This is a genomic window from Candidatus Thiodiazotropha endolucinida (assembly GCF_001715975.1).
Lineage (GTDB): Bacteria > Pseudomonadota > Gammaproteobacteria > Chromatiales > Chromatiaceae > Thiodiazotropha > Thiodiazotropha endolucinida.
Genome location: NZ_MARB01000013.1, coordinates 1 through 57671 on the forward strand (window position 1 = coordinate 1; position 57671 = coordinate 57671).

The 57671-nt window shown below is 50.9% G+C and carries 57 protein-coding genes (1 of these 57 running past the window's edge); 13 read left to right on the forward strand and 44 right to left on the reverse strand.

Going from position 1 to position 57671, the window contains the following annotated elements:
• Window positions 1-141 precede the first annotated feature (141 nt).
• The 5 genes from CODIS_RS11775 to alaC form a co-directional block, all read right to left on the reverse strand.
• Window positions 142-1551 carry a right-handed parallel beta-helix repeat-containing protein gene (locus CODIS_RS11775; protein ID WP_069125134.1) on the reverse strand — a complete coding sequence of 470 codons (1410 nt, stop codon included), beginning with the start codon at window positions 1549-1551 and terminating at the stop codon, window positions 142-144.
• A 974-nt stretch (window positions 1552-2525) separates the two neighbouring features.
• Window positions 2526-3554: a hypothetical protein gene (locus tag CODIS_RS11780; protein WP_069125139.1), complete on the reverse strand. Its 1029-nt coding sequence runs from the start codon at window positions 3552-3554 to the stop codon at window positions 2526-2528.
• A gap of 34 nt (window positions 3555-3588) precedes the next feature.
• Window positions 3589-4731, reverse strand: coding sequence for a threonine synthase (gene thrC / locus CODIS_RS11785; protein ID WP_069125144.1), 1143 nt, complete (start codon window positions 4729-4731; stop codon window positions 3589-3591).
• 140 nt (window positions 4732-4871) lie between these two features.
• A complete protein-coding gene (locus CODIS_RS11790; RefSeq protein ID WP_069125148.1) occupies window positions 4872-6185 on the reverse strand; it encodes a homoserine dehydrogenase in 1314 nt (437 codons plus the stop codon).
• 34 nt (window positions 6186-6219) lie between these two features.
• A complete protein-coding gene (gene alaC / locus CODIS_RS11795; protein ID WP_069125153.1) occupies window positions 6220-7410 on the reverse strand; it encodes an alanine transaminase in 1191 nt (396 codons plus the stop codon).
• Between the two features lie 306 nt (window positions 7411-7716).
• Here alaC and CODIS_RS11800 point away from each other — a divergent pair, with 306 nt between their 5' ends.
• A complete protein-coding gene (locus CODIS_RS11800) occupies window positions 7717-8088 on the forward strand; it encodes an Mth938-like domain-containing protein (RefSeq protein ID WP_069125157.1) in 372 nt (123 codons plus the stop codon).
• Here CODIS_RS11800 and CODIS_RS11805 read toward each other — a convergent pair.
• Entirely contained in the window at window positions 8078-8635 is a 558-nt protein-coding gene (locus tag CODIS_RS11805; protein ID WP_069125161.1) for a hypothetical protein, read from the reverse strand. The two genes, CODIS_RS11800 and CODIS_RS11805, sit on opposite strands and share 11 nt — an antisense overlap.
• Before the next feature lie 361 nt (window positions 8636-8996).
• Here CODIS_RS11805 and CODIS_RS11810 point away from each other — a divergent pair, with 361 nt between their 5' ends.
• Window positions 8997-9677 (forward strand): hypothetical protein, encoded by a 681-nt coding sequence (locus tag CODIS_RS11810; protein WP_069125494.1) that lies wholly within the window; start codon window positions 8997-8999, stop codon window positions 9675-9677.
• A 40-nt stretch (window positions 9678-9717) separates the two neighbouring features.
• On the opposite strand, the gene ccoS is transcribed toward CODIS_RS11810, so the two are convergent.
• From ccoS to surE, 14 genes are all read right to left on the reverse strand, one after another.
• Complete coding sequence (gene ccoS / locus CODIS_RS11815) at window positions 9718-9921, reverse strand: cbb3-type cytochrome oxidase assembly protein CcoS (protein WP_069125165.1); 204 nt, start codon at window positions 9919-9921, stop codon at window positions 9718-9720.
• Between the two features lie 213 nt (window positions 9922-10134).
• A complete protein-coding gene (locus CODIS_RS11820) occupies window positions 10135-12645 on the reverse strand; it encodes a heavy metal translocating P-type ATPase (RefSeq protein ID WP_201259029.1) in 2511 nt (836 codons plus the stop codon).
• A gap of 14 nt (window positions 12646-12659) precedes the next feature.
• A complete protein-coding gene (locus tag CODIS_RS11825; protein ID WP_069125169.1) occupies window positions 12660-13163 on the reverse strand; it encodes a FixH family protein in 504 nt (167 codons plus the stop codon).
• 81 nt (window positions 13164-13244) lie between these two features.
• Window positions 13245-14681: a cytochrome c oxidase accessory protein CcoG gene (gene ccoG, locus CODIS_RS11830; protein ID WP_069125174.1), complete on the reverse strand. Its 1437-nt coding sequence runs from the start codon at window positions 14679-14681 to the stop codon at window positions 13245-13247.
• 437 nt (window positions 14682-15118) lie between these two features.
• On the reverse strand, window positions 15119-15970 hold the full coding sequence (ccoP, locus tag CODIS_RS11835; RefSeq protein ID WP_069125178.1) for a cytochrome-c oxidase, cbb3-type subunit III: 852 nt from the start codon (window positions 15968-15970) through the stop codon (window positions 15119-15121).
• Window positions 15960-16130, reverse strand: coding sequence for a cbb3-type cytochrome c oxidase subunit 3 (locus CODIS_RS11840; protein WP_305782111.1), 171 nt, complete (start codon window positions 16128-16130; stop codon window positions 15960-15962). The genes ccoP and CODIS_RS11840 overlap by 11 nt, the downstream gene beginning before the upstream one ends.
• Window positions 16131-16164: 34 nt before the next feature.
• Window positions 16165-16878 (reverse strand): cytochrome-c oxidase, cbb3-type subunit II, encoded by a 714-nt coding sequence (ccoO, locus tag CODIS_RS11845; protein WP_069125187.1) that lies wholly within the window; start codon window positions 16876-16878, stop codon window positions 16165-16167.
• Between the two features lie 20 nt (window positions 16879-16898).
• Complete coding sequence (gene ccoN, locus CODIS_RS11850) at window positions 16899-18332, reverse strand: cytochrome-c oxidase, cbb3-type subunit I (RefSeq protein WP_069125191.1); 1434 nt, start codon at window positions 18330-18332, stop codon at window positions 16899-16901.
• A gap of 397 nt (window positions 18333-18729) precedes the next feature.
• Complete coding sequence (locus CODIS_RS11855; protein ID WP_154723107.1) at window positions 18730-19419, reverse strand: Crp/Fnr family transcriptional regulator; 690 nt, start codon at window positions 19417-19419, stop codon at window positions 18730-18732.
• A 105-nt stretch (window positions 19420-19524) separates the two neighbouring features.
• Entirely contained in the window at window positions 19525-20535 is a 1011-nt protein-coding gene (gene rpoS, locus CODIS_RS11860; protein ID WP_069125199.1) for an RNA polymerase sigma factor RpoS, read from the reverse strand.
• Window positions 20536-20660: 125 nt separating this feature from the next.
• Complete coding sequence (locus CODIS_RS11865; protein ID WP_083220724.1) at window positions 20661-21527, reverse strand: peptidoglycan DD-metalloendopeptidase family protein; 867 nt, start codon at window positions 21525-21527, stop codon at window positions 20661-20663.
• Window positions 21528-21601: 74 nt separating this feature from the next.
• Entirely contained in the window at window positions 21602-22177 is a 576-nt protein-coding gene (locus CODIS_RS11870) for a YqaA family protein (protein WP_069125204.1), read from the reverse strand.
• Window positions 22177-22836 (reverse strand): protein-L-isoaspartate(D-aspartate) O-methyltransferase, encoded by a 660-nt coding sequence (locus tag CODIS_RS11875; RefSeq protein ID WP_069125207.1) that lies wholly within the window; start codon window positions 22834-22836, stop codon window positions 22177-22179. The genes CODIS_RS11870 and CODIS_RS11875 overlap by 1 nt, the downstream gene beginning before the upstream one ends.
• Before the next feature lie 2 nt (window positions 22837-22838).
• A complete protein-coding gene (surE, locus tag CODIS_RS11880; protein WP_069125210.1) occupies window positions 22839-23582 on the reverse strand; it encodes a 5'/3'-nucleotidase SurE in 744 nt (247 codons plus the stop codon).
• A gap of 117 nt (window positions 23583-23699) precedes the next feature.
• Here surE and CODIS_RS11885 point away from each other — a divergent pair, with 117 nt between their 5' ends.
• The 4 genes from CODIS_RS11885 (at window position 23700) to CODIS_RS11900 (ending at window position 27464) form a co-directional block, all read left to right on the forward strand.
• Complete coding sequence (locus CODIS_RS11885; RefSeq protein ID WP_069125213.1) at window positions 23700-24245, forward strand: Smr/MutS family protein; 546 nt, start codon at window positions 23700-23702, stop codon at window positions 24243-24245.
• 161 nt (window positions 24246-24406) lie between these two features.
• Window positions 24407-24964, forward strand: coding sequence for a hypothetical protein (locus CODIS_RS11890; protein WP_069125216.1), 558 nt, complete (start codon window positions 24407-24409; stop codon window positions 24962-24964).
• A 9-nt stretch (window positions 24965-24973) separates the two neighbouring features.
• Complete coding sequence (locus tag CODIS_RS11895) at window positions 24974-26020, forward strand: AAA family ATPase (protein ID WP_069125219.1); 1047 nt, start codon at window positions 24974-24976, stop codon at window positions 26018-26020.
• 211 nt (window positions 26021-26231) lie between these two features.
• Window positions 26232-27464, forward strand: a complete 1233-nt coding sequence (locus tag CODIS_RS11900) for a vWA domain-containing protein (protein ID WP_069125222.1) — start codon at window positions 26232-26234, stop codon at window positions 27462-27464.
• Window positions 27465-27529: 65 nt separating this feature from the next.
• Here the strand turns inward: CODIS_RS11900 and CODIS_RS11905 are convergent, their stop codons facing one another.
• Complete coding sequence (locus tag CODIS_RS11905; RefSeq protein WP_069125225.1) at window positions 27530-28096, reverse strand: Tll0287-like domain-containing protein; 567 nt, start codon at window positions 28094-28096, stop codon at window positions 27530-27532.
• Between the two features lie 426 nt (window positions 28097-28522).
• On the opposite strand from CODIS_RS11905, the gene CODIS_RS11910 reads away from it, so the two are divergent.
• The 3 genes from CODIS_RS11910 to soxZ all read left to right on the forward strand — a co-directional run bounded on the left by CODIS_RS11910 (window position 28523) and on the right by soxZ (window position 31448).
• A complete protein-coding gene (locus CODIS_RS11910) occupies window positions 28523-30007 on the forward strand; it encodes a M48 family metalloprotease (protein WP_069125228.1) in 1485 nt (494 codons plus the stop codon).
• 603 nt (window positions 30008-30610) lie between these two features.
• Complete coding sequence (gene soxY, locus CODIS_RS11915) at window positions 30611-31087, forward strand: thiosulfate oxidation carrier protein SoxY (RefSeq protein ID WP_201259030.1); 477 nt, start codon at window positions 30611-30613, stop codon at window positions 31085-31087.
• Between the two features lie 46 nt (window positions 31088-31133).
• On the forward strand, window positions 31134-31448 hold the full coding sequence (gene soxZ / locus CODIS_RS11920; RefSeq protein WP_069125231.1) for a thiosulfate oxidation carrier complex protein SoxZ: 315 nt from the start codon (window positions 31134-31136) through the stop codon (window positions 31446-31448).
• A 127-nt stretch (window positions 31449-31575) separates the two neighbouring features.
• Here soxZ and CODIS_RS11925 read toward each other — a convergent pair whose 3' ends face one another.
• The 3 genes from CODIS_RS11925 to CODIS_RS11935 all read right to left on the reverse strand — a co-directional run bounded on the left by CODIS_RS11925 (window position 31576) and on the right by CODIS_RS11935 (window position 35600).
• Window positions 31576-32673 carry a midas domain-containing protein gene (locus CODIS_RS11925; RefSeq protein WP_069125234.1) on the reverse strand — a complete coding sequence of 366 codons (1098 nt, stop codon included), beginning with the start codon at window positions 32671-32673 and terminating at the stop codon, window positions 31576-31578.
• Window positions 32666-34576 carry a vWA domain-containing protein gene (locus CODIS_RS11930; RefSeq protein ID WP_069125237.1) on the reverse strand — a complete coding sequence of 637 codons (1911 nt, stop codon included), beginning with the start codon at window positions 34574-34576 and terminating at the stop codon, window positions 32666-32668. Before CODIS_RS11930 ends, CODIS_RS11925 begins: the two co-directional genes overlap by 8 nt.
• Window positions 34577-34712: 136 nt before the next feature.
• The gene (locus CODIS_RS11935) at window positions 34713-35600 is read right to left on the reverse strand and encodes a lysophospholipid acyltransferase family protein (RefSeq protein WP_069125240.1); all 888 of its coding nucleotides are present in this window, start codon (window positions 35598-35600) and stop codon (window positions 34713-34715) included.
• 426 nt (window positions 35601-36026) lie between these two features.
• Here CODIS_RS11935 and CODIS_RS11940 point away from each other — a divergent pair, with 426 nt between their 5' ends.
• Entirely contained in the window at window positions 36027-36455 is a 429-nt protein-coding gene (locus CODIS_RS11940; protein WP_069125241.1) for a rhodanese-like domain-containing protein, read from the forward strand.
• Between the two features lie 116 nt (window positions 36456-36571).
• On the opposite strand, the gene CODIS_RS11945 is transcribed toward CODIS_RS11940, so the two are convergent.
• The 5 genes from CODIS_RS11945 to pepN all read right to left on the reverse strand — a co-directional run bounded on the left by CODIS_RS11945 (window position 36572) and on the right by pepN (window position 43411).
• The gene (locus tag CODIS_RS11945) at window positions 36572-37348 is read right to left on the reverse strand and encodes an ABC transporter permease (protein ID WP_069125242.1); all 777 of its coding nucleotides are present in this window, start codon (window positions 37346-37348) and stop codon (window positions 36572-36574) included.
• A gap of 55 nt (window positions 37349-37403) precedes the next feature.
• On the reverse strand, window positions 37404-38330 hold the full coding sequence (locus CODIS_RS11950) for an ABC transporter ATP-binding protein (protein WP_069125245.1): 927 nt from the start codon (window positions 38328-38330) through the stop codon (window positions 37404-37406).
• Window positions 38331-38358: 28 nt separating this feature from the next.
• Window positions 38359-39102, reverse strand: a complete 744-nt coding sequence (locus tag CODIS_RS11955) for a ParA family protein (protein WP_305782112.1) — start codon at window positions 39100-39102, stop codon at window positions 38359-38361.
• Window positions 39099-40652 (reverse strand): CHAD domain-containing protein, encoded by a 1554-nt coding sequence (locus CODIS_RS11960; RefSeq protein WP_069125252.1) that lies wholly within the window; start codon window positions 40650-40652, stop codon window positions 39099-39101. The genes CODIS_RS11955 and CODIS_RS11960 overlap by 4 nt, the downstream gene beginning before the upstream one ends.
• A 95-nt stretch (window positions 40653-40747) precedes the next feature.
• A complete protein-coding gene (gene pepN / locus CODIS_RS11965) occupies window positions 40748-43411 on the reverse strand; it encodes an aminopeptidase N (RefSeq protein ID WP_069125256.1) in 2664 nt (887 codons plus the stop codon).
• A gap of 440 nt (window positions 43412-43851) precedes the next feature.
• On the opposite strand from pepN, the gene grxC reads away from it, so the two are divergent.
• Genes grxC through CODIS_RS11980 form a run of 3 tightly spaced genes read left to right on the forward strand, consistent with a single transcriptional unit; the run spans window position 43852 to window position 44991 of the window.
• Entirely contained in the window at window positions 43852-44115 is a 264-nt protein-coding gene (grxC, locus tag CODIS_RS11970) for a glutaredoxin 3 (RefSeq protein WP_069125259.1), read from the forward strand.
• A complete protein-coding gene (locus tag CODIS_RS11975) occupies window positions 44112-44522 on the forward strand; it encodes an RNA-binding S4 domain-containing protein (protein ID WP_069125260.1) in 411 nt (136 codons plus the stop codon). The genes grxC and CODIS_RS11975 overlap by 4 nt, the downstream gene beginning before the upstream one ends.
• Before the next feature lie 49 nt (window positions 44523-44571).
• The gene (locus CODIS_RS11980; RefSeq protein ID WP_235615203.1) at window positions 44572-44991 is read left to right on the forward strand and encodes a hypothetical protein; all 420 of its coding nucleotides are present in this window, start codon (window positions 44572-44574) and stop codon (window positions 44989-44991) included.
• Here CODIS_RS11980 and CODIS_RS11985 read toward each other — a convergent pair.
• From CODIS_RS11985 to dsrA, 15 genes are all read right to left on the reverse strand, one after another.
• Window positions 44988-46094, reverse strand: coding sequence for a sulfur reduction protein DsrS (locus tag CODIS_RS11985; RefSeq protein WP_069125264.1), 1107 nt, complete (start codon window positions 46092-46094; stop codon window positions 44988-44990). The genes CODIS_RS11980 and CODIS_RS11985 overlap by 4 nt on opposite strands.
• A 77-nt stretch (window positions 46095-46171) precedes the next feature.
• Window positions 46172-46492: a HesB/IscA family protein gene (locus CODIS_RS11990; RefSeq protein WP_069125267.1), complete on the reverse strand. Its 321-nt coding sequence runs from the start codon at window positions 46490-46492 to the stop codon at window positions 46172-46174.
• A 34-nt stretch (window positions 46493-46526) separates the two neighbouring features.
• Window positions 46527-47918: a cobyrinate a,c-diamide synthase gene (locus CODIS_RS11995; protein ID WP_069125501.1), complete on the reverse strand. Its 1392-nt coding sequence runs from the start codon at window positions 47916-47918 to the stop codon at window positions 46527-46529.
• A gap of 142 nt (window positions 47919-48060) precedes the next feature.
• Window positions 48061-49248, reverse strand: coding sequence for an NrfD/PsrC family molybdoenzyme membrane anchor subunit (nrfD, locus tag CODIS_RS12000; RefSeq protein ID WP_069125270.1), 1188 nt, complete (start codon window positions 49246-49248; stop codon window positions 48061-48063).
• A gap of 22 nt (window positions 49249-49270) precedes the next feature.
• Window positions 49271-50023: a sulfate reduction electron transfer complex DsrMKJOP subunit DsrO gene (gene dsrO / locus CODIS_RS12005; protein WP_069125272.1), complete on the reverse strand. Its 753-nt coding sequence runs from the start codon at window positions 50021-50023 to the stop codon at window positions 49271-49273.
• A gap of 2 nt (window positions 50024-50025) precedes the next feature.
• Window positions 50026-50496 carry a hypothetical protein gene (locus CODIS_RS12010; RefSeq protein WP_069125275.1) on the reverse strand — a complete coding sequence of 157 codons (471 nt, stop codon included), beginning with the start codon at window positions 50494-50496 and terminating at the stop codon, window positions 50026-50028.
• 8 nt (window positions 50497-50504) lie between these two features.
• A complete protein-coding gene (locus CODIS_RS12015; RefSeq protein WP_069125277.1) occupies window positions 50505-52451 on the reverse strand; it encodes an NAD(P)-binding protein in 1947 nt (648 codons plus the stop codon).
• A gap of 78 nt (window positions 52452-52529) precedes the next feature.
• Window positions 52530-54068, reverse strand: coding sequence for a sulfate reduction electron transfer complex DsrMKJOP subunit DsrK (dsrK, locus tag CODIS_RS12020; protein WP_069125280.1), 1539 nt, complete (start codon window positions 54066-54068; stop codon window positions 52530-52532).
• Window positions 54069-54086: 18 nt separating this feature from the next.
• Window positions 54087-54809, reverse strand: a complete 723-nt coding sequence (locus CODIS_RS12025) for a respiratory nitrate reductase subunit gamma (protein ID WP_069125284.1) — start codon at window positions 54807-54809, stop codon at window positions 54087-54089.
• A gap of 78 nt (window positions 54810-54887) precedes the next feature.
• Window positions 54888-55220 (reverse strand): TusE/DsrC/DsvC family sulfur relay protein, encoded by a 333-nt coding sequence (locus CODIS_RS12030; RefSeq protein WP_069125287.1) that lies wholly within the window; start codon window positions 55218-55220, stop codon window positions 54888-54890.
• A 44-nt stretch (window positions 55221-55264) separates the two neighbouring features.
• Entirely contained in the window at window positions 55265-55570 is a 306-nt protein-coding gene (tusB, locus tag CODIS_RS12035) for a sulfurtransferase complex subunit TusB (RefSeq protein WP_069125290.1), read from the reverse strand.
• A 15-nt stretch (window positions 55571-55585) separates the two neighbouring features.
• Entirely contained in the window at window positions 55586-55996 is a 411-nt protein-coding gene (tusC, locus tag CODIS_RS12040) for a sulfurtransferase complex subunit TusC (protein ID WP_069125292.1), read from the reverse strand.
• A gap of 15 nt (window positions 55997-56011) precedes the next feature.
• The gene (tusD, locus tag CODIS_RS12045) at window positions 56012-56404 is read right to left on the reverse strand and encodes a sulfurtransferase complex subunit TusD (protein ID WP_069125295.1); all 393 of its coding nucleotides are present in this window, start codon (window positions 56402-56404) and stop codon (window positions 56012-56014) included.
• 40 nt (window positions 56405-56444) lie between these two features.
• Window positions 56445-57515 carry a dissimilatory-type sulfite reductase subunit beta gene (gene dsrB / locus CODIS_RS12050; protein WP_069125298.1) on the reverse strand — a complete coding sequence of 357 codons (1071 nt, stop codon included), beginning with the start codon at window positions 57513-57515 and terminating at the stop codon, window positions 56445-56447.
• 83 nt (window positions 57516-57598) lie between these two features.
• Window positions 57599-57671, reverse strand: the 3' portion of a protein-coding gene (gene dsrA, locus CODIS_RS12055; RefSeq protein WP_069125504.1) for a dissimilatory-type sulfite reductase subunit alpha. It continues 1169 nt past the right edge of the window; only the last 73 of its 1242 coding nucleotides appear in the window; its start codon lies off the right edge, out of view — the gene reads right to left on this strand; the stop codon is at window positions 57599-57601.

A 57671-nucleotide genomic window follows, 5' to 3' on the forward strand; every position in this document is an offset into this window, starting at 1 on the left:
TTCATCGATCATCGACTGTGGTTCTCCTACAGGGGACTTCCACCCCATCAGTTCATGCCCATGCTGGGCGTACACAAAAAGCGGGATACCACGGATAATATCCGTGGTATCCCGCTGTTGCGCTTAATTGTATATCGGTGATTAATACAAAACTGCTGGGCTCGGTGGTACTGTGCTGGGAGCCGGCGGCTCAGGTAATGTACCAGTTACTCCTATAACATCATTGCTGGTGATATGCGCACCTAAGTTGATACTGGCGCCTGTTCCTCGACCCTGCAGGTTCAATATGTCTACACCAGCGTTAATTGCCGGAGAGCTGCTCGAAAGAGTCAGGGTATTGGCCGTTGTATTTGCGAAGGCCGGATCTGATGAAATAGAACCTACTGTGTCTTTATTGAAACTACTCTGCCAGCTTGAAAAGCTATAATTGCTGTAGTTGACACGAGAAGTTACTCCATTACCGCTATAAAGATTATTTCTGTACGTCATACTGCTTAAATCAGAAATATCTTCTGCCTGGATTCCACGCGTATTGCCGACAATAATGTTATTGGCAAATACAAGATCTCTATAACCATTCGTACTCGGTTTGAAGAAGAGGCCACCATTCGAGCAGTTATAGAAAGTATTGTTCACAACATCAACGTTGGCTGGACTGACTGAATCGTATCCGATAAAAGTGATACCGGCACTACTATCGCGAACGATATTCTGGTAAATCTCTCCACCATATTGCTCCGACGCAGTGCCCAGTCCACCTATGGCAATACCTTCAGCATCGATATTATGGAGATAGTTGTACCTGATCGTCATTGGCCCACCATTGGCCCCTTTAACGAATATTCCACCACTACTGTCTGAGATATCGTTGTTTTCTATTGTTATATTATTGGAATAATAGAGCATGATAGACGATCCATTTCTATTTCTGCCTGCATTCCTTGTCCCATACAGGGTATTGTTTCGAACTAACGAATCTCTGGATTGTTCGATTCGGATGGCATTGTGATTGTCATTCCAGCTAGATGTAATACCCCTTACAGTTAAATTTTGAATAGTTACATTATTGGAGCTCCAAATAACAACTGGTCCGGTATCCGCTTTCGTATTGATATTTCTTTCGTCAAGAATAAAACCATCCCAGACAATATGACTCTTTCCATATGTGCCGATAAGCGGCTCACCTATTGTATTAGTGCTGGAGCTCAAAACTACATTACCCTCTGCCCTGAACACAATTGGATTACCACTTGTTCCTGAATTGGCAGGATTATAAACGGGAATATATCTTTCCCCTGTCCCTGAGCTGACATTATAACTACCGGACCTGACTATCACGACATCACCGGCACGAGCGGCCTGACCAGTGTTAGGGTTTGTTAAGGAAGTGCTCCCCCACGCGGCCCGCCCAAGGGACGCCCATGGATTCGAACTGCTGTTAGCTTCGTAACTGGTACTATCGTTGCCGGTACTATTGTCGACATAGAGCGTTTTTGCTTGCGCGACTGAGAAGGCAAGACATAGTGATGTAAAAATTAACAGCTTCTTCATGATATTACCCTCAACAATCATAGATTGTGTATATTACAGTAGTAGTAGCTAGTGTGATGCATATAGTGGCCCTTGAGAGAGAATTTAATTCACTGCATTTCTATCAGGAAAGTCGACTCATAAATTTTCCAACTAATCATGTTAGCCTTTAATCAAGCTATCGATACTTTAGGCATCCACTCATGGAATCATCACCACATCGTGTCGTTTGAAACCATTAGCAATCAACCAAACGGGTTGATTCAACAAACCTGACAACCAGGGCTCTCCGGGCGCTTGAGTATGACTCCATAACATATTGATAAATAGTATATTTTACATTTACCAGATCAGTGAAACCATGCCAAACACTTAACTAACATCCCGGCTTTGTAGTGTGTCAAAAACTCAATCTAAAGCTATTATCGGCAGTTAATAGTAGTTTCTCCATGCGTCAGTTCGCAATTGGATATGATTAAGTTCACAAAATACTATTGCAATGCAGTATTACCGCAAATCCATTCAGGATTTAATGTCATTACAGGCAACCGAATTAATATACTAAGTCCTGTACTTCCTTAAATAATAGACTTTAACCAATTCGTTAACGGATTCATGTCCAATTGTGTAGATCTTGTCCAATACCAGTTCTGTACAGAAGGATTAATATCCTTTTTATTCAATAAGTTAATCCTCATAAAGCAAACATACCTGTATTGAGTCTTCAGTCATGCAGCTGCACACGTATGCAGTTTCACCTAGTAGCTACAAATCAATTTCCCAGGAACAGGAGAATCTATCAGACACCCTATAAGCAGGATGCCGGGTGAGTGAGTGCATCACTTGATCTCAGTTATTGTTTATTGCCCTATCATGACTTGTACAATTTACCCATATTAAATACGTGGAAAACTGTAAGTCACACAAGATATACTGTACTCGAACTCTAGACTGGTCCAGCAGGCATTCGTGCAATCAGGAATTTGGCGTAAAACCTATCCCCTTCTTCCTTTTGCGACACTGAAAATATTTTTGTTGGGTTTCCAAAAGCCTCTTCTCAGTCTTTTCCTGCTTACGAGAAAGGCTTCACCCCTACAATTGTAAATAGAGAATTCTTCGCAGGATTTACCGTTGGATACTCTGTCTAGACAATCATTGGTATGCATCAAGGCATCTTCCCATTGGGCAAGGTCTAAAGTCCTTTTGGAATCTGCAAATCCCATATAAACAATAATAGTCTCTCCATCGATACATCCGATCTCATCAAAGCAGTTTTGCGGTTCATAATGAATAGTATTCGAGAGTCGCGCCAGTCCTTTTGCCAGCGGTAATGAGGAATATATTGCGCCATATCCCTGACCTGGAGCGGGTAATCCTCCAAATCCAGAAAACCACAACCCATTTATCGTGGCGCGCCCCAATGCCATTCTTTGTTGATTTACGCCACTTTGATGAAACAGCATTTGAGTTTCATTAAAAATATTCACCCATGCAGGTCTATCAGTACCATTAGGTAAATAGTTTTCAATATGGCGCCCAATCACAAAATCAATATCGTATGTTGTTAATTCCGGGCATTCCGGAAGCTGTAAATACCAGTCATCTTGATATTGAATTAAAAGAGACAACCCATCCGGTTTGAAATGATCGTTAAAATCCCTGGCTAGACTCTCCGCTTCATTTGGCTTGATATCTAATTGATCGGGGCCAAACAATAAAACCCTATCCCCGTCTGCCATTAAATGTACCGGGGTTGCTTTTGCCCAACACCTTTTGGCCGGTTCACCACCATAACCAAAATATGAAACAGCGCCGACCGGATAGTCTGAGCCTGAATCACTTGCGATCCCGAACAAATTAAACATCGTTTCCGTCAAATCGTTGCCTTGGAAAGGAACGACTCTTGAACGCGTCAAGTACTTTTCAAGCGTAGTGGGTCTGACTGGTGGCTTTTCGAGTTTGTTTTCCTCTTGTGGCCAGAGTATATCTGGCAAGAGCAGATGGATGTGCCCCGTATCTTTCATTTAAGATATCCACGGCAATTCAGATAATCGGTCGCTATTCCATATTATTTAAAATAGCTCGCTTAACTTCGTCAAGTTCGGCATCAATCGTGAGCACAGGTGATGTTGATTGTTGTATCGCCGTATCCGGGTCCTTGAGTCCATTACCGGTTAATGTACACACGATACTTGATCCTTCGGGGATTTTTCCTGATTTGACATCACGCATGGCACCTGCCAGTGATGTGGCTGAAGCCGGTTCACAAAATACGCCTTCTTGCTGCGCCAGGAGTTTTTGTGCGGCCAGGATCTCCTCATCTGTACATTCATCGAACCAGCCTCCAGACTCTTCCTTGACTTTCCAAGCCTGATGCCATGATTGCGGATTACCAATACGTATCGCAGTAGCGACTGTATCGGGATCTTCTACGGGCCCCCCGCGTAAAAATGGCGCTGAACCGGAGGCCTGGTAGCCTACCATTACTGGTTGTTTGCCTGTAACCGCACCCCCCGCAAATTTACATTTCCCGTTACAGTAAGCACATGCCTCTGTAACTTTATCCGCCGTGGTGCAGCTGTATTCACGGTATCCTATCCAGTGCGCGGTGATGTTTCCAGCATTCCCAACCGGTAAACAATGATAGTCGGGTGCATGCCCCAGCTCCTCAACTATCTCAAAAGAGGCGGTTTTCTGGCCTTGCAGGCGATATGGATTGATCGAGTTGACTATGGTTACGGGGGCATGCGAGGCAACATCTTTTACCAACCGCATACCATCATCAAAATTTCCTTTTATTTGAATAGTAACCGCACCATGCATCATTGCTTGAGCAAGTTTTCCCATGGCGATCTTTCCGTCCGGTATCAAGACAAATGCTGTGATACCTGCACGTGCTGCATATGCAGCAGCAGCAGCCGAAGTATTTCCGGTTGATGCGCAAATGATGGCTTTACTACCCTCTTCCACAGCCTTGGTTACAGCCATGGTCATGCCACGGTCCTTGAAGGAGCCTGTTGGGTTCAGCCCTTCGTACTTGACATAGATATCCACGTCCTTCTCGAGCTGTCGGGGGATGTTGTTAAGACGTATAAGCGGTGTATTACCCTCGCCAAGACTGATTATCCGGGTGTCGTCATGAACAGGCAGTCTGTCGCGGTATCTTTCTATCAATCCTGTATAGCGGGTACGGAATGGCATGATATAAACCTCAAAAAAAAACTAATTACTGTATCGAAGAGATCAGACCAGTATTATGATTTGAATGCTACTATCGAACAGTTGCGAGTATTTGAATCCGGTACGTTTACAATGGCTTCGCAAGCTTAAGAAATCACAGTTCAGCCATCGAGGCGTTCGACGCGTATTCGCATCACTTGCCCAAATACAGTTTCCAGTTGCTCTATTTCCGCGATTGCTTTGTTCAGCTGTTTCTCGATGACTTTCTGCGTCAGCATAACCAGTGGAACGGTATTATCCCCTTCATTGGGTTCCTTTTGCTGAATCGCTTCGATACTGATATGCGATTCAGCCAGAATGCTGGCAATTTTAGCAACCACTCCCGGCCTGTCGATAACCTGCATACGTAAGTAAAAAGTGGTTTCCACCTCTTCGATGGGTAATATCGCCAAGTCAACCAATTTACCTGGTTGAAATGCAAGATGCGGTACACGGTTTTCCGGATCTGTAGTCAACATGCGCACGACATCGACCACATCCGCCACAACTGCCGACGCTGTAGGTTTCGAGCCGGCGCCCGCGCCATAGTATAGGGTAGGGCCTACCGCATCGCCTTTAACCAACACGGCATTCATAACGCCGTCCACATTGGCGATGAGACGGCGTCTGGGAATCATGGTCGGGTGGACCCGCATCTCGATCCCTGTCTCTGTCTTGCGAGTAATGCCAAGGTGCTTTATCCGATAGCCAAACTGATCCGCATACTCAACATCCTGCGGTTCGATTTTAGTGATACCTTCGGTATAGGTCTTTTCAAATTGGAGTGGAATACCAAAGGCAATGGAACCGAGGATGGTCAACTTGTGTGCAGCATCGATACCTTCCACATCAAAGGTCGGATCCGCCTCGGCGTAACCCAAAGCCTGTGCCTCTTTGAGGACATCGGCAAACTCACGCCCTTTGTCACGCATCTCTGAAAGTATGAAATTGCCGGTGCCATTGATAATTCCCGCAATCCACTCAATATGGTTTGCCGCCAACCCCTCACGAACCGCTTTAATGATTGGAATTCCACCCGCGACGGCGGCCTCAAAGGCAACCATTACACCCTTTTGTTGAGCCGCCTCGAAGATTTCATTGCCGTGCATGGCAATCAACGCCTTATTGGCGGTGACGACATGCTTGCCATTCTCGATCGCCTTCAAGACCAATTCACGTGCAGGAGTATAACCTCCGATCAACTCAATGATAATCTCCAGCTCAGGGTTCTCCACCACGGAAAAGGCATCATCGGTAACCTCCACACTCTCTAGTCCGATGAGCTGACTGGGGTCGTATTGCTTTGCTGCCGCATGGGTAATCTGGATGCCCCGGCCTGCCCTGCGAGCGATTTCATCGGCATTGCGGGTCAGAACATTCAGCGTACCACCACCCACGGTCCCGAGTCCCAACAAACCAACTTTAACTGGATTCAAGATCTCTACTCCTGCTGTAATAAGTCCAATTAGTTTATGAGGCTTTTAAACCATCATTACGAAACATATCACGGATTCCACGCACAGCTTGCCTGGTCCGGTGCTCATTTTCTATTAATCCGAACCTTACATGGTCGTCACCATGTTCGCCGAAACCGATACCCGGGGAGACCGCCACTTTAGCTTCACTCAGAAGTTTCTTGGAAAACTCAAGCGATCCCATTGATTTATATGCATCTGGAATAGGCGCCCAAACGAACATTGTCGCTTTGGGTTTTTCCACCCGCCAGCCGACATTATTTAAACCGTCACAGAGTACATCACGACGGTTCTGGTACATACCGCAAATCTCTTTAACCACATCCTGCGGGCCTTCAAGGGCAGCGATAGCCGCCACCTGAATCGGCGTGAAAGTGCCATAATCCAGATAGGATTTGATCCGGGCCAGGGCAGCAACGAGGGTTTTGTTACCCGACATAAACCCAACCCGCCAACCGGGCATGTTGTAGCTCTTTGACAAAGAGTAGAATTCAACGGCTATCTCGTCAGCTCCAGGCACTTGCAGAATTGATGGCGCGACATAACCGTCGAATACAATATCGGCATATGCCAGGTCATGCACAACCCAGATATTGTACTCTTTTGCAATCTCCACCACCTTCTCGAAAAATTCCAGATCGACGCATTGTGTGGTTGGATTCCCTGGAAAATTGAGCACCAACATCTTTGGACGCGGCCAGGAGTCTTTGATCGATTTCACCAGCTCATCGAAAAAGTCGATACCCGGCACCATTGGAACGTGACGCACGTCGGCCCCTGCGATGATGAAGCCGTAAGGGTGTATGGGATAGGCCGGATTTGGCACCAATACCGAATCACCCGGCCCCATACAGGCCAGTGCAAGATGGGCCAGACCCTCTTTTGAGCCAATTGTGGCAATCACCTGGGTCTCGGGGTCCAGCGCCACATCGTAACGGGACTTGTACCAGTTGCTCATGGCGCGACGCAGTCGAGGTATGCCTTTTGACATGGAATAGCGATGGGTATCCTTTCGGTTCGCCACTTCACACAACTTGTCGACGATGTGCTGGGGTGTTGGTTGATCCGGGTTTCCCATGCCGAAGTCGATGATATCTTCCCCACGCGCTCGTGCCGCCGCCTTGAGTTCATTGACAATAGCGAACACATAGGGCGGCAACCGCTTGATTCTGCGGAACTCTTCCATCTCTGGCGTTGACACGAGAACCTCGACTTTTCTATTGGGTTAAAAGAGGTAAAGTTAACTGACCCACTATCAAAGATCAATTGACAAGATGAGATAGATCCAGATTGATAAGTCAGATCAGCGGTTTCGTGCCGTGAACGTAAAGAACATTACACCAGCGATCCAATGCAAGACGATTGCCGCATGGAAAGTTAGAGTTACGTCCCGGTGGAAAACAGAATTCAAGATACACCGTAGTCGCTCAGCAACCATTGATCGGCCGGAAACTGACTTTTTTCCTAGGTTGGAATAGGGTATGGTCTGCTCATGAAATTCATACTCGACGAGGCCAGCGATGGCCTCTCTATTCAACGTTATGATCAGGGTGAAGTCACCGTCAGCGGGGTCATTTACAGAGAAAACTGCATAGTGCTCCCTGATCGAATCATCTCAGCATGGCGTCCCGGCAGTTTTCTCGATCTCAGGCAGGAGGATTTCAGCTTTCTCGCTGAACTCTCTCCCGAAATCGTCATTCTGGGAACCGGTGACAAACAACACTTTCCGCATCCCAGCCTGGCACAGCCACTGATGCAGAACCAGATCGGACTTGAGGTAATGAATACGGCCGCGGCTTGCCGAACCTATAATATCCTGATGTCAGAGGGGCGTCGCGTGGCCGCCGCGCTGTTTATGATTTAACCCCTTCCTCTGCTTCGACATGAGCATCCTCATCACTGTCATACTCCAGTACAACAACATCCTCTGGGTAGGGATATCTTTTCACCGCGCTTTTACCCAATCGACACGATGATGCCTGGTGCAATGCATCTGATTCCATGAGAATCAGGATCAATACCGTGACCATAATAGGCAATATACCAACCCCTCCGATCAGTGCCATCACAGCAACCTTTTTCATATCGAAATAGGTAAATCCGATCCAACCCAAGAACCATACAACGAGAACGGCCAGCAACATATAGATAAAGATACGGCTGCGCTCAGCCGCAATCTGCCAATGCACCCAGACATACCAGGGATCCTGTGATTTCCTGGCCCGCCATAGTGTGTAAAAGAGCGCCACGAAAGAGAGGATGGGCACCAGTGCCAGGGGTTGCCAGTATGAGCGAACAAGTCCCAACGCCGCCACAAACCACAGGATATGGTTACCTATCAGATTGGTAAGAAAGATATCGTGTGGAATCTTGGCTTTATGCACCAAATCATCGGAAATCTCGAATTTCATCTATCTGAGCCTAAACGATCATCAACTGAAATATGAGACTACCACCGGATCTGTATGAATGCATCACTACGAAGCTGTAAGCAACGGAAAGATTGCACACCTATTCACCCCTCAATCTCATTAATCAGCTTTTTCACAAGCCATTATTTTGCTGATTAAGTATTAAAAACAGTATGATATAGATCACCATACCGGCCCATGGATGCTCTTTGAGAATTGTTATAAGCGAAATACCGCTTCCCAAGGTAGAATTCCTGCAAGATTAGGGGCGATTGGACAGATATACGCAGGTCCACACAACCTGGCACAATTCTCATCGCTGTCGATCATTGAAAAGATAATTCTGGTATCGGATTTACATATGGAAAAAAAGATAATTTTTTGGGTTGTCTCGTTGTCGCTGGTAGCGATCGCTCTAGCGATACTTTTGCCTGGCGGTCGTACAGTAGACACCAATCCCAGACTGCCTTGGGATATTACTATCAATGCAAACAATGAAGTTGAAGTGTTCGATCTTACCCTGAATCGCAGCCGCCTCGTTGATGCCCGTGAGGTCTTTCAGGAGCAGGGGGAAATCAATATGTTTCTTGCTGAAACCGGAGATCCAGCGCTGGAGGCCTATTTTGAGAGGGTCTTCCTGAGCGGTTTACGGGCTGACATTATATTGGTTCTGAAGGCTGAAACAGCCCAACTACAAGGATTGTTCAACCGGGGATCCCGTATCAGCAGGACATCCGGGACCATACATAAGGTTGAATTATCCAGTGAAGACCAACTCCTGGCGGCCAACCTTCCTATCGAATTGATCAACTACGTACCGGCAGCTAACCTGGATGAGTCACTCATTCTCAGCCGATTCGGCGAACCTTCGGAGAGAATCAGTGAGGGTGAGAGTGGCATGACACACTGGATCTATCCCCATAAAGGCCTGAGTATCGGAGTCAATCCTGAAGGAAAAGAGCTGATTCAATATATGCCCCTGGAGAGGATTCCGTCCTTTGTGGAACATATCACGCACGACACAGGTGAAAGGGGAAAATGATCTGGGGCCTGTTCACACAGACCCAATCGATCCTGATAAGTCACTCCTGATCTTCAGCATCCGGCATCATCTGTTTGGGTATTGTCTTCTTCCTAGTCGTTTTGATGTCATCGTCCATCAGAATACGGTGGGCTTCCCCATCCAGGTCATCAAACTGGCCACTTCGGGCTGCCCAAAACAGTACTCCGACTGCTGCAAGTCCTAAAAGAATCATGCCGGGTATCAAACCATAAATGACATCCATCTAGCAGCTCCAATAGATTGACTAACCACAAACCGAGGTAGAAATACCTCCAGGTCTGCCTGGCGATCAGGCGGATTCCCGGCTCTCTTATACTGACGAAAACAATCGACATTCAATCCTGTCGTTTCTCTCGCGTACAGTTTACAGGTTGCTGAAACAATATGCCTGTCTGATTCAAGTTACAACTATTCCAGCATGGGCTCGCAGATATTGTTACTGCGCTCTAACCCCCTTGAATAAAGTTCGTATACGTGCCGAATTTCCAATTACCGCCAATGAACTGAGTGGCATCGAAATAGCAGCGACCAATGGTGTGACAAATGCCGCCATGGCCAGCGGAACCATAATGATATTGTAGACGATTGAAATACCGATATTTTGACGGATGGTCAAAAGAGTCCGTCTGGAGAGACCAATGGCGAGCCTCACTTTCTCCAGTTCACTACTCATCAACACTATATCCGCACTGGCAATGGATACATCGGTTCCTGATCCCATCGCAATGCCCACATCCGCCCGAACCAAGGCCGGCGCATCATTGACGCCATCACCCACCATTGCCACCCGTTGCCCCTGTTCCTGCAGTCGCTGCACCACCTGATCTTTCTGCTCCGGCAATACCTCAGCAATCACGTCCATACCACCCAGACGATGCGCAATCGCCTCTGCCGCCTGTTGGCGATCACCGCTCAGCAGGGTGAGATGCAGACCCTCTGCCTTGAGATCAGAGATCAACTCCCTGGCATCCGGCCGTATCCTATCCTCGACCGCAACCAATCCGACCTGGCGGCCATCTATGCCGATGTAAAATGAGCCCACGCCTTGTTCTCCCAATTGCCGGGCGAACTGCTCAAGCCGGTCAGATCGTGCTAGCCCTTCGTTACCCATCATCACCGAATTACCGGCACAGAGTTGCTGATCCGCCACAATCCCAGAGACGCCCAGGCCAGGCCTATATTTAAACTCACTCCCCTTCAATCGGGTTGTACCCGATGCAAACGCTTGGTACCAACTTGTAACCGCCTGGGCAGTAGGGTGCTCGGAAAACCGCTCTATGGCGAATGCCTTTTGCATAAGCTCAACCACCGATTCGGCTGGAGGGGTGGTTTGGTTCACTCCCCATTCAGCCTCTTCTGTATAGATCCCGACCACCGACATGCCACCCTCTGTCAGGGTGCCTGTCTTGTCAAAGACAACATGATTAATCGATGAAAGGGTTTCAAGCACTTCACCGTTCTTGACCAAGATGCCGTATTTCGCACCCAGTCCGGATGCCACCGCGATGGACATGGGCGTTGCTAAGCCAAAGGCGCAGGGACAGGTGATAATGAGCACTGAAGTGGCAGCCAATAATGCCACTTCAAAAGAGTTATCGACCCAAAAAAGAAAGGTCGTCGTCGCCAATAGCAGTGTTACCGCCACGAACCAGGGTACAATCTGATCTGCAAGACACTGGATTGGAGCTTTGGAACCTTGAGCCTCCTCAACCAGACGTATAATACGCCCAAGCGCCGTATTCTTCAGGGAACCGGTAACCTTAACCTGTAAAACACCATGAGCATTGATGGTGCCCGCAGAAACTATGTCGCCTTCCTTCTTATTGACTGCCTGAGACTCTCCCGTGAGCATAGCCTCGTCGACACTGCTATGCCCATTGGTGACAACACCATCTACGGGTATCCTTTCACCGGGTTTGACCATGACTGTGTCGTCGGTACCGACAGCCCGGATAGGAACGATTTTCTCCTCACCATCTACCAGGCAGGTTGCCACCCTGGGCTGGAGGTCCAGCAGACGTTGTGTTGCAGCTACCGCCTGGCGTTTAGAGATCGCCTCCAGATAGCGGCCGACCAGAATAACAAACAGGAAATTGACCACCGTATCGTAGTAGACCTCGCCTATCAGGCTCCCGGTTACAGTCACATAGACAGAATAGAGATAGGTGATCGAGGCCCCGATGGCGATGGGTAGATCCATGCCTAGATGGAGATTGCGCAAACCGGACCAGGCACCACGGTAGAAGGGGTAGCCTGAATAAAGCAACACAGGTGTTGCCAAAGCGAATCCGATCCAGTGAAAGAGGGAGCGGAACTCTCCCTCGTTGGCACCCGAATAGAGTGCTATGGATACCCAGAGCAGATTCATCATACCGAATGCGGCAAAGGCCATGCGGTAGAGTAAATTACGGTTCTGCTTTTTCAGCGAACCCTCAGCAATTTCCGGGTCGTACGGTACCGCCGCGTAGCCTATCTGGCCTAGACGTTTGATGATCCGGGACAGACTGATGGCGCTGTTGTGCCATTTCACATGCAGCCGCTTTCCGGACAGATTGACCTGGGCCGAGGTTACTCCGGCTTCGGCATTCAGGGTATGCTCAATGAGCCAGACGCAGGCGGCACAGTGAATGCCTTCGATCAGCAGATGTATCTCTCTCTCCTCCCCCAGGTCATCGACAAACTCTTCCTGCACCTCATCCAGATCGTAGAGTGCAAGTTCCTTGGGGATTTCGGGTGGTGGAGCTAGACAACCATCTTCCGGGGTGCGCAGGTAGAATCCATCCAATCCCGCTGCATAGATCGCCTCGCATACCGCTTTGCACCCCAGACAACAGAAATGTTGAGGTTCACCGTCAATCTCGGCGACTATATCCTCTTTAGGCGGAACAGGCAGATTGCAGTGAAAGCAGGCCTCCGGACTGTCTTCCTCTGAATGATTGGCTTGCACTAAAGGAGAGATACTCAAGGGATCCAATCAATTCCAACGCCAATTCGCTTGGGCGTATTGTATTCATCTTCCCCGTTTTTAATACTGACCAAGGCATCCCAGGCCCCCTTCAGAGGGAAGCTCACCTCAGCTTCATACTCACCAGGCCCAACTTGATTCATGGCAACGGAAAAGTCCTGTTTGGCGTCAGACGGACGATAGGCATAAAAGGTCACACCATCCCGGGAGATGGGATTCCCCACTTTGTCCTTCACCGTAAAACGACAGACAACCGACTGGCCGACATCGATTTTTCGGGGCATATCTATGCTCATGATCCAACCGGGATTTCTTGCCTGCTTTTTGAGCATGTTTTCTTCATAATCCTCGCCGCGTTCGTAGAAATCATCCACCACCAAACCCGGATTATTGTCGATGGCGAGGTAGATCATGATCATGTTCATGGTGAAGAAGATCACCACCATGGCCACCCAGGCGATGACCCACGGACTTTGCCAGGCTGATTTTTTCTCTGTCATAGCGGTGGATTATAACTTTTTGGAAGAACAATTAAAAAGGGCGGGCTTTTGCGCCCGCCCTCAAATTCAGACTCACTGATTCTAACGCTTAGGGCCGATAAAGACACTATCCCGACTGCCTTTCAACAGCTGGCCGTCATACTCTCCTTGTACTGTGAACTTGACCGGGGAGGTTTCAGCGGTCAACAACTCTTTCGGTACTCGAAGAAACACCGTCCGTGCCGTTACCTTTCCACGCCTTGCGGTAGTCACCTGATCCTCATCCACCATAATCAAACCCTCAAGTCCCTGTGCCGAAACTTTGACCGAAAGATCCTCAGTCAACTTATTGAGAATCTTCAAGGTGTATTTGTTCTGGATGCTGCCATCACTCTGCAGCACGAAAAGCGGCTGACGATCATGGATGACCTTCAACTCCAGCGGTGCCAGAGAGGTCAATCCATAGGCTATACCTATCACGGCAGCCGACATGATCGCCGCATAGATCCATACCCTTGGCCGTTTGTAGAGCGGTTGTGGTTTCTTGTTCGCCTCCAGGGCCTCATAGGATTCATATCGAATCAAACCTTTCGGCCGACCGATCTTCACCATGACCTCATCACAGGCATCGATACAGAGGGCGCACATGATACAGCCCTCCTGTTGGCCATGACGAATGTCCACACCTGTGGGACAGACAGCAATACACTGTTTGCAGTCGACGCAATCCCCTGTGGTTCTCTCCTCTTCGGGTTGCCCTTTCTTGATTCTGCCCCGAGGTTCGCCACGATGAAAATCATAGGTAGGTACTACCGTCGTCTTATCGATCATAACACCCTGTATACGGGCATAGGGACAGAGCCAGAAACAGGCCTGCTCACGCATATAACCCGCGAGGACATAGGTGCCTGCGGTAAACAATGCGATGGTGCCATATGCGACCGCGCTGGCCTGTAAAGTAAACAGATCACGCCATAGATCGAAGACGTCATAGAACCAGGCGACAAAGCTGATGCCGGTCACTATCGAGATAACGAGCCAGAGGATATGCTTGGTTACCTTGATTCTTACCTTAGAGAAACTGATGGGCGCCTTTTCAAGTTTTCGCCGTTTTTGGGGCGAACCCTCGAGCTTATCCTCCAACCAGGTAAACACATCGGTCCAAACCGTCTGAAAACAGAAAAAGCCGCAATAGACACGACCGGCTAATGCCGTGGCTACTGCCAACAAAAGGGCAAAGAAGAGCAGTGTCAGGGAGAGCATCCAGAAATCTTGCGGCAGTATGGTTATGCCTAAGATATGGAACTGGCGATTGGGGATATCGAAAAGAACCGCCTGCCGATCACCCCACTGAAAATAGGGACCGATGAAAAAGATGATCCAAACCGCAGCGCTCAGCCATTTAATGTTACGCCAGTACCCCCCCATGCGCTTGGCATGAATGGTCTCCTCGCCGGTATTGAGATGCCAATGCACCGACTCCGCATAAAGGTCATCCACCACAGACTGTTGGGCTGTCGTGTTTTCATTTCCGCTCAAGGGATCAACTCCTGTGAAATCAGTGATGTCGTTCAGGGCAAAATGATAAATGCTAGCATAATTACACGCCAATGCGATTTATCAATACATTAGCATCAATTAAACAACCGTCCCTAATCATATTTCCGACTGCTGATTTTCCGGAATTTATCCTTAATCCATATAAAAAGGGGGGTTTCCCCCCCTTTTTATATGTCAACGATCTGTTTGCTCAGCTATTGTGCTTTTCGGCATCACTCTTCATGAGGCTTCTTATCTTGAATGCAAGATAGACGAAAATAACTATGGCTAGAACCACAGTTGCAATCGAACCCCAGAATACTGCATCTCCGTTCATAGCAATCCCCTAACTCTTCTAAGACCCTGTGTGGCTTCCTGTCGCACAGGGTCATGGTGGAAAAAATGCCAGTTCAGTGGATAGTTATCCAGTCTTAGGTCTACTGGCCGCCACCGAACTTGTGTACATAAACAGCCAGCTTCTTGATGTCATCCGCTGACAGTCTTTCACCGAATTTCGGCATAACGGCTTCACGCGATTTCGGCTCGGTCGCATCGTTCACGCCATACTTGATGGTGTGCTTTATACTATCCAATAGGCTTTCACCCTCAGCAGGCGCAAAACGATATATACCATCGGTCAGGTTTGCCGAACCCAGGACAGCCATACCTTTACCGTCCATGCCATGACAAGCAATACAGCCCTTTTGGGTAAAGTTGGGATCTGACATCGGATCACCTGCCTCGATCGCCTTTGACAAGCTATCGATTTCAGTATCGGACAAGATCTTGCCATGTGCCGTCATGATACCTTTTCGACCCATCGTGATGGTCTGTTGAATGTTCTCGATGGTACCGCCATAGAGCCAATCATCGTCAGCGAGAACAGGATAGCCTGGACCGCCCTGACCGCCTCCACCATGACAGGGAGCACAGTTGTCACCATACAGCACCTTGGCTGAGGCGACTGCATATTGGGAAAGACCAGGTGCCACCAAAATCTCCGCTGCTGACATGCCTTTAATCTGCGTCTCGAACTCGGCACGGATCGCTTCCACCTCATCGACACCCTTAATGTACTCATCCATCTGAGTCCAGCCTATGAGACCTTTGTTTGACTCATGGCCTACTGGCCACATGGGGTAGAGAACACCGTAAACGACCCACCAGATCACCGAGGCCCAGAAGGCCAGCATCCACCAACGCGGTGGGGGATTGGTCAACTCCCGGAGGTTGTCGTCCCACACGTGTCCGGTATTGTTTTCACCCGGAAAAGAATTGTTATCCGCCATTTTTCTCTCCGCTATCAATTGCATCATCATCCATCGGGATAAAGCGGTTCTTCTCCAGCTTGTCCCGATTTTTCGGACGTAAGGCGTAGAAATATACGCCTACCATGAGTATGAAGGTGACCACCGTCATGATCAGGCCTACCCAATCACTGGTAGTCATAGCCTCCCAATCAGTTTGAAAATGCTCGATGAAACTACTCACGATAGACCTTGTTCTCGTCAAGCTTTGCCATGGTCCCCAAGACCTGCAGGTATGCCACCATGGCATCCTCTTCAGTCTTGCCCACCAGTTCGCCGTTGGCGCTGGCGATATCTTCATCGGTATATGGGACACCCAGCAATCTCATAACCGAGAACCGCGCCGCCATATCCTTACCCTCGACCAAATTATCTTTCAGCCATGGATAGTTGGGCATAACGGACTCCGGTACAACTGATCGCGGTGCGCGTAGATGCTTGCGTTGCCAGTCATCGGAGTATTTACCGCCGAGTCTGGCGAAGTCAGGACCGGTACGCTTGGATCCCCATTGAAAGGGATGGTCGTACATGGATTCTGATGCCAGAGAGTAGTGGCCGTAACGCTCTTTCTCATCACGGAAAGGACGAACCATCTGTGAGTGGCAGGTATAGCAACCTTCTCTCTGATAGATGTCGCGCCCCGCCAGCTCAAGGGCGGTATAGGGACGCACACCGTCGCCAGGTTTATGGTCATGGAGCGTCTGACCGGGCTGACGTTGCCAGACCAGTTCAGGTGCAGCATTGTGCTCCATGGTGGACTTCATAGTAAATAACGGTACGATCTCGACGATACCGCCCACGGTAAGAGACAAAGCCAGGATAAGCAGAAGCAACCAAACGTTCTTCTCCATCTTCTCCTGGAAGCCTGTTGATTGGTTTTCATTCGCCATTTTGCGAAACCCCCTTAAAATTAAGCAGTTGCCGCAGCGGTACGTGCTTGCTGCAGGCTACCTTCACTGGATGCTTTAGCAACGGTCATCAGGACGTTGATCAGCATCATCAATGCACCAAGCAGGAAGATCGCACCACCCACCGTACGCATGGCGTAGTATGGATGCATGGCTTCAACAGACTCAGCAAAGGTGTAGGCCAGAGTGCCGTACTCATCATAGGCACGCCACATCAAGCCCTGCATGATACCGGATACCCACATCGCGACGATGTAGATGACCGCACCGATGGTGGCAGTCCAGAAATGAGCGTTGATCAGTTTCATGGACCACATTTCGGTGTGGAAGGTACGCATCATCAGATGATAGATGGCGCCGATAGCGACCATGGCCACCCAACCCAGGGCACCTGAATGCACATGACCGACTGTCCAGTCAGTGTAGTGGGAGAGCGCGTTCACTGTCTTCAGAGACATGACCGGTCCTTCGAATGTGGACATGGCGTAGAAGGCCAGGGACATGATCATGAATCGCAGGATGTAGTCCGTACGCAGTTTATCCCAGGCTCCGGAAAGGGTCATCATGCCGTTTACAGCACCACCCCAGGACGGAATGATCATTGCCAGGGAAACCGCGGCACCCAGGGATCCTGCCCAATCAGGAAGCGCGGTGTATTGCAGATGGTGTGAACCCAGCCATACATAACCGAACATCAGCGCCCAAAAGTGGATCACGGAGAGACGGTAGGAATAGACAGGACGACCGGCCTGTTTGGGTACGAAGTAGTACATGATGCCCAAGAAGCCGGCGGTCAGGTAGAAGCCCACCGCATTATGTCCGTACCACCACTGGATCATCGCATCCTGAACACCGGAAAAGGCTGAATAGGATTTGAACAGGTCAACCGGGACAGCCAGGCTGTTGACCACGTGGAGGTAGGTGATCATCACCATCATACCCAGGAAGAACCAGTTGGAGACATAGATGTGCGATGTCTTACGGGTTGCCATGGTCATAATGAAGTTGAATGAATAGACCAGCCAGACCACGGCGATTGCCAGGTCGATCGGCCACTCCAGCTCGGCGTACTCCTTTGCGGTGGTGATGCCGAGAGGTAGGGTGATCACTGCAGAGACAATGATCAGATTCCAGCCCCAAAAAGCGAACCAAGCCAGTTTGTCACTCCATAGCCGGACGCCACAGGTGCGTTGAACGCTGTAGAACGAGGTTGCCATCAGTGCACATCCGCCGAAGGCGAAGATGACGGCATTGGTGTGAAGCGGACGTAGACGCCCGAAAGTGATGTACGGTAAATCGAAGTTTAGAAATGGCCATGCCAGTTCGGCGGCGATGTAAACACCCACCAATGCGCCTACGACAAGGTAGACTACGGCCATGACGGTAAACCAGCGTACAACTGCGAAGTTGTATTTCTGCTCGGCTGCGGCGTCCATGAACCCCCCTCATAAAACTAAATTGAACAAGACTTTAAAATTTGACTTTTCAGAAAAGCCCTACCACTCCAACTATGTCATATGCCACAATTGCAGCGTGACATATATCACTCTTAAATGACTCAGATGTCAATACGAACATTAGAAAAATCTAATGACCCACTAACGAGATAAGGGATTGATGCAAAAAGAAATTTATAGGCTCATCATATAAATTGACATAGATCAACGAAAGTTGAAAAAAACACCATTTTTTGATTAACCGAGTGCGGATGATAGAAGAAACGAGTTGTTTGGCTCTGTCAGCGGAGCAGCCCTGAATGGCAGGATTAAATACAGACAGCCACACTGTCTCTAAAAACCAGCTGAGAATCCGTGCTTTCGAGGATGGGATACTCTAACGGGAAGCAGCAACCTGCTGCAATCCATCCCAACTGAGCAGCGTAAGAGTCTGATTCCGCAGTTGGATCAATCCCTCTTTCTGAAACCTTGTCAGTACCCGGCTAACCGTTTCCCGAGCAAGACCAAGATAACTGGCCATATCACTTCTTGACATGCCCAAATAGAGCCTATCTCCACCCAGACCACGTAACGAGGTACGCAGCGCCAAGGCGAGGATGAAGGCAGCCAGACGCTGATCCGCGTTCTGCCGTATCAATGAGGCGGTCTGGGAGTGATACAATGCGACCTCCCTCCCGAGCATATCGATCAGCGCACGCTGTAAGGCCTCGGTAGAGCGTCCGCTTTCAGTCAGCCGACCAATGTCCAAGACACAGACGGATCCTGCTTCAAGTGCCCGTACCGAATAGGAATAGTGTTGATTCGCCATCCCCTCGATCCCAATCAAATCACCGGGCAGATAGAATCCAACGACCCGTTCCTGCCGATTGAGATCGGGTACCATCGCTTTAAATGATCCCGATTTTACGGCATAGACAGACTTAAACAACTGCCCGACACCGAACAGCATCTCCCCTTTCTTTACCGACTGTCGCCTCAACAGGATACCGGACGGCACACCGCTACCCGGCTCTGCATACTCCAGAACCTGACACATGGGATCGAGGCCACACTCTCTGCATGCCACCTCGAGCTGGCCCTCAAGATTTCGGGTATCAATAAGGCAACAAGACTTTTGCACTGTTCAATTTATGCCGGATTTGAGTTTACGGTCACCCCGTCGCGAGGTTCATCACTTAAAAATCGAATCTACCGAAAAACCGTCCCTCTCTAGGATATCACGCAGGCGCCTGAGGGCATCCATCTGGATCTGTCTGACGCGTTCGCGGGTCACACCGAGTTCGTTCGCCACCTGTTCAAGGGTGGAGTTTTCATAGCCGTGAAGACCAAAACGGCGTTCCACCACCTCTCGCTGTTTGTCGTTGAGTTTACTCAGCCACCGATCGAGATTGGCATTCAGCCCGTCATTCTGGATATCCACCGTCGGATCCATACTCTTTTCATCAGCGATGGTATCGAGTAATGGTTTATCGGCATCCTTGCCGAATGGGGTATCCACGGAGGTTACACGCTCATTCAGCCCCAGCATGCGTTTGACTTCATCGATCGGCCTGTCGAGAAGATCGGCGATCTCCTCTGAACTGGGTTCGTGATCAAGGGTTTGTGCAAGCTTTCTGGCGGCTCGCAGATAGACATTAATCTCTTTCACAACGTGGATCGGAAGGCGGATCGTGCGTGTCTGATTCATGATCGCCCGCTCGATGGTCTGCCGAATCCACCATGTGGCGTAGGTTGAAAATCGGAAACCCCTTTCAGGATCAAACTTCTCCACTGCCCGAATCAACCCCAGGTTACCCTCCTCGATGAGATCAAGGAGTGCAAGCCCGCGATTCATGTAGCGACGAGCTATCTTCACTACCAGTCGGAGGTTGCTTTCGATCATGCGCTGCCTTGCTGGCTGATCGCCTTTTTGAGCCAGCCTGGCGTAGTAGACCTCCTCTTCTGCAGTGAGTAGTTTCGATATCCCTATTTCATTGAGATAGAGCCGGGTGGCATCCATCTGTGCATCGCCCGGTTCAGGTGATTTGATCTTCAAGACATCACTGATATCTTCCTCGGCTTTGTCTTGTACGATCTCTTCACTCTCATCCGCATCATCCGACAGGATGACTTCATCTTCCGCGAGATCATCAATGATCGGACTTTCATCCGAATCATCAGGCTCTACAGGACTTTTACTCATCTCACATCTCCATCAACCAGGACACGCTTGGACCTGAAGCTCATCAGGGTTGTTTTCACAGCCGTGAATCCATTTCGAAGCATGCCCGAATCACCCTTAGCAAGTGTTACAGCCATCTTATTTAGTTATTTACGCGGTAGCAGTGGCAGCGGATTAATAGGCTTCCCCTGCTTCCTGACCTCAAAATGCAGCATCGGCTGACCACCTCTGTTTGGTGATCCCATATGCGCCACTATATCGCCTTTGGCCAGTTTATCACCCTCTTTGACCAGCAATTTACGATTGTATCCATAGGCACTCAAAAACTCCTGATCATGTTTGATAATAACGAGATTCCCATATCCGACCAATCCCCCACCAGCATACACCACCTTTCCGGCCTCGGCCGCCCTGACAGGTTGCCCCATATGACCCTGGATTCGGATCCCTTTACGATTCTGATCCGATTTCGAAAAGGTCTGCACTACTTTACCTTTGGTCGGCCATGTCCAGCTTAACTTAATACGTTTGTTCACAGGTCCCGGTTTTACCGGTTTTGTGACGATCTTGCTCTGCAGCGGCTTTGTTTGGGTTCTGGCGGTCGCCACACTGGAACCCTTATCAGGTAATGGTTTGATACCGGTTGTGTGCTTAGCCTTCGCAGGCGACCGCTCAACCTCTGGCATACGTTTTACCCGCCTTGTGCTTGTCTCGGGTGGCTTCAATCGCAAACGCTGTCCGGGATAGATGGCATAATCCGGCCCTTTAATGCCGTTCCAGGCCGCCAAAGAATTCAGAGACAGATAGTGCCTCCAGGCGATTGAGTAAAGGGTGTCCCCCCCTTGCACCAGGTAGTATGTTCGAGACGTTTTGTGACGAGCCGATGGTGACTGATGCTGCTGTTGAAGCCCTGATTCCACCCGATGCGGTGGGGTTGGTGAACGATTGTAGACAGGCGCACTACCTCTGGACGAACAGGCGGTTATGCTGAAAAGCAGGCTCAGCAACAACATGAGACCGATCGGCCCCAGTAGAAGACATTTGTTTCGGCTTCCGGCAAGCAGCGTTACGATACCTAACCCCCTGACTATTTGAGATAAATTATCAGCACCAAGAAGGCGATCACCAATATCCAGCCGAGACGATCCACATAGCGATGCAGTACCTTCTCCATGCGTGCGCCACCCCAAGCCATCAATGCCGCTACCAGAAAGAAACGTGCCCCCCGCCCAATAATGGAAGCGACAACGAAGGGAAGAAAGGCCATGCCGATAACACCCGCGGTAATGGTAAATATCTTGTAAGGAATGGGCGAGAAACCTGCCAGGAAAATCGCCCAGAATCCCCACTCGCCAAACCACGCCTTGGTATTCAGATAGCCCTCCCAATAACCCAAACTGTGCAACCATGGTTGTACTAAATCGAACGCATACACACCGATAAGGTAACCGAGCATACCCCCAATGACAGAGGCCAGGGTGGTCAGACCGGCAAAGAACCAAGCCTGATTTGGTTGCGCCATGCTCATCGGCGCCAACATGACATCCGGGGGAATGGGAAAGAAAGAGGATTCGGCAAAACTTAAGCCCGCAAGATAGGCAGGGGCATGGGGGTGGCGAGACCACTGCATGGTACGGGCATAGAGCGAGGAGAAGAGAGGCATCAGATCATTCCACCCATCAATGGCACAAAGTTCGCTGACTCCAAATGTTCCTGCTGAAATCCATCACGTGTCCGTGTAACCCTGACCATGACTTGTCCTTTGCTGCTCTGGATCGGTATCACCAAGCGGCCTCCCACTGCCAATTGATCGAGTAGTGATTGCGGCAGTCCCATCGGCGCGGCGGTCACCAATATTGCATCGAAAGGCGCATATTCCGGCAGACCAATGCCCCCATCACTATGCTTGAGACGAATATTGCGTAGGCCAAGTTCCCTGAACCTGAGCCGTGCCTGATCAAGCAGTGCCGCTATCCGCTCGACGCTGTATACCCGGCGCACCAATTGGGCCAGGATGGCGCATTGATAACCGGACCCGGTACCAATCTCCAAGACCATCTCTGGCGACTCACCCTCAAGCAACGCCTCGGTCATGCGTGCGACGGTATAAGGTTGAGAGATGGTCTGGCCATGACCTATGGGTAGGGCCGTCTCTTCATAAGCGCGACTGGCCAGTGCCTCGTCGACAAAGATGTGCCGTGGGGTATTCCGCATCGCCTCCAGCACAGCCTGATGCCGAATCCCCTTTTTGCGCAGTCGATCGATCAAACGCTGCCTTGTACGTTGGGAGGTCATGCCGATCCCTTGATGTTCAGGCCGCATGATCACCGCTCAAGCCACTCGCTGACTGTCTGCAACGCACTGTGACGGGTAAGATCGATCTGCAGTGGCGTCACAGAGACATACCCCTGTCTCACTGTATAAAAATCGGTGCCTGGTCCGGCGTCCTGCTCTGCACCCGCGGGCCCGACCCAATAGATGGTGTTGCCCCTGGGATCGCTGGTCTTGACCACTGGTTCGGCCTTATGTCTGTGGCCAAGCCGTGTGGAGCGTACCCCCAGCAATCGATCATAGGGAATATCAGGAACATTGACATTGAGGATCACATTTTCCGACAACGGAAAACGCACCATCCGGCCGATTAACTCCTCTGCAACACGAGCCGCAGTATCGAAATGTTGAGGTTCGTGGGAATTCATGGAGATGGCAATTGCCGGAAAACCCAAAAAGCGACCCTCGGTAGCTGCCGCCACCGTTCCGGAATAGAGTACATCGTCTCCCATATTCGGACCCGCATTGATACCTGAGACGACCAGATCCGGTTCTTCTTCAAGAAGTCCTGTAATAGCCAGATGGACACAATCGGTCGGTGTACCATCCACCCTGATGAAGCCGTTTTCCATGGTACGGGCACGTAGCGGGTTGACCAGGGTCAGAGAGTTGCTGGCACCACTGCGATCCTGATCCGGGGCCACCACCACGATATCACCTACCGCCGATAGTTGCCCGGCCAGTATCCGCAGCCCAGGGGCCTGATAACCATCGTCGTTGCTAAGGAGGATTTTCATACCGGGCACAATATACTGGAAAGTCTCAACCTTCTCATCTCTCCTTTGCACTCACCGATTGAGATTCCCTTCTGCAGCCCATACCATGGTCACAAAGACCCGTTGAGTTGATGGGATATGAGTGACGAAGAGAAAAAAGCCGACGACAATATGCTGTTTTTCGAGGCATTTGGCGATATAAAGCAGATACAACAACAGCGGATCGAGCCCTATCGCCGCAAACTGCCCCCCAGGCCGCTGAATCTCCCTGTCGGTGATGAAGATGAAACCGAGCGGGACCTGTATGCCGATCAAGAGGTCGAGACAGGCGAGGTACTCGATTTTGCAAGGCCCGGGGTGCAACAGCGTGTCATGCATGATCTGCGGAGAGGTTATCTGGAGATTGGCGCTGAGCTGGACCTGCACGGATTGACTGTGCGCTACGCACGGGATGATCTGAATCGGTTTCTCAAGGCCTGTCAGGAAAGGGATATCCGTTGCGTGCGTATCATCCACGGCAAGGGTTATCGTTCAGAGGGAAAACAGCCAATACTCAAGCAAAAACTCAACCTCTGGCTGAGACAGCGGGATGATGTGCTCGCTTTTACCTCAGCCACCCGCAAGGAGGGAGGTACCGGGGCAGCTTATGTCCTGCTGCGTAATCCAAAGAAGGGCAAACGATAATATTTGCATGAATCGTTGAAATTAAACCTATACCCAGTAAAATGGTTGGTTATTGAATCCGCAGTACAAGCACCATCGGTTCCGATGGCATCGCCCCAAAACGACTTGACTGCCCCTGGTCTCGGTATTTAAGCCTGGAGACATATGTAAGGAGAGCTGTATTGGCAATCAGAATCAAAAGTCAGTGGCACGATGAAGACACCTCGCGTTCGGCGGAAGAGATGGGAGGGGCAATCGCCTTCATCGCCTGGCGCCTCGCACTGGACAAGGCCATCACGCTGCATGGCAAAAATTTTGTGTATGAAAACGACGAACAGCGACTCGCCGTGATTGCTGAATATTTGTGTTATGAAGCTCAAGTCAGCGACCGCTTGATCCATGGCATGGTCGACAATGAGAAGCGGGTGGCGATTATCACTGCACTGGTGATGAAAATGGCAGAACACTTTCAAGACAATGCCTCTGACCTGCTTGGTCCGGGCGACCATGGTGACAGATTCATTGAACGCTACAATCAGCGTTCAGGCGAATACGCCGAGTTCAATTTCGATCAGCAAGGTCCCAGTTACCCCTTCTTACGCCATCTCGGTTTTGAGATCCAGCAAGTCATGGGCAGCGAGGAGCATGAAAACCGCTGGGTCATCGATCAGGTGATGGATGTGGATGCCCCTGAAATCTACAAACAGCTGGCACGCGCGGTCAGAAATCTCTTCGATTAGGAGATCCGTATGCGTCCAATCCAGTTAATCACGATCCTTGAACAGGAGTTCATCAGTACCCGCGCCGGTCACCATACACCGGTCATGCTCTGGGGTCCCCCCGGTGTCGGCAAATCCGACATGGTGCGTGAAGTTGCAATGAACCACCAGGCGCCGGTAATCGATATCCGGTTATCGCAAATGGAACCCAGTGATCTGAGAGGCATACCGTTCAGAGTCAACGGGAGTGTGGAGTGGGCAGTCCCCTCAATCCTGCCGAATCGCAAACGCCATGGGGCAGCGGGAATACTATTCCTCGATGAGATCACCTCGGCGCCGCCGACGGTCTCTGCCGCAGCCTACCAGCTGATTCTCGATCGCCGCCTGGGTGAGTACCAGGTGCCTGACGGATGGGCCATTTTTGCAGCAGGCAATCGTCAGGGAGACCGCGGTGTCACCTACAGCATGCCAGCACCCTTGGCCAACCGCTTCTCCCACTTTGAAGTGGAGACCAACCTGGATGACTGGGTCACCTGGGCCTATCGCAATGATATCGATGAACGGATTATCGCATTCTTGCGCTTTCGGCCGGAACTGCTTTTTGACTTCGACCCCGCGCACAACCCTGTCGCCTTCCCTTCACCCCGTTCGTGGGAATTCGCCCATCGCGCCCTGCAAAAGTTTGATAAACATCCGCAACTCTTGCAGGGTGCCTTGCAGGCCTGTGTCGGACCCGCCGCAGGGGTGGAGTTGAACGCCTTCGTCAACAGTCTCGACAAGATGCCCGATCTGGATGCCATTATCGCTGGTGATGATGTACCGGTACCCGATGAAATTGACCTGCAGTACGCCATAGCCGCCGCCCTGGTGGGACGCGCCATACGCGCCCATGATGCGGGGGATGGAACTGTCACGCATGGCCGGATCCTGGAGTATGCACGCCAGTTTCCACAACGGGAGATGGGGGTCATGCTGGTCTCCGATATGCATCGCGCCATCGGTGAGGCTATTTTTTCGGTACCTCAATTCAGCGACTGGGCCCAGGCAGTGTCGGATGTGATGCTTTATGAATCTTAGGAATCCGCAAATGATTTAACAATATCACGATCTAAACAATGCGTAGGGTGCGGCTTGCCGCACCGAATACCCGGCAATATCAGTGAATGGTGCGGCAAGCCGCACCCTAGGTAAATACTGACCTGTAGGCGTAACCGGGCAGGCGGATGGAAATATACAACATGGACTTTAAGCAAACACATTTGCGTTCATATGCGGACTTTAAAATCAAATGGACAAGCAGCAGATCGAGACCAAACTGGCGGCGGCCCGCACCAAGCTGATACTGGATAAGCCCTTTCTCGGCGCATTGGTGATGCGGCTCCCTATGCAGGAGGCCAACCCGGACTGGTGCCCTGCCACAGCCACCGATGCAAAACAGTTCTATTACAACCCTGAATTCATCGATCAGCTGAGTCTGGATGAGACTCAGTTCATGCTGGCACACGAGGCCCTGCACTGCGCCCTTTCGCATTTCGCCCGACGTCAGCATCGCAACAAACTACACTGGGATATGGCGTGTGATTACGCCATCAATCCGTTACTTATCGAGGACAGCCTCAAACCTCCACCCGGATCCCTGTTCCTGCCCCAGTTCGAGGGTATGACCGCCGAGGAGATCTACCCACTGCTGGATGAGAAGGATGATGAAGAACCCCTGGATAATCACGTCTACGATCAGGACAACACCAAGGGCTCAGGTGCTGGTAAGACCGAGAAGGATATCTCCAATAAGAACGACCAGACCGAAACCGAGAATGAAGGGGATGAAAGCGGGAATCAACAAAGCGGTGACGGTTCAGCCGCCAATCAACCACCCCCCCTCACGCCCGATGAGGCGGAGACACTGAATATTCAGTGGCAGCAGCGCCTCGCGGGCGCAGCCCAGCAAGCCATGCAGGTGGGTAAGCTGGACGGAGCCATGGCACGCATGGTGGATCACCTGCTGCAACCCCAACTGCCCTGGCGGTTGCTGCTTGCCCGTTATATGACCGCAATCGCCAGGGACGATTTCAGCTATATGCGCCCCTCCCGCCGGGAAGGCGAGCATATTCTACCCAGCCTTCGCAGTAATCAGGTCGAACTGGTGGTCGCACTGGATAGCAGCGGTTCGATACAGGACCATGAGATGGGCGAGTTTCTTTCTGAAATCAATGCCTTGAAGGGACAGATGCGAGCCCGCGTTACGCTCCTCGCCTGTGACTCGGCAATCGCTGAGGATGCACCCTGGATCTATGAGGCCTGGGAGGATTTCCAGCTTCCAACCAAGATCACCGGAGGCGGCGGCACCAGCTTCGAACCGATTTTTGAGTGGATCTCAGCACAAGGCATGCAACCCGATCTGCTCGTCTACTTCACGGACGCAGAAGGCGCCTTTCCCACGCAGGCACCCCACTATCCGGTAATCTGGCTGGTGAAAGGAAAACGAACCCCACCCTGGGGACAGCGCATCCAGCTCAATTGAACTGGTGTAGTGCTTTTTCACGCATAACCGCCCGGGCCGGGCAACTACCTTTTCCCGGGCCTGGGTCACATTGGCTTCTTCAGGGTAAAGGCACCGCGCAGGTCACCCACCTTATAACCCCGCGCCTTGTCGGATGGATAGAGTTCATCCAGTTTGGCCGCCACGGGTTCAGCAATCGTCTCGCCATGACATTTGGTACAGACCTCAGCGGTGGGGATTGCCTTCATCATACGAAAAACCTCACGCCCCCCCTCTTCTACGATCTCGGCTTTGATCAATTTCATCGGATCCTCACCGGCGGATTTCCGTGTCTCGAACTCCTTCAATACAGCCTCTTCCCAGGCATCCGGTGCATTTTTCTGATTGCGCAGCTTCAGGCTGGTCCTGCCGACTTCCCAGCCGCTCATTTGAGAGTGACCTGCGGCCAGACTTGGGGCGACTATATTGCAAGAGGCAATGGTATCCACAGGTCCACTCTGTTTCATTCCCTTTTCCAATTCACCTTTCAGATCGCCGAAAAAGGCCTTAATTACACCCTTGCCCTCCTCCATGCTGGTTTGCAGGGATTGATCCGCCTGCACGTTGCCTGAAATCAATAGGGCTGTCGCAATGGCTAATGCGCTTTTAGTCATCAATGAATCTCCAACATATTGCCAATTCAACCGAAATGTTCGTATCCGGTTGTAAATAGCGGCTAAGATTTAATAAAAATGATCCCGTCACAGTAAGGATGCCATGGCAATCGGACAAACATGGATTGAATATCCTTCCTGCAAGGAGCATTCTTCACTCACACCCCGGCACCCCGTATATACCCTTCCGTCGCGGCGCCAATAATAGATATTACAGACCATTAGTAGATAGACTGGGAGCATAGCCGATTATTCCACCTTGGGTAAGTCATTTGAAGATCTGACATACCGATAGCAGCAGACAGCAGCAGAAAATGTCCTTGGCGATCAACAACAATTTGTGATAACTAAGCGGTATGGCCCCTTTACGGATCACACCGGCAGCAATTAGGAACTAACCGTCCTCACAGGGGATCAGTTAAAGGCATGATGACAAGTGTGCTGAAGAAACCGTTCATTCTCATCCTCCTCGCCAGCCTGGCTGCCATATCCAGTGCCCGTTCGCAGGAGGTTGAAACGATCCAGTTGCCAGAACTCGGGTCTCCGTCGGATCAATATTTGACACCCAGTGATGAAGCCCGTCTCGGAAGGGAGTTCATGCGCAGTGTGCGTAAAACGGGGAAAGTGCTGGATGATCCTCTGATAACTGAGTACATCCAGCAGTTGGGTGACAATTTACTCAAGCAGAGTGAGGCAGTTGGACAGAAATTCACTTTCTTCGTCATCGAAAAACCTGAAATCAACGCGTTTGCCGGCCCGGGTGGCTATATCGGCATCTACAGCGGCTTGATTCTGGCGACTCAGAGTGAGAGTGAATTGGCGTCTGTCATCGCCCATGAAATCGCCCATGTCACGCAGAAGCATCTGCTACGCGCCTTCGATGCCGCCAACCGTATGAGCGGCAAGACCGCAGCCCTTTTACTGGCCTCAATTCTTGTCGGCGTCGCCGGTTCTCCCGATGCCGGTCTTGCCATGGCAACAGGTGTCCAGGCCGGCGCCATTCAAGAACAAATAAACTTTACCCGCAGTAATGAAGAGGAGGCGGATACCGTCGGCATCCAGATCCTGGCAAAGTCCGATTTTGATCCCCGTGCCATGCCAATTTTCTTTGAGCGCCTGACCCACGCAAGCCGACTCTATGAATCCGGCATACCCGAAATACTTCGAACCCATCCGGTCACCAGCAATCGCATAGCCGATGCGCTGGGTCGGGCAGAAAAGTACAGCTACCGCCATTTCCCTGGCAATTTAAGCTATCACCTGACTCGTGAGGCTTTACGCGTCAGACAGTTCAAAGATCCAGGCAAGGCGGTCGAGCACTTCATCTCCGGTCTCAAAGAGGGACGTCATCTCAATCAGGAGGCCCATGAATACGGGTATGCACTTGCCCTCTCGAGTGATCGGAAATTTCAAAAGGCTGAAAAGATTATCGAGGATCTATTGCGAGAGAATCCTAGCCAGATTGAGTACATCCTGGCTGGCGCAAATATAGCGGGTAAAAGTGGTAATCATGAAAAAGGACTCAAGATCCTTGATACCTATTACAGCCTGATGCCGGAGAACTACCCGCTCGCAATTGCTTATATTCAAGCACTCACGACGGCTAAAAAACTGGGTAAAGCACGCGAAATCACTCAACAATCAATCACTTTGCGTAACAATGAACCCAGACTCTATCGCCTGCTCAGTAAAATCGAGGAACTGGACGACAACCAAGCGGAATCACACCGCATACTGGCTGAGGCGTTTGTTGCAGATGGCGAGCTGGCGGCGGCTGTCCAGCAACTGGAGATAGCCTTAAACAGCGCGAATAAATCGGATTTCTACCTTACATCACGCATTGAGTCCCGACTCAACAAGTTACGTGATCTACAAAAGGCACAGAATAAATCAGATAACAATAAAAAATGACTGCGTGCTACCGGCATCCGATTCCCAGCCATCTATTCAGGTAAACCCCAATCAACCACGCATAAAACCCAACTCCAGTATGCAGATGACATGCCTTGAAAACCACAAATCACTAATATTTAGACATTTTTTACTTGATATCGTCGTTTGTTTAGGTATTCTTACGAGCTACCTGTTTAGGGTATGATGTGTATCGGCAAACCCAGCATCTAAAGAACAACTATTGAATCGGTCTTGCCGTACAGTGAATTGCAATATGGATGTGTGAGTGCAGGCTGTCGCAACTTTTTTTGTTTTAATTGTTCTAAAGCGTTTGATGTCGCATGAAACATCGGATCGAGCACGTCGTGATTGCCTGGAGCAGCAAGGCGTTGTATATATCCGGTAGCCAACTCTCAATGGCTTTGTCTGACACACGCATACAAGCAATGATGACGGCAGATAATGTGCACTCAACCCGGTGGTCATGGTGCAGCGGCTCATTTGTTGATGGGTGGATGGCATGGCGATGATTAGAATAACCGGGAAATGAAATTGACCAACCAAATCAGTTTCAAAAAATAAACTGTTAATCACTAAAATTTCTCAGTCTGGAGAGAATGAATGAGCACTGAAATCAAACGCAGGATCTTCCTCAAAAGATCGCTTGCAGCAGGCACGGTAGGTGTTGCTGCTGCCGCAGGTTTACTGGCACCTCAGCGGGTACTTGCGGCCTGGAACAAAGAAGCATTTGAAGCTAAAGAACTGCCTGCAGCATTGAATGCACTGTTGGGTAGCTCTGATATGGCAGATTCTGCCGACATTACCGTAAAGGCACCTGACATCGCTGAGAACGGCGCAGTGGTTCCCATCACTGTGGAGACCGGCATGGAAGGTGTGGAGTCGATCTCCATTATCGCTTCGAATAACCCGGTACCATTGGTTGCGAACTTCGTAATGGGTACAGGCGCTACCGGTTTTGTATCCACCCGCATCAAGATGGGTAAGACCGGAGACGTTCTCGGCGTGGTTAAGGCCGGCGGCAAACTCCACAGCGCCAAAAAAGAAGTTAAAGTCACCATCGGTGGTTGTGGCGGTTAACCCCTCTCGGGTCGATCCCAGCTACTCAGTATACGAGGAATAGAACATGGCTAAATCGATAAAGATCCGCGCCAAAGAGAAAGGCGGTGTAACCACCGTAAAAGCCCTGATGACCCATCCAATGGAGACAGGTGCACGCAAGGATAAAAAGACCGGTAAAAAGATACCTGCCCACTTCATCCAAGAAGTTGTCTGTAAACATAAGGGCAATACCGTAATGACCGCTGAATGGAGCGGTGGCGTTTCCAAGAACCCCTACATTTCGTTTAAATTCTCCGGCGGTGCCAAAGGCGACGAAATCGAGCTATCCTGGAGCGATAACCAAGGCGGCAGCGACAGTCTGTCAAGCGCCATTAAATAAGCATCATCGGCAAAAACCGTTGAGCGGTTGTCCACATCCGTTGTGGTAGCAACCTAAATAGAAAAAAGGACGCCTCAGTGCGTCCTTTTTTCTTATTTTTGTGATAGTGGTACAACCTACATTTTGTCTATTCCTTTTTTTTATTTGCGGCATCCTCTTCCAACAACTTGGCCCACTCATCTTCCAATGATCCCGCTTCGGTTTCGTTTATATCAGGCATAGTCTCTTCTGCGCCGGGGATTTCTATATCAATCTTCTCCAGATCATCGACCATGGATTCACCGGTTTCACTCTGTGTATCCGTATGCATCGAGTCTTCAATCATCTCATCGGCGATCTCCATCACCTCGTCGATGATCTCTGAAACCTCCTCATCCGCCTCTACGGCATCCTCATCCAAACTGGCTTTTTCTGTTGCATCGGTCGCTTCGGAAACCTGACCCTCCGAATCGGCATTCTCCTCAAGATAGGAGGAGTGCTCCAACTCTTCAGCACTCAAATCCGGAATATCCGGGCCGCTTGCAAGGTCTGAGACCATATCATCCACTGGCGCATCATCCATCATGGATTCGGCTATCGAAGGTTCCACCGATTCCTGCTCGACATCCTCCTGTATGGTCTCTGCCGCACCAACATCAACACGTTCACTATCTTCCGTCGCCTCAGTAGATGGAGGTGCTGCTGCTTGACCGGCATCAGCGCCACCCGCGAACATGGTTGAGTACTCATTCAACATCCTACCCATGGTATCCATGGTCACGCGCAGCTCTTCAGACAATCGCTCGTTTTCTTCTTTAAGCTTGGTGATCTCTTCATTACTATCCGACGTCTGGGTTAAACTGGTCGCCGGCGCAGACACCTCGAGTCCCTGATAACCAAGCACAAGGTTTTCCACATCCACATCGATCTGTTGCAGATGCACCTGATCATCCTTCAGAAAGCCGTTTATGACGTTTTGATAGAGCAACATTTCTGTCTGCATCATATTGTGCAGGGTTTGTTGCAATTCGGCCTCTTTATACTGATAGCGATCCTGCAATAGTACTTTCAAACGCTGTTCGCGTTTTGCTTTGTCGGTTTTCACCCGCTCAGCCAAATGGGCTGCGGCTCTTCGTATCCGGCCTTTCCGCAACAGCGTGAACAAGACCAATATGCCACTCAAAACCACCAAACCGATGAGTACTTCAGCGACAATCAGCGCGACCAGGGAACTGACTTCAATCATTGTCCTCTCCCTTGTCATCACTGAGCTTTGTCGCGTCCGCGTCATCGACCAGACTGACTATGTTGCGCTGGTTGCGTCTGTGTATCCACCAATACGCGCCGCCACCGCCGATGATCAGTAGCAGATTAATAATGCCAAACCAGATTAACGCGGTACCCCATCCTCCCTCTTCTTCAGCTTCGGGCTCAGGCTCAGGCTCAGGCTCAGGCTCAGGCTCAGGCTCAGGCTCAGGCTCAGGCTCGGGCTCAGGCTCGGGCTTGGGCTCAGGCTCTGGCACAGGCTCAGAAACAGGTTTGGGTTGCGCAGGCGGCGGGGGTTCCGGTTTGGCAACAACTACCGGTTCCGGTTGTTTCATACCCTCGACTTCCATCGGTGTGTCGAAATAGCTGATCGACTCCCCTGAGAGGGCCGTCGCATTTGCCTTGATTGCTATCCGGCGCGGACCTGTGAAGCTCATGAGATCGATCTCGCCACTCCCCCCCTGACCGCCTGGAGAGATATTCAATGGCAGACGGAATTGTTCACCCTCGGAATTCTCCATCCAGGCATCGATATGAAGCGATGCAGAATCGATCAATTCCACATCGGGTATAATCCTCACATCAAGCACACGGCCATCACTCCGTGGTGAGGCTTCCAGATTGACTGGCGGTACGACTTCATAAGTCATCCTTTTCTCTCGAACGAAGGTAGGGCCGCTTGCGTTCAGCACCAACTCCCCCACACCACTGCCGACTGACTCACCGCCAAAAGAGAGTGTGAACAGGCCATCATTGGCATGCTTGTCCGGTACCTGACCATTATCCAACATGGGTCTCGCTTCGGAGATTGAGGTATCGTCCAGCTGCGTGCCGGAGACATTGACCACCTCCAGAAATTCCCGTTTTCGAATCAACTTGCCGTGATCACTGAAATTTACGATCACAGGTAGTGAGGCACCCTGTATCAACCTGTTGGGTAATTCGGTCGTCTGCATTTTCAGGTCAGTGACAATCATCACCCGGTTGTCGGGATCGACCTCTGCACGGATCTTCCACTCGCCCGCCTGAGGATCGGATATAGTCAGCATGTCGTACCCCTGGTCCCGATGCCAACTGACTGACGCGGGTGCATTATCGGCCCTGAACGCCTTGCCGTCGGGCGGCACCACCTCGGTTTCCTGTGCTCCAGGCTTGTGAAACACCAACAGGGTTGCTTCGGTAATCGACTCATCCACCTTAAATTTATTATCCTGCAAGGGTACGGCATCCGGTTTTCCGACCTTCTCGAATATTCTGAGAAACACCTTTTGCAACTGCTCGGCCGTTTCGACCTGCTCATACCAGCCCCCCGTCTCGGCAGCCAAATTCTTCATCAGCACGTGATCGGCATTCTTTGACAGCGCAATGGTATGGACCGTGGCGTTCAGATCGGCCAATCGAGGCAGGATACGCTCCAGGATGCGTCTTTTTGAAGCGGCATTTTTTGTCCTGTCCCTGGAGATATCCACCATTCCATCGGTAAGCAGTATCACACTACGGCGGTAGGGACCGGGTGCACCACTCCAATCTTCAGTTGAGCGTTTCAGTGCATCCTCAATATTGGTGAACTGACCTGGCGATCCGATCGACTCCGAGCTCTTGCGCGCCCGCTTTTTCCATGCTTTATCGACCTGTCCCAGAGGAATTTGCATATTGACATACTGACCAAAGGTCCAGACACCCGCCCGGGTTTCGGAGGATAAAAGACCGACCAGAAGGCGTAACGCGGGACGTCTCAGGTTCTTTGGATCATTCTGTTTCATGCTGCCGGAGACGTCGATAAGAATCCGCACATCCGCCTGCTCTTCCATTGCCTGTAGTTGGCCATACCAGAACGGCATCCACAGTAGTGCGATTAAAACCCAGGCCTTTCCTTTTTTCATTTCGAAGTCATCCCAGCCTTGTATCAAGCGTCAATATTCAGACATATAGTCAAATCCCCTTATTCGCTTATCGGCTGGAGTGGGTAGCTCTTTAATTCCCAATCAGAATATTCGACCCGGTGGTACAGGCAGAATCTCAACGGCTTCTGCGGTAGGGCGACTGCTTGCCGTCCAGTTGTATTTGGAAGCGTTTATAGGACCACTGGTATTGGGAGGGCAATTCACGGATGATCGATTCGATACCCTGGTTCAACGCGCTCGCTGCCACCACCGGATCAGCTTCCCTGATTCTCTCATCCGCTGGCAGATAGTGAATGTGGTAGCCAGCACCGGCAGAAAGCCGCTCGGCATAGGCGAAAATCACTTTTGCGCCTGTCTTTCTGACTAATCGATTGGTCAGCAGCATGGTCAATGCCGGCACCCCAAAGAAAGGAGCAAACACAGCCCCTTTATCAGACCTGGGCTGTTGATCAGGCAGGATACAAGTAACGCCACCCCCCAGCAGTGTCTGATAAATCTGTTTTACACCCGAGGTGTCTGTCGGCACCAGTTTCGCCCCGCTACGCTCCCTGGCCTGCCTGACTAAAGTTTCGTAGGCGCGGTTTCTGGGGGGACGATAGAGAGAAGTCACCTGTTCATGAGTCGGCAGCTCAAGTCCGATAATCTCCCAGCAACCCAGGTGTGGAAGAAGAACTACCAAACCCTGCCCTTCCTCTCTCACGAGCTGCTCTGAACCGCTGACCTGTTTGATCATACCCAATACACGCTCAGTGGGCGTGAACCAAATTGCAGCCATTTCCATCAGTGTGGCGCCCATTTGTCTGATTGAGCGATCGCGCAGCTGACCCAACTCCCTATCGGACTTTTCGGGAAAACAGAGACGAAGATTGACCTCCGTTGAGCGTTTTTCCCGGTTCGGCAACCAGATATAAAAACGACCCAGGAGATGGCCGATTCGGTGCAGCCAGTTCAACGGCAGATAACCGGAAACTCGCCAGATCGGATATAGAGGGTGCTTTGACATGATGGAGGATTGTACACAAAAGTGTTAACCAGCCTGAATATCTAAATTCTACATATCGAAAACTTATGGCTACTCACCGGAGCGAATCCCATCAGTGATCATGGGAAAATATGATTATCCGCAAACAAACCCCAAATCAATTGATGTCGTGGTATGCGTTTAACAAGTCAATTGCAAATTTATACAGAAACCCTTAAAAAACATCCTTGCCGGGAGGGTTTGTGTTTCTTCAATCATGGTGATAATTTTTTCATAGGATATTGACATGCAAGTACAGCCCGTCCTTAATCATGATTTTTACCCATCCGTTTTGGCAAAGTGCTATTGATATTCGGAAATTCATATGGCTAAAGCGGATTGCTTTCATAGCCAAACCATCTACCATGTAGTGATATGAATAATGAGTGAACCGATAGGATATTACTGATGAGTGATTCTCGACTCCACAATCTCACACCACAACAAGCATGGCAGATGATGCAAGACGATCCGCGTACCGTTCTAGTGGACATCAGGTCCAGCATGGAGTTTCTCTTTGTGGGACATCCTAAAGGGGCTGTTCATGTACCCTGGATTGACGAACCGGAGTGGACGGTAAACCCCCACTTTGTCACCGATATAAGAAAACTCCTGCTAGGCGGCAGTATCTGTACCATTGACGAGGGTTGTGCACCCGTGATCCTCATCTGCCGCAGCGGCAAACGCTCCCTTGAAGCGGGCAAGGTGCTGCTCGAAGGAGGATTTATGCGTGTGTTTCATATCGATGAGGGATTTGAAGGTGATCTGGATGACGATCATCACCGCAGCACTCTGGGTGGTTGGCGATACCATGATTTACCCTGGGAACAGTGTTGAGTATCTTACATCCGCTTGATTACGGGGTACTTTGTTCAGCAGTGCAAGATTGCTTCATAGACATAGTCAGCTAAAATGCCAACCTATGTAGTCTCCTGCACTAGGGCCTGTTAACACTAATCCTTTATACCGACGCCACGGGACAGCAATACCAGGCTGTACCCCGTCAATAGGACGATGAATCCCAGAATAATAATCATTGCCAACGATACATCGATATCCGTAACGCCAAGGATACCGAATCTAAATGTATTGACCATGTAGAGCACTGGATTGGCCAGTGATACCTGCTGCCATATTTCCGGAAGCAGCTCTATAGAGTAGAACACACCACCAAGATAGGTCAGTGGCGTCAAGACAAAGGTCGGCACGATAGATATATCGTCAAAACTCTTCGCATAAACCGCATTGATAAAGCCAGCCAGGGCAAACAGGATGGATGTAAGAACAAAAACCAATAGCGTCAAACCGTAACTGTTGATTGCCAGATCCGTAAACAACAGCGATATGATCGTAACCAGGATACCCACCATAGTGCCACGCGCCACACCACCAACCACGTATCCGCCCAACACCACCCAGTGGGGTACGGGAGCAATCAACAACTCTTCAATGTAGTGCTGTAACTTTGTACCAAAAAATGATGAGACGACATTGGCATAAGAGTTCTGTATCACCGACATCAGGATAAGGCCAGGGACGATAAAATCGATATAGCGATAACCGTCCATCTCACCAATCCGCTCACCGATCAGCTTGCCAAAGATGATAAAGTAGAGGGTGGTGGTTATGGCAGGTGGCAGCAGTGTCTGTACCCAGATTCGCATAAAGCGCAGCACTTCCTTGGTCACAATCGTCTGAAATGCGATTCGGTAGACTCGCCAGGGGTTCATACGGTGTCGTATCCCATATTGTTTGATGTTTTCAGAGGCCCGATACTGCCACCGGTCACACCTGCTGTTGCTTGGAGCGGTCGACCAGGTCGACGAACATCTGTTCCAAACGGTTCTGTTTGTTGCGCATACTGACAACCTCGATACCCTGCTGCGTGAGCTGCCCGAACAACTGGTTCATGCTCTGTTCACGTATCACCTCCACCTCCAGGGTTTCACTATCAATCAAAGTTGCGCGATAGCCCGGCAGATCGGGCAGCCTGTCGATGGGTGATGCGAGATTGAGCAGAAAAACCTCGATATGCAATTGACTCAGTAATCTCGACATACTGGTCTGTTCGACGATTCGTCCGTGATCGATAATAGCAATATTGCGGCACAGGCTCTCTGCCTCCTCCAGGTAGTGGGTCGTCAAAATAATGGTTGTCCCCTGCTGGTTGATATCACGCATAAAACGCCACATCGAACGACGAATTTCGATATCAACACCGGCTGTCGGCTCATCCAAGATCAACAGTCTCGGCTTGTGCACCAAGGCCCTGGCGATCATCAATCGGCGTTTCATCCCTCCTGAGAGCCATCGAGACTGGGTGTTACGCTTTTCCCATAGACCCAATCTTTCCAATGACGCCTCGGCTCTCTGGTATGCCAACTTGCGTGGAATCCCGTAATACCCCGCCTGATTGACCAGGATCTCCACCACCGGCTCCCACATATTGAAATTGAATTCCTGGGGTACCAGGCCGATCAGATACTTGGCCCGATCCTTCTCCTTATCCAGATCATGGCCATAGATCACGACTTCACCGGCACTTTTGTTTATCAGGGAGGCGATGATACTGATAGCGGTGGACTTACCGGCACCGTTCGGCCCCAACAGAGCAAAAAAATCTCCCTCATCAACCTTGAGATCGATTCCCTTGAGGGCCTCGAACCCATTGCGGTAGGTCTTGTGAAGTTTATTTATAACAAGGGCAGACACAGTCTTTTTTATCAGGCGCCATCAGAGACTAGTCAAGACGATTCTGTACATCCATCCACAATGCCTGGTAGGCACTGGCCGCAAAACAGTTGGGGGAGAACGCCTGTACAGGCATTCGATGAATTCCCATCCTCTCCACGTCGCTGGCATAGGGGATTTGTGCCTTCAGCAGTTCACCTTGAGCATCCGGGAAGTTCTCCATAATATCCAGATGCATCCGCTTACGCCGGTCCACCATGGAAAAGAACGGCATTAACTTCAATCCGGTGATACGGTGACCTTGTAAAAAATCGAGGAGCTGATCGTAAGTGCGCATTGAGAGCGTGGTCGGTATCAACGGTAACAGCAGTCCCTCTGCGGCGCGGAAAATATTCTCCGAAACAAGAGAAATACTCGGCGGACAGTCAAGAAAGACGTAGTCATAGGTCTTCGAAAGCGGGCGTATCAGCTTCAATAACTGCTTGGTGGGTTTCTTCGCGTCCTCCAGTCGCAGATCCATATTGCGATAGGAGAAATCCGCAGGCAGCATATCGAGATTGTCGAAATCTGTCGCCTTGACCACATCGTCCAGATCGAGCTTGCCCTTAACAAGCCTTTTACCGCCCTTAACCTTCGGTTGTATACGAAAATAGAAGGTTGCGGCCGCCTGGGGGTCCAAGTCCCAAATCAGTGTACGGTAACCCTGCCTTGCGGCAAGGTAGGAGAGATTGACGGCTGTCGCTGTTTTTCCGACTCCACCCTTAATGTTATAGACCCCGATGATATGCATCATCTCACTCCAAACAACTGTTGAAAGGCGTTTCGATTCGATTCGCTGCTGAAATCGGTAAAGAGATCAACAAAGGCCGCCCTCGCCCGCTCCTGTCTCTCCAACAGCTTGCCCACCAGTATGCCCATCGCCATCAGTGCACTCGCCGGCGCACCCTCTTCCAACATCTGTTCTCCGAACTTCTCTAATGAGTTGGCCTGTACCTCCAGATCCTGAAACTCGCCCAGATTGTCGAGTATCACCTTCAGTGCCTTGATCAACTCACGGATTGCAGGTTTGGGGTAGAGACTCTGAAAGAACTCCATTAAGTAACGCAGCTTTTTACAATCCTTACGGAGTTCGTGAAGCAATTCTGCGGGCGAATCGTCCCCTATGTTCAAACCATCTTTGAGTACCCGTTTGTAGAGTTTTCCAATCCGTTTGTCCGCGAGGTTTGCCGTAGGACGCATCGCATTGGGTGTCTGATCACTCTCCCCTCCCGGGGACTGCAGCCAACTGCGCCAGGCTTTCAGATTCTTTCTGAAATGGGGGGAGTTGATTTTCTTCACCAGCCCGGCCTGTGCCAGTTTATGGTGCTGCTGCAGGAAAGCATGAAAAGGATCAAGATCCTTTTGAATCGTCTTTGGCAGGGAGGCGCGATAGTCCGGATAGTGCAGCAGATAGACATCCAGATCCCTCGTCTCGCCGGTAATTTGTCCGATCCAGCCGAAGGCCTGTTTGAAAGGCTCCAGCTGCTGCGGATCAAATACTCCTTTTATCTGGCTCATGGCAGAACGGGTACGTCGAGTGGCAACCCTCAAATCGTGCAGAAACTCACTGTCCAGATCTGCCCTGGTGCCATCGATATTGGCTTCCAGGGTATTCAGCAGGCTGAGCATGATCAGTCGAGCCGTCACATGGGCGGGCGCATCGGGATCGAGTCTGAAATTGAGCTTGGAGCTGTAATCACCCGCTTTTCGTCCGACACCCAGCAGCGCATCCTCATACAGACTCTGTTCCGATGGCCGGAGTTTGAGTGACGCGAATTGTTGCTTGAGCTTGAGAAAGTCAGTCTCATAGCCCTTCAACGGCTGCAGCACGATCCGGCCATCCAAATCACCCTTCATTTTGCCCTTGACCGCACTGAACTGATTCTTCAGCAAAATAACCCTGACAACCGTCTTCTCTTCAGCATCCAAAATGCGTAATGTGTATCGTTGTTGATTGATTTTCACCATCGGCAACAATACACGCATCTCCAACACCGGCACCAGGCATTCCCGGACAGGACCCTGAGGAATATCCTGTACAAATCCGGGAGGCGATTCGATGGATTGGCAGGCAGTTTGTTGATGACTTTTCCGGTTCACCCAACACAGCCTGTTCATTTCCCCCTGTTCTTGGAGCAACTCACCGCCTGCCTGCCAGACACGCCAATCAAAACTATCAAAATAGATCTGTTTCACCTTGACCGGGGAATCTACAGATAAACGATAGGTTTCAGAGAGAATTTTCTGAAGCCCATCCAGATCGAGCTCATCAGGTAGCATATAGGTAAGTGGGTGTTGTGCCATGGGACAACCTCAGATTTAATAAACCAAGAGAGTAACTGACCCGGCTGGATGTGACAATCGTCAGTGTCAGAACCGTTCCCTATCCACCTTTTCATTTATTGATCATCAGCGGCTTCTGCCAGGGATTTGCTGGCTATCTCATAGACATCCTTCGAAATCTCGGAGTGCGACAGGACACGCTCGAATTGTGCGTGCATCAATGCCTGGCGCTGATCGTCATAACGACGCCAACGACTCATGATCCGCATCATCCTGGCTGCTATTTGCGGATTCAATCTATCAAGCGTGATGACCTGATCTGCCAGAAATGCGTAACCCGATCCGTCAATCTTGTGAAACGCACTGATATTCATACTGCAGAAGACACCGATGAGACTGCGAACCTTGTTCGGATTCCGCAGGGAAAAGGCGGCATGGTTCATCAACGCCCGAACCCGTTGCAATGTCCCGGGCAGGCGGGAATTCGCCTGTACCGCAAACCACTTGTCCATGACCAGCGGCTCACCAATCCATTGCTTCTCAAAGGCGGCTAGAGCGAGATCCCTCTCGGGGCAATCGGTATTCGCCAGACTGCTGAGCGCCGCCATCACGTCGGTCATGTTGTCTGCCTTTTCGAACTGCTCAAAGCAGAGCTTGTGGATCTCCGGTTCATGCAATTGCATAAGATAGTCCAGGGCCAGATTTCTTAATCTTCGCCGGGCTATGGATACCGGATCAATATCGTATGGAGATTGAGACCCATTCTGCTGGTAGACCGCCAACAAGCGCTGGCGTAAGCGGCTGGCCAATGCATGCCTGAGCCACTCTCTGACATGATGAATCGCTTCTACATCGACAACCTCCATCTGGTCACCCAATGTGGATTCACCGGGAAGCTGCAATACTTCACTCAACAGCGCCTTGTCCGCGGTCTCATTGCTTAGCGCGGTCTCAAAGGCCTTCACCAGACCTTCAGCCAGCTCCAGGGTCTTACCTGCTCGATAGTCAGCCACCAGATTCAACAGGGTTCTCTGTGCCAGTGCCTGGGAAGCATCCCATCGATTGAAAGGATCCGTGTCCCTGGCCATCAGAAACATCAACTCCTCATCTGTCGCAGGGTATCGCAGCTTCACCGGCGCCGAGAATCCCCTCAACAGGGAGGGTACAGGCTTTTCATCAAGGCCGACAATGGTAAACTGCTGATCTGCTTCAGACAGTTCAAGCAGTCGCCGGGTACCTTGTGGTTCCGCCTCATTCCGCAACTGCAACTGCAGCTCTCTTCCCTCGCTGTTCAGCAGGGCAATTTCAAGCGGTATATGGAAGGGCTTTTTATTCTGCTGTCCCGGTGTATCCGGACAGTGTTGGCGGAATCGGAGTCGATAGCTGCTCTGCTGTACTTTATACTCGGCTTCCACCTCGAGCACCGGCGTACCCGACTGGCTGTACCAGAGACGAAACTGGCTCAGATCCCGGCCACTGGCATCCTCCATGCACCGAACAAAGTCATCGGTGGTGACGGCCTCGCCGTCATGGCGCTGAAAATAGAGATCCGTTGCCTTTCTAAAGAGGCCGGGCCCGAGAAGATTCGCTTGCATGCGCACCACCTCAGCCCCTTTCTCATAAACCGTCACAGTGTAGAAATTGTTGATCTCTATATAGCTGTCCGGACGCACCGGATGGGCCATCGGACCTGCATCTTCGGCGAACTGATGGTTACGCAACAGGCGCACATCCTCGATTCGTTTGACCCCGCGTGATCCCATATCAGACGAGAACTCCTGATCACGGAAAACGGTCAGCCCCTCTTTCAGGCTGAGCTGAAACCAGTCGCGGCAGGTGATCCGGTTACCCGTCCAGTTATGGAAATACTCATGGGCGATAACGCCTTCGATACCCTGGTAGTCGCTATCCGTGGCGGTATCGGCGCGGGCCAGCACATATTTTGAATTGAATATATTGAGGCCCTTGTTCTCCATGGCGCCCATGTTGAAATCGTTCACCGCCACGATCATATAGATATCCAGGTCATACTCACGTCCATACTGCGCTTCATCCCAGGCCATGGCCTTTTTCAATGAGCTCATGGCATGACCGCATTTATCGATGTTCTCGGGCTCCACATAGATCCGCAGGTCGACTTCCCTGCCGGAACAGGTGGTATAGCAATCCTGCTGAAATTGTAGATTGCCGGCAACCATGGCAAACAGATAACAGGGTTTGGGAAAGGGGTCCTTCCAACTCACCTGGTGGCGGCCATCCTCCAGCTCCCGCTCATCGACACAATTCCCATTCGCAAGCATCACAGGGTAATCAGTTTGGCTGGCCGTGATGGTGGTACTGAAGCGTGCCATCACATCCGGTCGATCGAGATAGTAGGTGATACGCCTGAAACCCTCGGCCTCGCACTGTGTGCAATAGAGCCCGCCTGACCGATAGAGACCCTCGAGGTTGGTATTTTGTTGCGGATAGATAACAACCTGCGTGGTCAGGGTAAAACGCTCCGGCACATTGGGAACTGTCAATGATCTCTCATCAACCTGATAGGCCTCCTTCCCGAGTGGCTGGTCATCCAACTCAATATTTTGCAGCTGCAATGCTTCACCATCCAGCTTCAACTCAGGTTTGATGGCTTCACTGGCCGGATTTTTTCGAATATGCAATCGACTCGTAACATGCGTCGACTCATCCTGTAGATTAATAACCAGCTCTACTTCATCAATGAGGTAATCCGGTGGACGGTAATCCTTTAAATGGATGGTTTTGGCGTTTTTTGTTCGCATCGGTTGGTATCACCTATTCTGAGATCTACAGGCCGGGAACAGAGAGTCGGTTCAGTAATTCAGGCCTGAATCCATTCATTTTCCTATAATAGTCTGGGATGATAAACGCTGTGTTATTGGCTGATTTTGAGCGGCTGAGGGAGTCCCTGCGATTCCGGCGCCACAAACAATCATGTATGGATAATCAAACTCATTGCCACTCGCGAATGCGACAGCCAAACAGATCAAATAGTGGATGGAGGTGCCCGCTATTACCACTATACTGATCTGCTAATCTATATGATTAAAGTAATATAAACACCATTCGTTTGTCCCTGTCGTAGAACTTGTTTTCTTCTGCTGATAGGATAGACAGGATGGATAATATTTTTTTATTTTCCTTTTTTTACAAATAGTTAGGTATAATATACTTGCAATCTGTTGCCGAGGAATAGGGTTTTATGCCAAATGTCGTCATGTATTCAACCGCCATCTGCCCCTATTGTGTTCGTGCCAAGCATCTGCTGGAAAATAAAGGTGTCGCCTATGAGGAAATTCGCATCGAACACAACCATGAAGTGATGCAGGAAATGCTGCGGCGCAGCAACAGGCATACTGTCCCGCAGATTTTCATTGATGACTATCATGTTGGTGGCTACGATGACCTCGCATCGCTGGAAATATCGGGTCAACTCGATCTCTTACTGGGCAGATCAGAGGAATGAATCAATCCCATGATCAAGCACCCCAAAAAGTCCGCCTGGATAAGTGGTTATGGGCTGCACGCTTTTTCAAGACCCGCCAGATTGCCTCAGAAGCGATTAACGGCGGTAAAGTGCATCTCAATGGCCAGCGGACCAAACCCGGTAAGGAGATCAAAGCAGGATCGCAACTGCGAATCCACAAAGGCGCCTTGGAGTGGGATATAACGGTGCGGGTATTAGCGACTAAAAGAAGACCGGCATCAGAGGCGCGCTGTTTTTATGATGAAACGGCAGAAAGTATCGAGCGCAGGGAAAAGATAACAGAGGTACAGCGGCTCGAACGTTCGATGTCGCCCAGAACGGATCATGGCAAACCCAACAAGAAGCAGCGGCGTATGATTCACCGATTCACCGGAAAATCCAATTAACTAGGGCCTAGCAATGGACCAGGATGCTTTCCGTCGAACATATCGAGAGATGAATGAGCGCATCTGTGCTTATGAAAAAAGTATCCTGTCTCGCCATTGCACCTGTTCACAATCTAAAAAACTCTGTATCGCTGAGCGTGAGGGTGTTCATTGCGTTTCAGATGAAGCATTGCAACAGTGCCAGGAACTGCTGGAAACACTCCGTCATCAGGCCAGGTTTGCCCTGAAATCAAACGATGACAAGGCAGTTCTTTCTCATGGCAAGGCGATGCGGCTTCAGGTGGGGGGATTGCGGGGTCTCTTCACTGCAATACACCCGGATCACCCTATACCTGAACTTATCGACGATATCTTTGAATTGATCAACAAGGCTACGACACTCTATGGGCGGTTGGAGAATCTGCCGTACCAAACCCTCATTCAGCAGGTATCCGCCTATAAAGGCAGGCAGCGTGGTAATCCCCGTTAACCACCCTGAAATCGCTGCAGAAGTTGCTTCAACCGTTCAGATACTGGTGCCAGTTTCCTACGCATCAGTGAGCCTATCGCATCGGTATTGGACAAAACCGGCCTGACGATCCCATAGCCAAGGCCGGACAATAGATAGAGGCTGCGTATTTCTGTCTCCCGCCGGCTGACAGCGTCGCGACAGGCAACAAATGCATCACTGCACAATCCATCCGCTTCAGCTTCAAGCTCTTCCAGGGTCAGATCGGGATCACCTGTTGGCCGAAGTGATTGCAGATATCCACGAACCACATCGAGCAGTGTCGCCACAACATCCTGATTGGCTGGTTTCTCCATAACTTTCAGCACGGTGGATATGAAACCCTGGCCGGGTGATGAGTGGATCCGTAACAGTTGTGCGGCAAAGGGATTACCCTGTTCCGACAGTGAAAGCAGAGCGGCCTTCTCATGACCAGTCATAGCCCCTGGCACCGACTCCACAGGCAGATCGTCGGGCAATGCCGCGAGAAAACCAAGATAGTAGGTCGGTTTGCGTTGACAGCGCTTCCACAGACTGACCTTCTCCTCTTCACTGATCAGACCGGGCTGCAATATCAATCGTAAGCTCTCAATGATCACTATCGATTCAGTTTCAAAGGGGAGATAGTCGAGTAGAAACCGGGCCAATTCCGGCCCCATGCTGCCGTCCACGATCTGTGGGTTATCCAGCATTCGACGCGCATTGTCAGGATCCTGGCTGATCCACCAGGCACGTCTGGCCAACTCGTCGGTTATGCCCTTGGCACAGGTAAAGGCCACCACTGCTTCAGGCTCACCTAGCAGCAGCAACTGTTCGAGATTATCGTCACGGGTCTGACCCATGCGGCTCCAGCGCTTGAGATAGACAGGGTAACCGCCGGGAGAGCCCTGCACATGGCCGGACAGCAGCTCACGCACCATGCGCAGATAGAGGTCGTCACGGCAATTGGGATTGAGGATTATTCTGGATTCACCCCTTTCAGACAATCCAAACAGGGTCATGGAGGATTCGTCAATGCGTATCGCTTGCGGCTTGTTTGCCAGCAACACATTCAGGCGTAGCGAATCCTCACTCGTCAGCTCCATATCAGACAACAATTCCTGTTTCTTTCGAAGCCAACGGGAATTTCATTCCACGCATAATCATGTTTAGGCTGTCTGTTCTATTGAACAGGTTCTTTCGGAGGCGTGTAGTTGCTGTCTTTAGGATTGATGAAAATGAATTGGCTCTCTCCATCGTCCAATTCAGTGAAGTCCATGGTTGTCTCATCGAGCAGGGAGAAATACTCAGGCTCCATAATCACACTGACCCCTTCGGAATCGAACTGGATATCGTCATCCTTGGCATCGTCGAATCCCATCAGATAGTCAAATGAGCCATCCTCTTTCTTCTGTGCGGCGAAACGCAGGGCCATACCTTCGGTGCCGCCCATCTTTGCCGCCTGTTGTATCTGTTGCGCTGCCCGAGGTGTTATCTTAAACATCTGTCACCTGTTTGAATTTTTCAGTTACAGTAGTTTATCCCTTGTTTTTGAACGCATCCACATGCGCCACAAATCGCTGAACCCAATTGTTTCCGCCCACATTTCTCATATGCGTATAGCTCGCCAGCAGGTTTTTGTAGATATAACCGTCAAACTCACCGTTGATACCAGCGCCACGCTCCACCCGGTACATAAAATCATTTTCATCACATTCAAAGGACTCCAGCGATGAATAGTGGAACTCATGCGCATGGATCAGCCGATTCGTTTCATCCTCCGCCAGCTGGGGCCAAGGCCCCCTGCCGGTATCACGCAAACGCACATAACCCCTACCCTGTGGTTTTTCGTACATCCGGGTGTCAGCCGGTATCACGCCAACCATTCTACATTTTTTGGCTCCCCAGGTAAGGCTTCGGGTCAGATAGATCAAACCACCGCACTCCGCATACACCGGTCCACCCTGTTCCACATACTCCGAAATCGCATCCCGCATCGGGCGGTTCGCCTCGAGCGCCTCCATGGCCATTTCCGGAAAGCCTCCACCTAAGAAAAGACCATCGATTTCAGGTAGTCTTTTATCATTCAAAGTGTCGATTTCTATCAACTCCACACCCAGTGCACGAAACTTGTCCAGATCATCCGGATAATAGAAGCCAAACGCCTTGTCACGTGCAATAGCGATTCTAAGTGGATTTATTGGCAGTGAATAGGACGAAGTTCGTGTGGTATTGATGGGGGGCATTGAGGATTTCGCCGAAATTTCAATCACTTTTTCAATATCGACATGCTGCTCAACGGTTTCTGCCAGCAGTTGGATAATCTGCTCTGATGTCTCACTCTCATTACTTGGAATCAATCCCAGGTGTCGCTCATCGATCTGCAGCCGGTTGTCTGCCTGTATAGTGCCCAACACCGGAATATCTGTGTAGTGTTCGACGACCTGTATCAGCTTGGATTGATGCCTGCTCCCCCCAACCTGATTAAGAATCACACCTGCTAATTCGATGTTCCGGTCAAATGCCTGATAACCCAACAATAACGGGGCGATGCCTCGAGTCATGCCACGGCAGTTGATGACCAGTATCACCGGCGTGTTTAAAAAGGCCGCCATCGCGGCGTTGCTGTTGGAGCCTTCGATATCCACACCATCAAAAAGCCCCTTATTACCTTCAATAAGGGCCATCTCTCTGCCACTCATATAATTGGCGTAGTTATGTAGAATCTCGTCTCTGGTCTGTGTGTAAAAATCAAGATTATAGCAATCCCTGCCTGCGGCGGCGGAGAGCCACAAAGGATCGATATAGTCAGGTCCTTTCTTGAATGGCTGTAGTGCGATTCCACGTTTGATCAAAACTCTGACCAGACCGATGGCCAGAGTTGTCTTGCCGGAGGATTTATGGGCGGCTGATAGATATATCGCTGACACAGGAAACCATCGATAGAGGATCAATCACACTCAACAGGGGCAGGTTGGTATACCCTTTACAGGAGACCATCCTACCTTGTAGATAAAAAATCCACCACCGGCAAGCGGTGATGGATTTTCAGCAGTAATTCCGTCTGAAGGGTCAGTCTTCGAGGGTTTCGGGAAATACCTTGATAATCCGCGCGCCGATCGCCACTAAAGCCAGTGCTACGGCAATACCTGCGACACCCAGAGCGGCCTCGGGAAATGTGGGGATATAGTTTGCGACCTGGCCATCGAAGAAGCCGGATTCGATTACCTCTTTGCCTGGAAACAGATTCATTGGGTAAGCCTGTCCCGCTATGACGATGATATAGATCTGAAAGAATCCTCCGATGAGCACGGCAACCGAGGCCGCCGCGATTGCCCAGCGGGACTTTTCAAAGGCAGGCGAATAGATCAGAAAAAGCGGAATAATGCTGCCAATGAGTATCTGGCCAATCCAAAACATCACTGTATAGATACCCCCATCCAACAGGATGAAGCGCTCGATACCATGATGCTGGGTTGCATAGAGATTCGTCAGATTATAAGCCAACACGAAATAGAGCACTGCGCCGACAAATACACCGAGCAGGTTCTTAAGCCGGGTCAGGCGCAGATCGCCAAGCTCTCTGTCGCCCCACATATAGGCGGCGATAAGGGTAATAATGAAGAAAGCCAAGCCGTAACTGAAAGACATGATAACGAACATTGGCGCCATGATCGCCGCATCGTATGCCTCGCGAGCCACCAGGAAGCCGAAAATGGACCCGGTACCCGTGGTGAGCGCAATGCGCCAGAAGAAGGCTGCAAAACCCAACGGACGCTTAAATCTCTCCATACCGCGGTCGATCATCGCCCAGAGGTAGACAGCGACTATGGCAATGAACCCGCTGTAGAGGATAACGTTCCACGCAAAGATCGATTTGAAATTATACTCCGTCATGGCAACGATCAAGCGGTCGGGCCTGCCAAGGTCGAGAACCAGCACCATCAAGCCACCTACGAGCAGCCCGATCGCCAAAAGGCCGGAAAAACGACCCAACGGTTTGTACAGTGGACCGCCGAAAACAGAGCCGATGGAAGCGACGTTCAATGCACCCGATGCGGCCACGATCAGAAAGATGGCAAAGACGTGTGGCAGGCCCCACACGATCTGGTTGGACATACCGGTGACCCAGTGGCCCTGATGTTCCATGAAATAGGCAGCGCCCAGACCCACGGCGATAAATGCACCGAGCAGTGCCAAGCCCATCCAGAAGCGGACAGGTGAGCCGCAGTAGAGCTCGCGGTAGTACATCTTACTCATATGATTCCAAGCTCCCTACAGATCACAGGTTGAGGTAACGAACACCGGTATTCAACTCGAGGTCGGCCCGGATCTGTACTGAGTTGCGAGATTTGAGAACCCGACTGATTTCGCTGTTCGGATCCTTCAAATCACCAAATAAAATCGCTGAATGACCCTCCTTGTCGCATGCCTCCTGACAGGCCGTCTGCATAACACCGGCATCAATCCTGTGTACACAAAGGGTGCAGGACTCGACACACCCCTTCCCACGGGGCGCATTCACCGATTGATCAGTCAGTGCCTCATGCACGAAGGAGCGCGCCTTATAGGGACACGCCATCATACAGTAGCGACAACCGATACAACGGTGGCGGTCGACAAGCACGACACCATCAATCCGTTTGAATGATGCATTGGTGGGACAGACATCGACGCATGGAGGGTGTTCACAATGTTGGCACATCATAACCAGGCGATTAACATGGCCGGTCTGCTTGTCTTTCAGTTTGACCGGGCGGATCCACACCGCATCAGTCGCTGGTCTGTCAAACCCGGTCAGGCCATGTTCGTTGTTACAGGCCTCAACACAGGCACTGCAACCCTCGGCACACTTATTGGCATCGATCAGCATACCCCAACGGTGATTGCCGGACGCCCCCGAAGGTGCCTTACCTTTTTCGCTCGCAGCATGCAAAATGACACCAGGCGCCAGGGTCAACGCCCCGGCAGCTGCTACGGTTCCGCCGATAAACTGGCGGCGGTCTACACTCGGCTGGTCACTCTTATTGCTCATGATCAGTCTCTCTGTCTGCCAGCAGGCTGTTGCACATCCCAGACATGGGTCTGCGCATCCGAATGGTAACCAAGCGAATCTCCCCCTCCACTCTCCGCCGGTGTCGTACGATGACACTGAAAACAAGCGGGGCTCACCGCAACGTAACCGTGACAAGCCTGGCAAAATTCGCCTTCACTGGTGACCGATACAGCCTGGCCGCTGGAATCCCTTGAGGCGTGGCAATCGATGCACTCGGAAAGACTGTATTTCAAACCACGTATTCCATCTATAACCGTATCGTCCCTGCTATGCTGGAGAAAATCCATATGGTTGCGACGTATCTCGTCGGTCGGCGCCACACAGCTATCCAACGAGGCTGCCTTGGAATTTTTGGTTACATATCGACTCTCACCTATGGCCTGCATGGCGGGTAACAGCAGACCAGCCAGCAGTATGATGAGGAGTCTTTTGCTGATGAGAGAACTACGCATCTCAGCTCCTATTCACCTAACCCCATCTGGATATATCCTGTGGGACAGACGTCGGTGCAAACATGGCAACCGATACACTTGTTGTAATCGGTATCAACATATCGACCCGTGGTCGATTCCGCTTTCTTGACCCGGAAGACCGCGTCTTGCGGGCAGAACACGATGCAGTTGTCGCACTCGAAGCACATGCCGCAGCTCATGCAACGTTTGGCTTCTTCCTGTGCCTGCTCCTGATTCAGACTGTTCATACGCTCCTTGAAATGATGCAGTACTTCATCTGCTGTGGGCACATCTTCGGAACGCAGTAGGCGCGGTGTGAAAGAGAAGTGCCCGAGGAACAGATCATTTGCTGGAATCACTTCCTGGTGAGAACGGTCTTCATAATTATGCACTGCATACTTGGCATCGCTGGTACCGCGCATGTCGCCTTCGCTGCTATCAAAGGCCTCGGGTTCCAGGTGGGCTTCTTTCAGCTTGTCCAGGAGGTCGAAGTGGTGCACATCGACCTTCGGACGCTTGGCAAGCTCTTTCTTGGTCAAATAGGCATCGATACTCTCGCAGGCGATAGAGGCCTGACCGATGGCGGTGGTCAACAGGTGAGGACGAATGATATCGCCGGCCACGAAGTGACCTTCCCTGCCTGGTACCTGATAAAACTTGTCCGCATCCATCAGGTTTTTGTCGTTGGCCATCTCTTCAAGACCTTCCATATCGGCGCTCTGACCAATCGCTGAAACGATGAGATCGGCCTCCAATGTGCGCTCCGTACCCTCGGTAGGAATCGGAGTCATGCCATCCATGGTGCAGTCACACACCTTGAGTCCTGTGGCGCGGCCATCATCACCGACAATCACTTCCAACGGCATCACACCGTCCAAAATTTCACAACCCTCGTGCAGCGCATCGTGTATCTCGTGCTGTGCAGCAAACATCTTGTCTTTGGTGAACAGGGATGTCAGTGTCGCGTCGGCAGGCGCTGCCCCTTCGGCCAGCGCATCGTCCTGATTCATGCTGGTATCGAGCACGACATCTTCAGGATTACCGGCTGTACTGTTCGTACCCAGGCGTCTGGCCACAGAGATTACGTCGATAGAGGTGTCACCACCACCGATACAGACCACTTTGTCGGCGGTTACTTTCATGCGGCCTTCATTGAAGGCCTTGAGGAAAGCCACACCGGACACGCAATTGGGGGTACCGACCCAACCATCCACCGGCAGGTCGCGGCCATTCTGGCACCCAAGCGCCCAGAGAACTGCATCGTGCTCTTTTTCGATATCGGCTACAGGAACATCGGAGCCGACCTTGACACCGGCCCGGATCTCAACGCCCATATCGACGATTCGTTGGATTTCCGCCTGCAGTTTGTCGCGTGGGATACGATAGTTTGGAATACCGTAGCGCATCATACCGCCAAGCTCGGGATCCTTCTCGAAAACGGTCACAGCATGCCCCATCTTACGCAGTTGAAAAGCAGCCGCCATACCGGCGGGACCACCACCGATAACAGCCACCTTCTTACCGGTATCAGCTCCCGGAGTGAATTTGAAACCCTTCTCGATAGCGGTATCACCGATGTATTGTTCAACAGCGTTGATACCTACGAAGTCCTCGACTTCGTTACGGTTACAGCCATCCTGACAAGGCGCCGGACATACTCTGCCCATCATGGAAGGAAAGGGATTGGCCTCTACAGCACGTTCGAATGCATACTGTTCCCACTCCATGCCTTCGGAAGGCTTTTCCTGTTCACGCACGATTGCCAGCCAACCACGGATATCGTGGCCGGAGGGGCAGCCGCCCTGGCAAGGTGGCGTGCGATTGATATAGGTAGGGCACTTATAGGAGGTGTCTTCAAGGAAGATTTTATCACCCCAGTCATCCCACTCGTTTTCACCGTCTTCAAAACGGCGCCAAGTAATCTGTTTTTTCATCTCTTCGCTAGGAGTTGCCATTTTCAGTCTCCTCTTGGAACTTGTCCTGGTCGTGCCCTACCCGGGGTAGGAATCGTAGTTTGCGCTAGTTATCGTGTTTTATTCATCATCGTCTTCGCCGTAGCCGGGAGCTTCCTCGGGTGGCGTCTTTCTGTTCATCACAATTGCATTGCTCACCAATTGATGAACACTGACGATCTGAAACATATCCATGCCGTAATAAGGGAACACCTTGCTGAACTGGCTCTTGCATATGGCACAGATTGCCGCAAGGTGAGTAACGCCCTTTTCGCCCATGACATTCTTGAATGCGGTCATTCGTGGCTTGGCGCCCTTCACCCGGACCTCCATCAGGTCGTCGGTCAGCAGACCGCCGCCACCGCCGCAGCAGAAGGTACGCTCATGGATGGTGTCCCACTCCATGTCGTGATAGTTGTTGACAACCGCCTTGATCACCTTGCGGGGTATCTCGAACTGACCGCCCGGCTTGTCGCCCATGCGCGATGCGCGGGCCACGTTGCAGGAGTCGTGAAAGGTGATCGACATATCGTCGTTCTCAGACTTGTCGAACTCCAGGGTGCCCTGCTCTATCTCATTCAGGGTGAACTCGCAGATGTGCTGCGGCACCGGATAGTCGGGGTTGAGAAAATCGAACGGTCCTGCCAAGGTATTCAAAAAGCTGTAGGCGATACGCCAGGCGTGTCCGCATTCTCCGAAGACAATGCGTTTCACTCCCAACTCCAACGCCGCCTCGCGTATGCGCAGGGAGACGCGACGCATGTTCTCGTAGCTACCGATAAACATACCGAAGTTGCCTGCCTCGGAGGCCTTGGTGCTGAGCGTCCAGCTGACGCCCGCTTCGTGAAAGACCTTGCCGTAACCGATCAAACCGTCCACATGGGGCTCAGCGAAAAAGTCAGCAGAAGGTGTCACGAGTAGGATTTCAGCGCCTTTTACGTCCAGCGGATATTTGACCGCTACATCGGTCTCCTCCCAGACGTCCTCTTCCAGACCCTCAAGGGTGTCTTCAATGGCAGGCCCTGGCAGTCCCAGGTTGTTACCGATCTTGTGGACCTTGCCGATGATCTCGTTGCAGTATTTTTGTCCGATGCCGATGGAGTCGAGTATCTCCCTGGCCGCCATCGAGATCTCCGCGGTATCGATGCCATAGGGACAGAAGACCGAACAGCGACGGCACTGGGAGCACTGATGGAAATAGCTGTACCAGTCGTCGATCACCACTTCGGTGAGATCCACCGCACCGACCAGTTTGGGAAAGTACTTGCCGGCGAAGGTGAAATAGCGGCGATAGACCTTACGCAACAGATCCTGCCTGCCCACCGGCATATTTTTCGGATCTTGCGTACCGAGATAGTAGTGGCATTTGTCGGTACAGGAACCGCACTTCACACAGGCATCCATGAACACCTGGAATGAACGATAGCGGCTTAACAGATCGCCCATCTTGTCGATGGCGACCTCCTTCCAGTTCTCCACCTTTTCACCAGGAAAGCCCAAAGCCTCCTGATGTTCGGGCTTGGCCACGAAGCAGGTGATATGCTCCATGGTACCGTCAACCAGTTTCGGAACCTCAATGAATTCTGTCAGTTCCGGTGTTTCAAACTCAGCTCCAGCCATTTGTAAACCTCATAGGCCTTAGGATTCTTCGAGCTTTCTTGCCCAATCAACCAGATGGCGTTTTTCACGCGGATTGTCCACCTGATTACGGGTTGGGCTGAAAAAGACACCCGGTATGTGCAGCAATTTACTGAACGGCAGAAGCAGCATCAGTACCGCCACCAGGGTCAGATGAACAAGCAGAACCGGGTCCATGGGAAGATCGCCGCCGCTGAATGTCCAGAAACCGGTAAAGAACTGCTTGACGGCAACCACATCAGTATGGATCAGGAATGTCATTGTCGCACCGCTCAGGCCGATAAAAATCAGCAGCAGCAGCCATAGAAAATCGGATGGAGAGGAGATGTAGCGGACGCGATCGACGAATATTCTCCGGATCAGCAGTCCGGCAAGCCCTGCAATCATGGCAAAGGCCGCATATTTACCAAAGGGTTGAATCAATTGTATCGGCAGCCACACAGGGTCGATAAAATAACGGACATGCCGCGCGAGAACCAGAAACAGCCCCATGTGAAACATCCAGGAAAAGACCCAGGTCCACTTGGTGCTCTTGAACAAACTCTCAAAAAAAACGACTTCGCGAAACATCCGTAGAACCACACCAGTCTGATTGACAGGCGCCGGTGTGGTCGGAATCTTTAATGGAGCAGGCGTTCTGGCGTACTGGACAATTTTCCTGGCCAGTCCAAGGACAAGAACTAAGGTCGCTACGATAAACAGCAACGCGTAGGCAAATGACATAATCCTGCGTTCCTCAAAAAATGATCAAGTGATTTGCGATGGAGGGACAATAAGCACCTCCATCGCAAGCACGTGCCTTTAGATACAGCCAGTCGGTTTAGGCAGACCGGCAAAACGGCAAGCCTGCTTGCCTGGGCCATATGGAAACAGGGCATAAAGATATTTTGAGTTACCTTTATCCTTACCCAGCTTCTTACCTACAGCCTTGGTCAGTACACGAACCGCAGGAGCAATCTGATATTCTTCATAGTACTCACGCAGGAAGTTGATGATCTCCCAATGCTCGTCGGTCAGTGGCAGGTCATCTTCCGCAGCCATTGCCTCGGCAACAGCGGGCTCCCAATCGGCCAGATTGGTCAGGTAACCCTCTTCATCAGTTTCGAAGGTTTTGCCGTTAGCTTCGATAGCCATATTTTCTCTCCCAGATAGAGTTGAAAGTTATTCAGTTAATACAATCAGACCCAGGCCTGTACCTTGTCATTCTCTGCGGCGAGACTGACAAACCTGGCGTAGTCCACAATTTCGATGCCGTCAGCGACCTTGTCTTCGCTTACACCGCGAGCCTTAAGGTCCGGGCCCAGTACATAGAAATTCACACCATCTTTGGCAGCAATCTTCTGTGTGCAGTCAGTACCTTTGATCGCACCATAAATGCCGTCTTCGTACATAAGGACCGAACTGCCTGTTTTGGCGTAGGCCAGACAGCTATCCATTGAAGACTTTTCAAAAGGTGATTTGTTAACAGTATGTAGGGTACTCATTCGCTCGTCTCCGACTTAGAAGCTGAACATGACATCTTGTTCTTCCATGATGTCCGTCATTTCAGCGCGACTGACCACACGGATAGAGTCCTTTTCCGCCCAATCATCATCTTCATCCTCGTAGGTTAGAGGCATCAGGTCATCCAAGGTCAATCCTCGCTCCTCCAATGACTCCTTCTCTACATACAGTTTGGTGACATCGTAATCACCAAGCGCCTGGTAGGTGGGTGAGAAGTTCTTCATATCCACTCCAGCCGTATCCTGTCCTTTGACCAGCTGATAGACCCCGTCATCCAGAAAAGCCAGGCTGACATCCTGATCAAACGCAGCGCCGATCAATACAACCTCAAGTGACTCCCAGGCATAGATGGTGCCGTAGGGGGCCCGACGGTTGAGGTACATGAACTTTTTAATATCTTCAGACATCGTCAACCCCTATACTCAATCACCGAATACCACCAGTCGTTCCGACTGGATGCCCGCCTCGACCAACTGACCGAGACCGGAGATGCGAAAACCTTCAGCAATGTTCTGCGCATCCTTACCGTTGCGCTGCATCTCACCCTCGTCGACGATACCCCGCCGCTGGGCGGCGGCCACGCAAACCACCAGGTCGAGATCGTGTTGTTTACCCAGCTCGGACCAACGCTTGACAATGTTCCGATCATCTTGCGGAGGTGTTGTCAGATTGGTGCCGTTGTTGACGCCGTCGTGATAGAAGAAGACACGCATAATCTCATGTCCGGCTTCCAGTGCAGCTTTGGTGAACTGGTACGCAGAGTCCGTGGCTTGGTGCTGATAAGGACCCTCATTTACCTGAATCGCGAATTTCATCAGTAGACCTTCCTGTTATTGCCCAAACGAATTTCCTGAATTAGAAGCGGATATGCGCAGAGGCATTCAGGTTGTTACGGCTGCCACGCCAATTATCGATGTGATATTTGGTGAAAGGCAGACCGGTCTTCTCGAAGAATTTCGGCCAACCGATACGCTCAGCCCACTCACCGATACGCTCCCAATCCTTGGCGTCTTCCTTGTAGGCGCTGAGGATCTGCTTGACCACGGTGGAAACTTCGGGCCAGCGCGGCGGATTGTTCGGCACACCGGCAGCCACCAGCTTGTGGAAGGTCGGCTTGGAGCGGGCATTGGAGTTCTTGCCGCCTACCCAGATCGCAAACTTGGAATGCTCCGGATCGTTGATCTGCATGGGAGGACAGGGCGGAAAGCAGGCACCGCAGCAGATGCACTTCTTCTCGTCCACTTCCAGGGAGGGCTTACCGTTGACCATGGCGGGACGGATGGCCGCTACCGGGCAGCGGGCCACGACCGAAGGACGCTCACAAACGTTGGCGACCTGGGTATGGTCAATCTTCGGCGGCTTGGTGTGCTGGATATTGATGGCGATATCACCCTGGCCACCACAGTTGATCTGGCAGCAGGAGGTGGTAATGCGCACACGGTTAGGCATCTCTTCCTTGGTGAACTCATCGTAGAGATCGTCCATCAGAGCCTTAACCGCACCAGAGGCGTCAGTACCGGGGATATCACAATGCAGCCAGCCCTGGGTGTGCGAGATCATAGAGACCGAAGGACCAGTACCACCGATCGGGAAGCCCTCAGACTCCAGCTTATCGATCAGAGGCTGAACCTTGGACTCCTCGCTGACCATATACTCGATGTTGGAGCGAATGGTGAAGCGGACATAGCCTTCGGCAAACTCGTCGGCGATGTCCATCAGCTTGCGGATGGTGTAGACATCCATCTGACGCTGGGTGCCGGCACGTACGGTCCAGATGCTGTCACCGCTCTTGGCGACGTGATGCAACACACCGGGGCGTGGACGCTCATGATAAGCCCACTGGCCGTAATTATTCTTCAGCACGGGGTGTAAGTAGGGCTCCATCTCCGGGACGCCACTCTCAATCGGCATACGAACTTCCGACATACCTACCTCCAAAAAAATAGGGTAATTGATTCGTTTTAAGGGGCAATCGAGCGAACCCGTTGCCCCTTATAGCTAGATCGGTGTTACTGGGCCTTTCTCTCAGCCCACTTGGCCGCTTCCTCATCCCAGTCGTCGCTACGGAAGTAAGGATTCATA

Coding starts and splice junctions, on each gene's coding strand:
- CODIS_RS11935 (WP_069125240.1), bottom strand. CDS start 35,600: ATGTCAAAGCACCCTCTATATCCGATCTGGCGAGTTTCCGGTTATCTG.
- tusC (WP_069125292.1), bottom strand. CDS start 55,996: ATGTCTGAAGATATTAAAAAGTTCATGTACCTCAACCGTCGGGCCCCC.
- rpoS (WP_069125199.1), bottom strand. CDS start 20,535: ATGAGTAAAAGTCCTGTAGAGCCTGATGATTCGGATGAAAGTCCGATC.
- CODIS_RS11900 (WP_069125222.1), top strand. CDS start 26,232: ATGGACAAGCAGCAGATCGAGACCAAACTGGCGGCGGCCCGCACCAAG.
- CODIS_RS12025 (WP_069125284.1), bottom strand. CDS start 54,809: ATGTCATTTGCCTACGCGTTGCTGTTTATCGTAGCGACCTTAGTTCTT.
- CODIS_RS11930 (WP_069125237.1), bottom strand. CDS start 34,576: ATGAAAAAAGGAAAGGCCTGGGTTTTAATCGCACTACTGTGGATGCCG.
- CODIS_RS11805 (WP_069125161.1), bottom strand. CDS start 8,635: ATGAAATTCGAGATTTCCGATGATTTGGTGCATAAAGCCAAGATTCCA.
- thrC (WP_069125144.1), bottom strand. CDS start 4,731: ATGCCATTCCGTACCCGCTATACAGGATTGATAGAAAGATACCGCGAC.
- nrfD (WP_069125270.1), bottom strand. CDS start 49,248: ATGAGTAAGATGTACTACCGCGAGCTCTACTGCGGCTCACCTGTCCGC.
- CODIS_RS11925 (WP_069125234.1), bottom strand. CDS start 32,673: ATGATTGAAGTCAGTTCCCTGGTCGCGCTGATTGTCGCTGAAGTACTC.
- CODIS_RS11875 (WP_069125207.1), bottom strand. CDS start 22,836: ATGCGGCCTGAACATCAAGGGATCGGCATGACCTCCCAACGTACAAGG.
- surE (WP_069125210.1), bottom strand. CDS start 23,582: ATGAAAATCCTCCTTAGCAACGACGATGGTTATCAGGCCCCTGGGCTG.
- dsrK (WP_069125280.1), bottom strand. CDS start 54,068: ATGGCTGGAGCTGAGTTTGAAACACCGGAACTGACAGAATTCATTGAG.
- alaC (WP_069125153.1), bottom strand. CDS start 7,410: ATGGAAGAGTTCCGCAGAATCAAGCGGTTGCCGCCCTATGTGTTCGCT.
- CODIS_RS11800 (WP_069125157.1), top strand. CDS start 7,717: ATGAAATTCATACTCGACGAGGCCAGCGATGGCCTCTCTATTCAACGT.
- CODIS_RS11870 (WP_069125204.1), bottom strand. CDS start 22,177: ATGCCTCTCTTCTCCTCGCTCTATGCCCGTACCATGCAGTGGTCTCGC.
- soxY (WP_201259030.1), top strand. CDS start 30,611: ATGAGCACTGAAATCAAACGCAGGATCTTCCTCAAAAGATCGCTTGCA.
- CODIS_RS11940 (WP_069125241.1), top strand. CDS start 36,027: ATGAGTGATTCTCGACTCCACAATCTCACACCACAACAAGCATGGCAG.
- CODIS_RS12030 (WP_069125287.1), bottom strand. CDS start 55,220: ATGGCTATCGAAGCTAACGGCAAAACCTTCGAAACTGATGAAGAGGGT.
- CODIS_RS11810 (WP_069125494.1), top strand. CDS start 8,997: ATGGAAAAAAAGATAATTTTTTGGGTTGTCTCGTTGTCGCTGGTAGCG.
- tusD (WP_069125295.1), bottom strand. CDS start 56,404: ATGAAATTCGCGATTCAGGTAAATGAGGGTCCTTATCAGCACCAAGCC.
- CODIS_RS11865 (WP_083220724.1), bottom strand. CDS start 21,527: ATGTTGTTGCTGAGCCTGCTTTTCAGCATAACCGCCTGTTCGTCCAGA.
- ccoO (WP_069125187.1), bottom strand. CDS start 16,878: ATGGCGAATGAAAACCAATCAACAGGCTTCCAGGAGAAGATGGAGAAG.
- CODIS_RS11905 (WP_069125225.1), bottom strand. CDS start 28,096: ATGACTAAAAGCGCATTAGCCATTGCGACAGCCCTATTGATTTCAGGC.
- CODIS_RS11985 (WP_069125264.1), bottom strand. CDS start 46,094: ATGGAGCTGACGAGTGAGGATTCGCTACGCCTGAATGTGTTGCTGGCA.
- CODIS_RS12010 (WP_069125275.1), bottom strand. CDS start 50,496: ATGCGTAGTTCTCTCATCAGCAAAAGACTCCTCATCATACTGCTGGCT.
- CODIS_RS11980 (WP_235615203.1), top strand. CDS start 44,572: ATGAATGAGCGCATCTGTGCTTATGAAAAAAGTATCCTGTCTCGCCAT.
- CODIS_RS11885 (WP_069125213.1), top strand. CDS start 23,700: ATGAGTGACGAAGAGAAAAAAGCCGACGACAATATGCTGTTTTTCGAG.
- grxC (WP_069125259.1), top strand. CDS start 43,852: ATGCCAAATGTCGTCATGTATTCAACCGCCATCTGCCCCTATTGTGTT.
- dsrO (WP_069125272.1), bottom strand. CDS start 50,023: ATGAGCAATAAGAGTGACCAGCCGAGTGTAGACCGCCGCCAGTTTATC.
- ccoS (WP_069125165.1), bottom strand. CDS start 9,921: ATGGATGTCATTTATGGTTTGATACCCGGCATGATTCTTTTAGGACTT.
- CODIS_RS11780 (WP_069125139.1), bottom strand. CDS start 3,554: ATGAAAGATACGGGGCACATCCATCTGCTCTTGCCAGATATACTCTGG.
- soxZ (WP_069125231.1), top strand. CDS start 31,134: ATGGCTAAATCGATAAAGATCCGCGCCAAAGAGAAAGGCGGTGTAACC.
- dsrB (WP_069125298.1), bottom strand. CDS start 57,515: ATGTCGGAAGTTCGTATGCCGATTGAGAGTGGCGTCCCGGAGATGGAG.
- CODIS_RS11975 (WP_069125260.1), top strand. CDS start 44,112: ATGAATCAATCCCATGATCAAGCACCCCAAAAAGTCCGCCTGGATAAG.
- CODIS_RS11895 (WP_069125219.1), top strand. CDS start 24,974: ATGCGTCCAATCCAGTTAATCACGATCCTTGAACAGGAGTTCATCAGT.
- CODIS_RS12015 (WP_069125277.1), bottom strand. CDS start 52,451: ATGGCAACTCCTAGCGAAGAGATGAAAAAACAGATTACTTGGCGCCGT.
- CODIS_RS11910 (WP_069125228.1), top strand. CDS start 28,523: ATGATGACAAGTGTGCTGAAGAAACCGTTCATTCTCATCCTCCTCGCC.
- CODIS_RS11840 (WP_305782111.1), bottom strand. CDS start 16,130: ATGACTACCAGTGATTGGGTAGGCCTGATCATGACGGTGGTCACCTTC.
- ccoP (WP_069125178.1), bottom strand. CDS start 15,970: ATGGCGGATAACAATTCTTTTCCGGGTGAAAACAATACCGGACACGTG.
- CODIS_RS11775 (WP_069125134.1), bottom strand. CDS start 1,551: ATGAAGAAGCTGTTAATTTTTACATCACTATGTCTTGCCTTCTCAGTC.
- CODIS_RS11960 (WP_069125252.1), bottom strand. CDS start 40,652: ATGGCACAACACCCACTTACCTATATGCTACCTGATGAGCTCGATCTG.
- CODIS_RS11825 (WP_069125169.1), bottom strand. CDS start 13,163: ATGACAGAGAAAAAATCAGCCTGGCAAAGTCCGTGGGTCATCGCCTGG.
- CODIS_RS11945 (WP_069125242.1), bottom strand. CDS start 37,348: ATGAACCCCTGGCGAGTCTACCGAATCGCATTTCAGACGATTGTGACC.
- ccoN (WP_069125191.1), bottom strand. CDS start 18,332: ATGGACGCCGCAGCCGAGCAGAAATACAACTTCGCAGTTGTACGCTGG.
- CODIS_RS11990 (WP_069125267.1), bottom strand. CDS start 46,492: ATGTTTAAGATAACACCTCGGGCAGCGCAACAGATACAACAGGCGGCA.
- CODIS_RS11955 (WP_305782112.1), bottom strand. CDS start 39,102: ATGATGCATATCATCGGGGTCTATAACATTAAGGGTGGAGTCGGAAAA.
- tusB (WP_069125290.1), bottom strand. CDS start 55,570: ATGAGTACCCTACATACTGTTAACAAATCACCTTTTGAAAAGTCTTCA.
- pepN (WP_069125256.1), bottom strand. CDS start 43,411: ATGCGAACAAAAAACGCCAAAACCATCCATTTAAAGGATTACCGTCCA.